Here is a 55,159-nt window from a genome sequence, read left to right as displayed (position 1 = left end):
TCGCCCGGCGGCAGCAGCAGGGCCTACTGGAGCTGCCGGAGCCAGATCTGGGCGCCGACCTGATGGATCTCACCTGGGAACGCCTGCGCGCGGCCGGCTACGGCCACTACGAGATCTCCAACTACGCCAGGCCTGGTCACGCCTCCCGCCACAACCGCGTGTACTGGAGCGGCGCGGGTTGGTGGGGCTTCGGCATGGGCGCCACCTCGGCTCCTTACGGTCTCCGGCTGGCCCGGCCCCGCACCCGCGCGGCCTATGCCGGCTGGTTGACGGAGCCGATGGAACAGCACACCGCCACAGCGACAAAACAGCCGGCAGCAGAGCCCGCCGGCAGCGGCATGGCGCTTGATGAGCTGCTGATCGTGGGGCTGCGGCGGCGCGAAGGGGTGGCCATGGCCGAGCTAGCCCGCCGCCACGGCCTGCGCAACACCGACCTGGAGGATCTCCTGGCCCAGCTCTCAGACGCCGGCTGCCGAGGGCTGCTGAGCATCGAGGGCGGGCGCTGGCGGCTCAGCGATCCCGCCGGCCTCGCTCTCAGCAATGCGGTGCTGCGGGTGATGGTCGGATGGTGGGAGCAGCGGGCCCCGCGTGCTCCGTCCATTGGCGCAGCGCCTGCACCGCCAGCTGGCGCCCATCGATCAGCGGTGGACTGAACGGCGGTTGCCGGCTGGTGAGCCCGAGCAGGTCGGCGGTGACCCGCACCTGGCCGTCGCAATCGTCCCCGGCGCCGATGCCGATCACTGGGATCGTGAGCTGGCGCCGCAGGCTGGAGGCGAGGGGCCCGGGCACATGCTCAAGCACCAAGGCGAAGCAGCCGGCCGCCTCCAGATCCCTGGCCTGGCGCCGCAGCCGCTCCTGGCTGATCGGATCGTTCGCTTGGCGCCGGTAGCCCAGCTGATGCACCGACTGGGGGGTGAGACCGAGGTGGCCCATCACCGGCACGCCGGTGCGCACCAGCCGGTCGACCACCTGCAGGGTTTCCGCCTCGCCGCCTTCGAGCTTCACCGCCGCGGCCTCGGTTTCCTTGAGCACCCGGCCGGCGGCGGCCATGGCCAGATCGCCGCCGCATTGATAACTGAGAAAGGGCAGATCGCAGATCACCATGGGCCGCTCTGACGCAGTTCCCCCCAGGCCCCGGCCCACCGCCTTGGTGTGGTGGATCATTTCCTCCAGTGTGACCGGCAAGGTGGTGGCATGGCCCAGCACCACCATCGCCAGGGAATCGCCCACCAACACCGCTTCGACGCCCGCGGCCTGCACCAGCGCAGCTGAGAGGGCATCCCAGGCGGTGAGCATCCGGATCGGCAGACCGGCCTGCTTGCGGTGGATCAGATCTGCAGGGCGCAGGGGCACGCGAGCGAAGGCGCAGGCAGCTCCTTGCTAGCATCGCCTCGACTCGGACCCACGCGGCCCGGACGCCCAAATCTGGTCAGGCCTGGAAGGGAGCAGCCACACGGGATGCTCCAGGCAGGCGTGGTCTCCGGGTCACCCTTTTCAATGCAGGCCTTTTGGCGCAGCCGTTTTGCCGCTTCACGCACTGCTGGCCAGGCTGAAACGCCGTCAGTCGTGCGTAAACCGGGTTCAGCAATGCTGAAAATATCGCCGTAAGCGAGCGCAGGCTCGGCATCCACAAGGACGCCGGCCCTGTTGGCTCAGCGTTACTCCTCGCGGAGGTGCGACTGGCGGTTGAGCAGGAAGGGAGGGATCTTGGCGCCACGGTGGTCGGCGGGGGATTCCGCCGCCGGTGGCGTGGCGAAGGAGGGGGTGGCCCGCTCGGAGCGGTAGGGAGCGCCGCTCTCGAAGCCGGTGGCGATCACCGTCACATGGATTTCGCCCTCAAGACGGTCGTCGACAACGGCGCCGATAATGATGTTGGCGTCAGGGTCGACCATGTCGTAGATGACCTCCGCTGCGGTGGTCATGTCCTCGAGGGTCATGTCCTTGCCGCCGCTCACGTTGATGACGCAGCCCTTGGCACCGTCGATGCGTGCCGACTCCAGCAGTGGGCTGCTCATCGCCGCCTGAGCGGCCTCGATCGCGCGGGAGCGCCCGGAGCCCACGCCGATGCCCAGCAGGGCGGTGCCCGCCAGGGTCATCACCGAGCGCACATCGGCGAAGTCGACGTTGACCAGGCCCGGCTTGGTGATGATGTCGCTGATGCCCTTGACGCCCTGGCGCAGGACGTCATCGGCGTGGCGGAAGGCTTCCTGGAGGGGAGCGCCAGCGATCGCATCGCGCAGGCGGTCGTTGGGGATGACGATCAGGGTGTCGACATGCTCCGCCAGGCGGGCGATCCCCTCTTCGGCCTGGCGCAGCCGCTTGCGGCCCTCGAAACTGAACGGCTTGGTGACAATCCCCACGGTGAGGGCGCCGCACTCCTTGGCCACCTCGGCAAGGATCGGTGCCGCACCGGTACCGGTGCCGCCCCCCATGCCGGCGGCGATGAACACCAGATCGGCGCCCTGCATCGCCTCCTGGAGCTCATTACGGGATTCTTCAGCCGCCTTCTGGCCGATGGCGGGGTTGCCGCCGGCACCGAGGCCGCGGGTGAGTTTCTGACCGAGCTGCAGGCGGTTCTGGGCCTGGGAAAGCAACAGGGCCTGAGCGTCGGTGTTGAGTACGCGGAAGCCCACCCCCTGCAGATCGGAGGCGATCATCCGGTTCACGGCATTGCTGCCGCCACCGCCGACCCCGATCACTTCGATGCATGCCGTCTGGCTGGGAACGATGCCGTTGCTGCTGGGGTGAGAAGAAGTCACGGCGTGTCCGTTGGAGCCAACGTGGTCGACAAGGGGGAGGCCTTCCGGTGCAGTCTCCATCAAGCGCGCTGAACCCTCATCTCGGACAGCATTATGTCCTTCAGGTGCGGGAAAGGGATTGTCCGATCCCACACATTCGCTCGAATCTTCCATTCTCGCAATGCGACCATCAGGCGCTGAGAAAAGCCTGAGCAAGCGGGCCGGCGCCCCCGAGGGCGTCAGTTGGTGGCGGGGATCGGCCGCCGGGGGGCGGCAACCGTGGGCGGACGCACGGTGAGGCCCAGTTCCGGCCGGTCGGGATCGCTCAGATCAATTGTGTTCACCGGCTTGCCCTTCACCCGGGCGGGAAGCTCCGCCTCCAGATGCTCCAGCACTTCGAGGCGGCGGGTGAGCTGGCCGTCGGGAGGCCCCAGGCGCACCTCGCCAAGATTGCGGGTGAGCAGCACGATGGTGCCGGTGGGCTCGAAGCGGATCTGGCTGAGGTTCTCGCCCAGCCGCTCGCGCTGGGCCAGCACCTGGGCGAGGGGTGCGCGGTAAGCCGGCTGCCAGCCGCGCACCAGCAGCCGGCTCGGCGACAGACCGCCGGATTGGCCGGTCAGCTGGGGGCCGCAGTTCATCCAGTTGCCGAGCCGATCCACACAGCCCCGGTTGAGGCCGGTCGGGGTGCGGCGCTCGGCCATGGCCACCGCCTGGCGATCGACCAGATCGATGCGCAGGCGGGGCGGCAGCATCAGGCGCTGCACGCCCACCTGCTCCACCGGCAGAGCCGCCGCCAGCCGCTCTTTGAGCTCCCGTGGCTGCAGGCTCAGCAAGGTGAGCGGAAAGCGCAGCTGGGCAGCGCGGATCACCTCCCCACGGCTCACATGCTTGCTGCCGATCACCAGCACCTGATCCGGCCCCTGCAACGACCACCCCTGGCGCAACAGCACGTAGCCCAGGCCGGCCGCACCGGCGGAGAGCAGCAGCAGACGCCAGAGATTGCGCAGGCGTTCGTTGCGGCGCTGAAGGCGCAACTGGCGGCGCCGCTCCACCCCAGGAGGCAGAGGCGCCTGGCTCACAGCTCGCAACGGGAGCGGGCCATCAGGTCGTGCATCCAGCGGCGCGCCCGTTCGGCATCAGCGAAGGGCACATCCTTCTGCTCGCCGTTGCCCACCAGCCTGAGCCGACAGCTGCCCTGACTTTCTTCGGTGAGAGGCGCATCGCCGGAACCGAGCGCCATCAGTTCGAGCAGTTCCAGCTTGCTGATCTGGAAGTCACCCTGGGGTTTCAGTTGTCCCGCCTCAAAGGTGCTCCAGATCAGCTGGCCGTCGCGCAGCAGCGCTGCCCCACAGCCATCAAGCTTGGCCAACTCGGCCCCCACGGCCCAGTCGCGGAAAAGACGCTGCCGCCGCCGCTCCAGCCAGCCGAGGGCCGTGAGCAGCACAAACACCAGCAGTAACGGGAGCCAGAGCAATCCGTGCGTCATGCCGCCTGAACTCCTACCTGCACATCACCGCGTGATTCTCTCGCCAACTGAACCAGCTCGTGCACCAGGCCCTCCAGCGGCAGTTCGGTGGCCTCCCAGAGCATCGGGTACATGCTCTGCGAAGTGAAGCCCGGCAGGGTGTTGATCTCGTTGAGCCAGAGGTCACCGCTGGACTCGTCGTAGAAGAAATCCACCCGGGCGAGCCCCTCGGCCGCCACCGCGCGGCAGGCCTCGATGGCCATGGCCCGCGCCCGCTGGCTCACCGGTTCCGCCACCGGGGCCGGGATCAGGGTGTGGCTGAGCCCTTCGCTGTACTTGGTGGTGTAGTCGTACCAGTCGGCATCGAAGCGGATCTCGCCCACCACCGAGGCACGCAACTGGCGCTTGCCGAGCACGGCGCACTCCAGCTCCCGCGCCTTCACTCCCTGTTCCACCACCAGGCGGTGGTCATGGCGGGCCGCCTCCCGCAGCCCGGCCAGCAGGCTGGGGCGATCGATCGCCTTGCTGATGCCCACGGAAGATCCGAGGTTGGCGGGCTTGATGAAGCAGGGATAGCCGAGCTGGTGCTCCAGCCGTTCAAGCAACTTCAAGGGGACGCCCGGGCCCTCCAGCTCCGCGGCATCCACGCCCTGATAGGGCACCTGGGGCAGACCGGCGGCGGCGAAGGCGGCTTTCATCGCCAGCTTGTCCATGCCAACGGCGGAGCCGAGCACGCCGGACCCCACGAACGGCACCTGCATCAGGCTGAACAACCCCTGGATGGTGCCGTCCTCGCCATTGGGGCCATGCAGCACCGGAAACCACACCTCCACATCGGCGGAGCCGGCGGGCAGGCCCTGAAAGCCGGCGCGCACCGGGGTGGCAGGCAACTGTTCGGCCGCCGGCGGCACCCCCTGGGCCAGCACCGCATCGGCCACCGCCGGCGGCCACCAGTGGCCCAGCAGATCGATGTAGAAGCAGGAGAGGCGGTAGCGGCCAGCGTTATCGCCGTGGCGCAGGGCTCCGGCCACCGTGATCGCCGAGCGAATCGAGACGGCGTGCTCCCCGGAGACCCCTCCGAACACCAATCCGATCGTGCACGGGGCTGAGGGCATGGCGTCGGACTGGCCGCAGGGCCGGAAGCGAGAGGCCAAACGTATCAGTGTCAGGAAGGCGCGGCCCGCCGGCTTAGCGGCTCAGCGCCGGCACGCGCGGCAGGCCGGAGAGCGAAAACGCCCGCACCGACTCGATCCTGACCGGTACCAGCGAGCCCGGCTGGATGGCCCCATCACCCGGTTCTGCTCCCTGTTGTGCCGCCGCTGCCGCAGGACCGGAGACAGCGGCGGCAGGGAAGGTGGCAGCAGGGAAGAAGGTGAGCCGGTTGGTGCGGGTGCGGCCCATCCACTGATCGGGATGTCTGGGGTTGCGCGCCTCCACCAGCACCTCCTCGGTGCGGCCCAGATACCGCATGCTGCGCGCCCGGGCCGTGGTTTCCACCAGGGCATTGATCTCCTGGAGCCGGTCCACCTTTACGGTTTCGCTCAGCTGGCCGGGCCAGTCGGCGGCGGGGGTGCCGGGGCGGGGCGAGTACGCGGCGGTGTTGACCTGGTCGAAGCCGATCTCCTCGATCAAGGCCAGGGTGCGGCGGAACTGGGCATCGGTTTCGCCGGGAAAGGCCACGATCACGTCGGCGCTGATCGCCGCATCGGGCATCCGCTCACGGATGCGTTCGAGGATGCGGCGGTAGCGCTCCACCGTGTAACCCCTTGCCATCGCCTTGAGCACGTCGTCGTCGCCGCTCTGGAAGGGGATGTGGAAGTGCTCACACAGCTTGGGCAGCGCGGCACAGGCATCGATCAACCGTTCGGTGAAGTAGCGGGGGTGGCTGGTGGCGAATCGGATCCGCTCGATCCCCCCCACGTCGTGCACCGCGTGCAGCAGGTCAGTGAGGGTGTGCTGGCGCCGCCCTTCGGGGGTGATGCCGGGCAGATCGCGGCCATAGGCATCGATGTTCTGGCCCAGCAGGGTGATCTCCTTGAAGCCCTGTGCCGCCAGTCCCTCGATCTCCTGCCGGATCGCCTGCGGGGTGCGGCTCTGCTCCTGGCCCCGCACCGCCGGCACCACGCAATAGGTGCAGCGCTCGTTGCAGCCGTAGATCACGTTCACCCAGCCGCAGACGGCGCTGTCGCGGCGAGCGGTGGTGATGTCTTCGAGGATGTGATGGTCGTCGGTGGCGACCACCTGCTGGCCGCTGGCCACCTGCTCCAGCAGGGTGCCGAGGCGGTTGGCGTGCTGGGGGCCCATCACCAGATCCAGCTCGGGCACCCGCCGCAACAGCGCCGCACCCTCCTGCTGGGCCACGCAGCCCGCCACCACCAGGGTGAGGTGGGGATTGATGCGTTTGCGCTGGGCCTGACGGCCCAGGTAGCTGTACACCTTCTGCTCGGCGTTGTCGCGGATCGTGCAGGTGTTGTAAAGCACCAGATCAGCCGAATGCTCATCGCTGCCTGCGGCATAGCCCATGGCTTCGAGGATTCCGGCCATGCGCTCGGAATCGGCCTTGTTCATCTGGCAGCCGAAGGTGGTGATCCAGTAGCTGCCTTTGGTGGGTGTGGTCGCGCTCATCGCACCAGTTTCGGCCATGGCATGGATCCTTGGGCAGGGCAGGGCAGGGCAGGGCAGGGCGCGGCTGCGGGTCACACCGCAGGGGCCCGGGGATGGCGCAAACCACCGGCCATGGCGGAGACTGCCAGCGGGCGGAACCGATGCGCCCCTTACCGGGCATGCGCGCTCGTCTTCGCCGCTTTTCTCTCACCAAGGCCGTGCCGCTCACGATCAGCCGCGGCACCTCGCGCGGCGTCGAGCGTGTGCTCGTGGAGATCGAACACGATGGCACCACCGGCCAGGGCGAATCCGGCGGCTTCGACACTGGCCATCGACGCTTCAGCACCGACGAGGTGGCGGCGGAACTGGACGCCCTGCTGCCGCGGCTTGAGCGCCCCGATGGCCTTGGCCGCCCCCATGATCCGAGCGAGCGCCAGGCGCTCCAGCCCCTGCTGGCCGGGCTCTCGCCGCCGGCCCGCTGCGCCATTGATCTGGCCCTGCACGACTGGTGGGGCCGGCGCCTGGGCCAGCCGCTCTGGCGCCTCTGGGGACTCAATCGCCAGGCCTGCGCCCCCACCAGCGTCACCCTGGGGCTGGGCACGGTGGAGCAGGTGCGCGCGCGGCTGGTGAGCTGGCAGGAGCAGCTCGATGCGCGGCCGCGGCGGGTGAAGCTCAAGCTCGGCAGCCCCGATGGTGCCGACCACGACCGGGCGCTGGTGCAGGCGGTGGCGGCCGCACTGGCGGGCTTCCCTGGCGCCGAGCTGCAGGTGGATGCCAACGGCGGCTGGGACCTGCCCACGGCGCAGAGCCTGATCCCATGGTTGGCGCAGCAGGGGGTGGTGCTTGTGGAACAACCGTTGCCTGCCCTGAAGGATCCAGAGGCCGATGCCGCCGCCTTCGCCGCGCTCGACCTGCACTGCCCGATCCCACTGGTGGCCGACGAGAGCTGCTGGGATCTGCAGGATCTGCTGCGATTGGCGCCCCATGTCGATGGGGTGAACATCAAGCTGTTGAAGACGGGCGGGTTGTCGGAGGCCTGGCTGATGGCGCAGACGGCAAGGCGCCTCGGCCTCGATCTGATGCTGGGCTGCTACTCCGACAGCTCCCTGCTCAACGGAGCCGCTGCCCAGCTGCTGCCGCTGGTGCGCTGGCCCGATCTGGACAGCCACCTCAACCTGGTGGACGATCCCTTCAGTGGGCCGGAACGGGATGGCGATCTCCTGACCCCCAGCACCCGGCCGGGCCTCGGCCAGCCCGCCGTCGAAACAGCCGCCGCCGATGGGGCCCCCGACGGTCCTTACCCTCCGGGGCCGCCACCGTGCTGAACCCCTCGGCCCGGGTGGTGCTGCTGCAACACGACGGCCTCGACAATCTGTCCGGCAAGACGGGCCTGGCGCTGCTGCGCTACCGCAGCGGACCGATCGTGGCGGTGATCGATCCGGCGCAGGCAGGTCTGCCGCTGGAGCAGGTCACCGGTATCCCCCGCGCCATTCCTGTGGTGGCAAGCCTGGCGGAGGCTCTCCACTACAGCCCGGAGGTGGCCGTGGTGGGGCTGGCCCCCTCCGGCGGTCTGCTGCCCGAGGCGCTGCGCCGCGACGTGGCCGCCGCCCTGCAGGCTGGCCTGCACGTGGCCAGTGGCCTGCACACCCGCCTGGCAGACGACAGCGCACTGGCCGCCCTGTGCGGACCGCAGCAATGGATCTGGGACCTGCGCCAGGAGCCGCCGGGACTGGAGGTGGCCGCAGCCCGCTGCGCCGCCTTGCCTGGCCAGCGCCTGCTCGCGGTGGGCACCGACATGGCCGTAGGCAAGATGAGCGCCTGCCTGGAGCTGGTGGCCGCCGCTCGCCGCCAAGGTCTCGATGCCCGCTTCGTGGGCACCGGCCAGGCAGGCATCCTGATCAGCGGCGGCGGGGTGCCGCTCGATGCCGTGCGGGTGGATTACGCCGCCGGGGCGGTGGAAGCGGCGGTACTGGAAGCCTGCCGGACCGGTGGCGGCGGCGACCCGGCCGCGGCGGCCTGCAGCGATGCCACGCTGGTACTGGTGGAAGGCCAGGGCTCGCTTTGCCATCCAGGCTCCACCGCCACCCTGCCGCTGCTGCGCGGCAGCCAGCCCACCGATCTGCTGCTGGTGCATCGCGCCGGCCAGCGCACGATCTCGCGGCATCCGACGATTCCCATCCCCCCCCTGCCTCAGCTGATCGAAGCGGTAGAGCAGCTGGCGGCGCTGGGCCGCCCGGAGGGCCGGCCGCCGGTGCGGGTGCGGGCCGTGGCGCTCAACACAGCCCTGCTGGGGGAGACGGATGCGGCGGCCGTCTGCGTGGACGCGCAGAAAAAAACCGGACTCCCCTGCGGGGATCCGGTGAGGAGCCGCGCAGCAGCCGATCGGCTGCTGGCGGCTTTGAGGGCGAGCGAGGGGACTTGAACCCCCGAATGGCGGCGCCACAAGCCGCTGCCTTAACCACTTGGCTACGCCCGCCGTGGTCTTTGCCAATGTATCAAGGAGCCTCGCCTGCCGCCCCTTGCCCGCCGCGCCCCCATCCGCCTCGCGCCTCTGGCCGCTGCTGGCCGGAGCGGCTGGCCTCGGCGGCGCCGCCCTGGGCCTCTCGCTCACGAACCCGCCGCCGAACGACTTCGAAAACTTCGCCGGCGATCAGCTGGTGGAACTGGCAGTGGAAGAGGTCTGCGGCGAGGACGGACTGCCGATGCCCTTACGGCTGGTGGTACAGAACTGCCCGGAACTGATTCGCAGCCAGTCGCAGGTGCTCGGCGCCCTGGCCCGGCAGGGCACAACGCGGCACAACTTCGGGATCTTCAGCCTGTACAAGACAGCGCTCGGCGGTCAGGAGGTGCTGCCGTTCCTGCGCATTCCCCGTTACCAGGTCACCACCTTTGCCGGCGCCGGGCAGTTCGTGATCCTCTCCACCTCGAAGGACGGGAGAGAGGGGGACGCCGGTGGCGCCACCAGCGACGCCCGACCGTGAGCACCACCCTCCTGCCGCCCATGCGGCTGCCGCGCTGCCTTCTGGATCCAGGCGCCGTCCACCTGCCGGCCGCCGATGCCGACGGCCTGGTGGCCGTCGAACTGGAGCACGCCGAAGGGCGCTTCACCACGATCAAGCCCTATCCCGCCACAGCCGAGGCGCAGCTGCCGCTCGCCCTGACCCCCCTGCTGGAGCCCCACGCCCACCTCGACAAGGCCTTCAGCTGGGAGCGCCATCCCAACTTGACCGGAACCATGGCGGGGGCCCTGGCCGCCAACCAGCGCGAACACCTCGAACGCAGCGTGGAACAGGTGCGCGCGCGCGGTGAACGGGCCCTTGCGCAGGGCTGGCGCCACGGCCTGCGGGCCGTGCGCAGCCACGTGGACAGCCTGGGTCCCGGCGCCGAGGTGAGTTGGGAGGCCCTGCTGGATCTGCAGCAGGCGTGGGCAGAGCGGATGCCCCTGCAACTGGTGGCGCTGGTGCCCGTACGCCACTGGGCCACCGCCGCTGGTGAGCAGTTGGCGCGTGAGCTGCTGGGCCGCCGGGGTGAGGGCGCTGCCGCGGCCGGTGGGGTGCTGCTGGGCGGCGTGCTGGGCGCCCCCTTCCCCCCCGACGGCGCCGATGGCGAAGGCCTGCGGGCCCTGCTGCGCCTGGCCGATGGCCTGGGTTGCGGCGTGGATCTTCACATCGACGAAAGCGCCGATGGCGGCGGCGCCGGGGTGGCCCTGGCCGCCCGCCTCATGATCGAGCACCGTATTGGTGTGCCGGTGTGCTGCAGCCACAGCTGCAGCATGTCCCAGTTGCCGCTTCGCCGCCTGCTGCCCCTGGCTGATGCCATGGCTGAAGCGGGGCTTGCGGTGGTGGCGCTGCCGACCACCAACCTCTGGCTGCTGGGACACCACAACGGAAACACCCCCGCCCAACGCCCGCTGGCGCCGATCCGCCAGCTGCAGCGCGCCGGGGTGACGGTGGCGGTGGGGGGAGACAACGTGCAGGATCCCTGGTACCCGGGCGGAGACTTCGATCCCCTGGAGCTGCTGCGCTTCTCCATGCCGGCCGCCCACCTGGCCCCATGGCAGCGCCAGGGCCTGATGCCCTTCACCACCGCTGCCAGCCGCCTGATGGGGTTGGCCTGGGACGGGGTGGTGCGACCAGGGGCGCCCGCTGATCTGCTCCTGCTGGGCGCCGCCGGCTGGAGCGACCTGCTGGCCCGGCCTGTGCCGCGGCGGGTGCTGCGGGCGGGGCGCTGGTTGCCGGCCCCGGCCCCGCCCCCACTGCAGCAACTGCTCGAAGCCCTGCCAGCCTGAAAACCTGCCAGCCTGAACGTCTGCGAGTGTGAAACCACCGCCCCGTTGCCCTTGACCCCCTCCCCTGCCAGCGCACCGGTCGAGCTGCTCCCTGTGGCACTTCCCGCCGGCCTGCCCGCTCCCGTGAGCGCTGAGCGCATTGAGGGGGTGGCCCGGCAGCTCCGCGCCGGCGCTGGCCAGGGCAGCGGCGGCGCAGCGGAGCTGGTGGGGCCGGGCAGCGAGCTTGAGAAGCTCTCCCACGACTTCTTCACCTATTCGCCAGTGCTGACGCCGCTGCTGAGCGGTCACCGTGCCCAGCTGGTGGTGAAGGCCACGGCGCTGGGGCATGTGCAGCAGGTGGCGGCGGCCTGCGCCCAGCAGCAGGTGCCGCTCACGGTGCGGGGCGCCGGCACCGGCAATTACGGCCAGTGCGTGCCGCTGGCCGGTGGCGTGGTGCTCGATCTCAGCGGCCTGCGGCAGCTGCGGCGCTTCGATCCGGCCAGCGGCGTGCTCACCGCCGAGGCGGGCTGCCTGCTGGGCGACCTCGACCGTCAGCTGGCGGCCCACGGCCGCGCCCTGCGGCTCACCCCCAGCACCTCCCGCAGCGCCACGCTGGGGGGCTTCATCGCCGGAGGATCCGGCGGCATCGGTTCGCTGCGTTGGGGGTTCCTGCGGGATCCCGGCAACCTGCTGGGTCTGGAAATCGTGACGGTGGAGCCAGAACCGCGGCTGCTGCAGCTCGATGCCTCCGGCAGCCGGCCGCTCAACCATGCCTACGGCACCAACGGCATCCTCACGGCGGTCAGCGTGCCCACCGCCGCCGCTGAGGCCTGGCAGCAGCTGGTGGTCGATTTCTCTAGCTGGGATGCGGCCCTCGCAGCCGCCAGGCTGCTGCCCTGCACCGCCCTGGTGTTGCAGGAGCTCTGTCTGCTGGAGGCCCCCGCCGCCCGCCAGCTCCCCGTGCCCGGCGGCTGCCCGGCGGCGTGCGGCCACCGGCTGCTGCTGCTGGCCGCCCCCCAGGCGCTGCCGGCCCTGATGCCGCTGCTGGATCAACTCGGCGGAGCGCTGGTGTGGCAGGCGGCGGAAGGGGACAGCCGCGGACTGCCCCTGCGCGAACTCACCTGGAACCACACCACCCTGCATCTGCGAGCCCAGGACAAGGGCTGGACCTACCTGCAGATGCTGCTGCCCCAGCCGGAAGCACCGGCGCTGGCCGCCTTGAAGCAGCGCTGGGGTGACGACCTGCTCTGGCACCTGGAGGGCGTGCGTCAGCAGGGCCAGCAGCGCCTGGCGGCGATTCCCCTGGTGCGCTGGCGGGATCGGGCGGCACTGCAGGCGTTGATGGAGCAGGCCAGAGATCTGGGCGCCCTGCTCTTCAACCCCCACATCCTCACGGTGGAAGACGGGGGGCTGGGGGTGATCGATGCCGACCAGGTGGCGGCCAAGATCGCCTATGACCCGGCGGGGCTGCTCAACCCGGGCAAGCTGCGCGGCTGGACGTGCCGCGGCTGATCGCCACCCCGACATTCAGGCGGCCAGCCGGCTGTTGGCGGCAACGCTCAGCTGCACTCCAGGCTGGCCCGGGTGCTGATGCCGGTGAGCGGGTGGGTGCCGCTGGCCCGCTGACAGAGGGCGCGCTGATCGGCGCGGTCCAGCAGGGCATCGGTGAAGTCGGCGTTGTCGATCTGTGCACCGCTGAAGCTGCTGCCGGCGGCGATCACCCCGCGCAGCAGGGCGTCGCGCAGATCGGTTTCACTGAAATCGGCACGGTCCATCAGGGCGTCGGAGAGATCGGCGCCATGGAAATCGGAGCGCGAAAACACGCCCTGGGTGAGGATCGAGCCGCGCAGATCGGCGCCTGAGAAATCAGCATCCCGCCCAACCGCGCCGGCAAAAGAGGTGTTGGCGAGTTGCTGGCCACTGAAATCCACGCCGCTCTGGTTGGTAAGCGTGTAATCGACCCGGTCTTGAAACAGGGCGCGCTCCTGCAGGCCCACCCCAGCGGAGGTGTCGAGCGCCAGGGCCGGCAGCGGCCCCAGGGCCACCCCCAGCAGCTGGGTCAGCAGTACCCCCAGCAGCAGCACGGCCGGAGCCACCACTCGTGCCGTTGCCGCCAACCCCGCCAGCCAGCCGCGCGAGCGCCGTCCAGGCAGCGCGGCCACTTCCACTGCCTCTGCTTGCACCATTGCATCTGTATGGACCACTGCATCTGTATGAACCACTGCATCTGTATGAACCACTGCATCTGTATGCGCCGCTGTCATCGCTTCAGCCCGGAGGTGCCGTCCTCACTCTCCCCTGCCCCGGGGGCCAGGTCCAGCGTGCCGGCCGCCAGCAGGCTGCCCAACAGGTAGAGCGAGCCCGCCACCACCACCGGCGGCGCCCCAGGCACGGCCTCCCAGGCGGTGGCCGCCGCCGCCAGCCCCTCCTCCAGGCTGGCGGCGGCCAGCAGGGCAGCGGCCCGCTCGGGGCAGGCGCTGCGCAGTTCAGCGGCACCCCAGCAGGCGTGGCCGGGAACGGGCACCAGCCAGCAACGATCCGCGGGGGCCAGCAGGGCGCGCACCATCTCCGCACCCTGCTTGTTGGCCAGCATGCCCATCACCCAGAGCTGGGGCGGTGCCGGCTCACCGCCGCCACCACGGTCGAGTTCGGCCCGCAGCGCCTGGGCCGCTGGCAGGTTGTGGGCCCCATCCAGCAGCAGGGGCAGCCGCCGCCAGCGGGCCCGCTGGCGGCGGCCTGGCCAGCGGGCGGCGGCAAAGCCCTCGCTGATTGCCGCATCGGGGAGGCGCCAGCCCTGGCGGCGCAGCACCTGGAGCATTTCCAGCGCCACCGCCGCATTGGTGCGCTGCACGTCACCGGGCAGGCCATGGCGCCAGCGCAGCGGGCCCGCCACCAGCTCCTCCCCCTGCTGCTCCAGCGGGCTCACCCAGCGGAGCGCGCAACCCGACTGCTGCGCCCGTTGCTCCAGCACGGCCGTCACATCGGGCCGCTGGGGCCCAGATACGGCCGCGGCGGCCCCGTGCAACACACCGGCCTTTTCAGCGGCGATCGCCGCCTCGCTGTTGCCGAGGAATTCGGCATGGTCGAGGCCGATGCTGGCGAATCCCAGCACGCGGCGATCGGGATGGACCGTGGTGGCATCCAGCCGGCCCCCCAGCCCCACCTCCAGCACCACGATCTCCATGCCGGCTTCCGCGAAGGCCACGAAGGCTGCCGCCGTGACCAGCTCGAACGGGGTGAGATCGTGGCGCCGCGCCAGCGGCTGCAGGGCACTCAGCAGGTGCCGCAGCTGGTCGGGAGCGATGGGCCCGGCCCCCAGCTGGATGCGCTCGCACCAGCTCACCAGATGGGGCGAGGTGTAGAGCCCGCAGCGGTGGCCGGCGGCCTGAAGCGCGGCGTGGAGCAGCACGCAGATTGAGCCCTTGCCATTGGTGCCAGCCACCTGCACGGCGGCGAAGCGGCGCTCGGGATGGCCCAGCTCTGCCAGCGCCGCCTGCAGCCGCACGAGCCCCAGGTCCACCCCACGGCGGCTGAACGGTGCTATCAGATCGGCGAAGTCGTCGATGGGCGGAAGCCGGTGGGAGACGGAGGAGCTCGGCAGCTTCAGGCGCCAGCCAAGGCGTCGATGGTGTGCTCGAGGCGGCTGACCGCCAGGCGCAGGTGCTTGGGCCGGATCACCAGCGGCGGCACGAAACGCACCACGCGCGGGCCAGCGGGCACCACCAGCAGGCCGGATTCAATCGCCCGCAGGGCAATCGCCGGCGCCAGCAGCTCACCATCGGCTTTGAGCACCAGACCCTGCAGCAGGCCCCAGCCCCTCACACCCTCGAGCTGGTGGGGGCGCCGGGCCACCAGCTCCCCGAGCAGCGACTGCAGCAACGCGCCCATGGCCTGCACGTGCGGCACCAGGGCGCGCCGCTCCAGCTCCTTCACCACCGTGAGGGCAGCACGACAGGCGAAGGGATTGCCACCGAAGGTGCTGGCGTGGTCGCCCGGTCGGAAGTGATCCACTGCGCGCTTCACAGCCAGGGCTCCGATCGGGATGCCACCGCCAAGACCCTTGGCGAGGGTGATCGCGTCGGGCTCCACGCCGAGCTGCTGGTAGCCCCAGAGGGCGCCGCTGCGGCCCACGCCGATCTGCACCTCATCGAAGATCAGCAGGATTCCGTACTGGTCGCAGAGCTCCCGCAGGCGGCGGAAGAAGGCGGGATCCCCGGGGTTCACGCCCCCTTCGCCCTGCAGCGGCTCGATCAGCACGGCGGCAACGCGGGGGCCGCCGGCCTCGCAGGCCGCCAGCAGCGCTTCGAACGCGGCGATGTCGTTGTAAGGAAAGAAGCGGAAGCCTTCCACCATGGGCTCGAAGCCGTGGTGGTACTTCGGTTGGCCGGTGGCGCTCACCGCCGCCAGGGTGCGGCCATGGAAGCTGGCCTGGGCCGTGAGGATGATGGGACGCTCGATCCCCCGCACGGTGTGGCCGTGCTTGCGGGCCAGCTTGATGGCCGCCTCGTTGGCCTCGGCGCCGGAATTGCAGAAGAACACCCGATCGGTGCAGCTGCGGCTGGTGATCCAGGCGGCCAGCTCCTCCTGCTCGGGAATCCGGTAGAGGTTGGACACATGCTGCAGGCGGCCCAGTTGCCGGGACAGCGCCTTGCGCATCACGCGGTCGCTGTGGCCGAGGGTGCAGGTGGCGATGCCGGCGACGCAGTCGAGGTAGCGGCGCCCGGCGCTGTCCGTCACCCACACCCCCTTTCCCTTTGCCAGCTCCAGCGGGAAGCGGGCGTAGGTGTCCATCACCGGATCGGGCACCAGCGCCAGCGTGGGAGCGGGCCGGGGCGGAGCGGCGATCTCTACGGGCATGGGGCTGAAGCTGGAGGGATGGGAGCGGTGGGACTCGAACCCACATGCCCGAAGGCGCTCGATTTTGAGTCGAGTCCGTCTACCAATTCCGGCACGCTCCCGCAGAGCGACTCTACGGGGACGAGGGAGTCAGCCCTTCGCCCCGACAGCGGCCAACCGCCCAGCTCTTCGCTCAGCCATGCACCCGGCGGATCACCGCGCCAACGCTGTTGAGCTTCCCTTCCAGGTCGGCGTAGCCGCGGTCGAGGAACTCCAGACCCTGCACGCTGGTGGTGCCATCGGCGGCCAGGCCCGCCAGCACCATGGCCGCGGAGGCGCGCAGATCGGTGCCCTGCACGGGAGCGCCGCTGAGCCGGGCCACCCCCTCCACGAAGGCCGTGTTGCCCTGCATGCGGATCGAGGCCCCCATGCGCTGCAGTTCAGCCACGTGCTGAAGGCGGTTTTCAAAGATCGTCTCGACGACCATGCTCGTGCCCGAGGCCGTGGCCAGCAGGCTCATGAACGGGGCCTGCAGATCGGTGGGGAAGCCAGGGAATGGCTGGGTGCGCAGGTCGAGAGCCTCAATCCGGTCGGCACGGATGGTCATGCCGATGCCGTCGGCTTCAAGCGAACAGCCGGCTTCCTCCAGCTTGCTGAGCACGGCACCGAGATGGTCGGGAATCAGCGGGGCGACCCGCAGCTCAGAGCGCGTGATCGCCGCGGCCAGCAGGAAGGTACCGGCCTCGATGCGATCGGGAATCACGGCGTAGTCAGCGCCATGCAGCCGCTCAACCCCGACGATCGTGATCGTCGGGGTGCCAGCGCCTCGCACCTTGCCCCCCATGGCGATCAGCAGACTAGCCAGATCCACCACCTCAGGTTCGAGGGCGGCGTTGTGGATCACCGTTTCGCCATCGGCCAGAGCCGCGGCCATCATCAGTGTTTCGGTGGCGCCGACGCTGGGGCACTCCAGGTGGATATGGCCGCCATGGAGCCGGTGGCCGCGGCCGGGCACCACGGCCGACACCACACCGTGATCAATGGTGACCTGGGCGCCGAGCGCCTTGAGGCCCCGCACGTGCTCGATCACCGGGCGAGAACCGATCTGGCAGCCACCGGGGAGGGGAATCTTCGCCACACCGAGGCGGGCCAGCAGGGGGCCGATGCAGAAGAAGCTGGCCCGCAGGCTGTTGACCAGTTCGTAGGGGGCGGTGGAGTGGGTGAGATGGGCGCCATCGAGCTCGATCCAGTCGGCACCGCGTTCCACCTTCACGCCGAACGCGCCCAGGATTTCGCCCATCGCCGCGATGTCGGTGAGGGGAGGGATGTTGCGCAGGCGCAGGGGTTGGGTGCTGAGCAGGCAGGCGGCCATCAGCACCAAGGCGGAATTCTTGGCACCGCTCACGCGCAGCTCACCGGAAAGACGGTGCCCGCCGAGGATCTCCAGGCGTGGATTGACCATCAACTGGGGCGCCACGGCGGCTGTCACGGTCATGGTTATTTGCAGAACCGATAGTCCCGGCATCTTGACAATTCAGAGGCGCACCGTCTAGCCGTCCGCCCCCAGAACTGTCTTCCGCAGCACCCCGTGGGGTGCCGCGCGACCCGCTGCCCAGTGGCGCAGACGATGATCTAGGGTTGCTCAGTCGCTGCGGCGGCGCGCCAGCGGATGTGGCGGAATTGGTAGACGCGCTAGTTTCAGGTACTAGTGGCAGCAATGTCGTGGGAGTTCAAGTCTCCCCATCCGCATCTTTTTTATCCAGCTCCGCTTGTTCTGTAGGAACCTCCAACCAGGGTTCTCCACCTTCTCGCTCCCGTTTCCATGATCGTCCTCAAGATCAGCAACTCTTCCGAGGTCGTGGCAGGGAAGATCGGGCGCTTTCTTGAACGCCTTACCCCCGACAGCTTCGACGAGACCACTGTCGAAGACATTGTGCTGCAGAAGCTTGTCGAGAACCTGCGCGAGGAAGGCATCCGCGGCGAGGTGGCGGCGGTCAAAGGGATGGATCTTCATGCCACCGAACTGGTGATGAAGGATTCCATGCATGTCAGAAAACATCAGGTCTTCTGAACGTCCCCAGTCCGGCCAGCCCCTTCAGCCAGGCGGACCACCGCCAGCCAATGAACGCAGCCCAATGGGCGAGCCAAGCCGATCAGGTGAGCCAAGCCGACCTGCCGACGACTGCCAGCCCCTTGAGCCGCGCGAGCCAGCGGCGTTCCTCCGGCCGCTGATCACCAGCCGGCGCAACCCGGTGGTGGGCCGCTTTCGCGCCCTGCATGAAGCCCGTGGACGGCGCGATCAGGGGCGCGTGCTGCTGGAGGGCACCCACCTGATCGAGGAAGCCGCCAGCCTCGGCCTGGCGGCGGATGAGCTGCTCGCCACACCCGCCTGGATCGAAGCGCATCAAACCCTGCTGCGGCAGCATCCAGCCATGGCGGCGGTGCTGCAGCCGGTGGATGAGGCGGTGCTGGCGGCCGCGGCCACCACCCAGCATCCCGATGGGGTGGTGTTGAGCCTGCCCCTGCCACGCCCCGCCGCTCCGGCAGCCCTGGGCTTCGTGCTGGCCCTGGAGCAACTGCAGGATCCGGGCAACCTGGGCACCTTGATGCGCACGGCGCTGGCGGCCGGCGTGGAGGCGCTCTGGCTGGCCGGTGGCGCCGACCCCTGGCAGCCGAAGGTGGTGCGTGCCTCCGCCGGCGCGGCCCTCACCCTGCCGCTTGAGCGGCTGGAGGGGCTGGCACCACGCCTGCAGCAGGCCCGCGCGCAAGGGGCCCAGGTGGTGGCCACCACCGTGAGGGCCCGCAGCGGCCCCGCCACCACAGCCAGCACCGCTGTGATCCCCTACTGGCAGCTCAACTGGACGCTGCCGACGGTGCTGCTGCTGGGCAATGAGGGGGCGGGGCTGAGCTCCGACCTGCTCGCCTGCTGCAGCCACCGGGTCACGATTCCCCACAGCGCCGCCGTGGAATCCCTCAATGTGGCCGTGGCGGCGGGGCCCCTGTTGCTGGAGCGCTGGCGCCAGCAACAGGAGAGAATGCCGATCACTCCCTGAGACACGCCCCGGTGAGCGACAGCAGCGCCTCTTCCTTCGACTACGACGTGATCGTGATCGGCGCCGGCTATGGCGGCTTCGATGCGGCCAAGCATGCGGCTGACCATGGCCTGCGCACGGCGATCATCGAATCGCGCGACATGGGCGGCACCTGCGTTAACCGGGGCTGCGTGCCCTCGAAGGCGCTGCTGGCCGCCAGTGGCCGGGTACGGGAGCTGGCGGATGCCAAGCACCTGCAAGGCTTTGGCATCCATGCCGCGCCGGTGCGCTTCGAGCGCCAGAAGATCGCCGATCACGCCAATCAGCTGGTGGCCACGATCCGCGCCAATCTCACCAAGACCCTGGAGCGGTCAGGGGCCGTGATCCTGCGCGGCAAGGGACGCCTTGATGGGCATCAACGGGTGGCGGTGCGCCAGAGCAGCGGGGTGGAACAGGTGTTCACCGCCGGCGATGTGATCGTGGCCACCGGCTCGGATCCCTTTGTGCCGCCCGGGATCGAAACCGATGGACGCACGGTGTTCACCAGCGACGAGGCGATCAGCCTGGAGTGGCTGCCCCGCTGGATCGCGATCGTTGGCAGCGGCTACATCGGCCTGGAATTCGCTGATGTCTACACAGCGCTGGGGTGCGAAGTCACGATGATTGAGGCGCTCGATCGGGTGATGCCCACCTTCGACCCCGACATCGCCAAGATCGCCGCCCGCCACCTGATCGACAGCCGTGACATCGACACCCGCGCCGGCCTGCTGGCCCGCAAGGTGACCCCGGGGTCGCCGGTGCGGATCGAGCTGGCGGCCATGGCCACCAAGGAGCTGGTGGAGGTGCTGGAGGTGGATGCGGTGCTGGTGGCCACCGGGCGGGTGCCGGTGAGCAAGGATCTACACCTGGCCAGCGTGGGCGTGGAGACCAACCGGGGCTTCATCCCCGTGAACGATCAACTCCAGGTGCTGGCGGGCGAGACGCCCGTTCCCCATCTCTGGGCTGTGGGCGACGTGACCGGAAAGATGATGCTCGCCCACACCGCCGCCGCCCAGGGCACCGTGGCAGTGGACAACATCCTTGGCCACACCCGTGCGATCGACTACCGCTCGATCCCGGCTGCCACCTTCACCCATCCCGAGATCAGCTCGGTGGGCCTGAGCGAAGCCGACGCCAAGGCGCTGGCGGCGGCCGAGGGATTTGAACTGGGCAGCGTGCGCAGCTACTTCAAGGCCAACTCCAAGGCCCTGGCGGAACTCGAAAGCGATGGGCTGATGAAGCTGCTGTTCCGCAAGGACACCGGCGAGGTGCTGGGCGCGCACATCTACGGATTGCACGCCGCCGACCTGATTCAGGAGGTGGCCAATGCCGTGGCCCGCCGCCAGCGGGTGGGGGAGCTCGCCACCGAAGTGCACACCCACCCCACCCTCAGCGAGGTGGTGGAAGTGGCGTACAAGCAGGCCGCCGCCGCTGTGGCCTGAGGTGCTGCCCGAGCTGCAAAGGGTGTCAGCGGCGGCCCCTACGATCAGTTCCTGTTGCCGTGGGGCTTTGGAGATTCGCCGCCGTCCACCCAATCCGCCGGTGAAGGTGGCCCATCTTCAGTTCGGCATTCCCCACCCCGAGCAGGAGCCCCAGCACATCCTCGAGCAGATTGTCTGGGAGAAAGACCGCGAGGTGGCCGCCGCCAGGGAGCGGGTGCCGCTGGAAACCCTGCAGTGCCAGCTCCGCGACCTTCCCCCCACCCGTGATTTCGTGGCCGCGTTGCGGGCCAGCTGCCGCAAGCCCGCGGTGATCGCCGAGATCAAGAAAGCCAGCCCCAGCAAAGGTGTGATCCGCGCTGATTTCGATCCCGTGGCCATTGCCAGGGGGTATGCCGCTGGTGGTGCGAGCTGCCTGTCGGTGCTCACCGACAAGAGCTTTTTCCAGGGCGGCTTCGAGGTGTTGGTGGAGGTGCGCCAGGTGGTGGATCTGCCCCTGCTCTGCAAGGAATTCATCCTTTCCCCCTACCAGCTGCACCAGGCACGCGCCGCCGGCGCCGATGCGGCACTGCTGATCGCGGCGATCCTCACCGACCAGGACGTGGTGTACCTGATCAAGGTGGCCCGGGCCCTGGGGCTGGCCGTGCTGGTGGAGGTGCACGACACCGAAGAGCTGGAGCGGATGCTGCGCCTTCCCCTCTGGTCGGAGCCGAGCACGGCGGCCCACATCCTGATCGGCATCAACAACCGCGACCTCACCAGCTTCCACACCGACCTCGCCACCACCGAGCAGCTGATGGCCCGTTGCGGCGATCAGCTGCGGCAACGGGGGGCGCTGCTGGTGAGCGAGTCGGGGCTGTTCAGCCGCGACGACCTGGACCGGGTGCAGAGCGCTGGCGCCGATGCGGTGCTGGTGGGGGAAGCGCTGATGCGTCAGCCGGATGTAACCGCCGCGCTGGAACAGCTGATCAGCGGTTGATGGCGGCTGGCCGCGCCGGCTGAAAGGCTTGTTGCTGCGTTCAGAGTGGTGGGCCATCACTGACCCCGATGCCGAGCATCATCAACAAGATCGCCCTGGAAGAGCACTTCAGCGGTCCAGACCTCCAGCCATCGATCAACGACGTGGCGTTCTTCGATCCCCAGGTGCTTGGCAGCATCGAAGCGGCCTTGCCGGAATTCGCCGAACAGCGCCTCCTGGCCATGGACCGCGCCGGGATCTCCATCGCCGTGCTCTCTCAGACCGCACCTGGCGTGCAAGCCATGGAGGATGCAGCCCTTGCGGTGGAACTTGCCCAGCGCGTGAATGATTTCCTGCACACACGCCTGGAACTGGCCCCTGCCCGTTTTCGGGGCTTCGCTTGCCTGGCTTTACAGAATGTGGAGGCCGCCTGCAATGAGCTCAAGCGTTGTGTTCTGGAGCTTGGCTTTGTTGGGGTTCTGATCAATGGCGCCACCAACGGCGCCTACCTGGACGAGCCCCAATTCGCCCCCTTCTGGCACACACTTGAGCAGCTTGATGTGCCGCTTTATTTGCACCCAGGCCTGGTCAGCGAGCACAGCCAGGCCTTCCGCGGCCATCCTGAACTGGAGGGTGCCGTCTGGAGCTGGACCTGTGACACCGCCACTCACATGCTCCGCCTGGTCTTCGCCCGGGTGCTTGAGCGCCATCCTCGGGCGCGGCTGATTCTTGGCCACATGGGAGAAACCCTGCCGTACATGCTCTGGCGGCTAGACAGCCGTGCAGCTGTGACAACCCTCGGTCGCTCCTTGAGCCAGCCCCCCTCGGAAACGTTGAAGCGTCATCTCACGGTGACAACCTCTGGGGTGTGCGCAGATGCACCCCTGCGCTGTGCCCTTGAAGCCATGGGCGATCACGCGGTGATGTTTTCCACCGATTACCCCTACGAGGACATTCAGCTGGCTTCTGATTGGATCGAGAACGCCGCCATCTCTGAAGCTCAGCGGATCAAGGTGTGCCGCAGCAATGCACAGCGCGTGCTGCGCCTGGGATGAACAGCTGAGGCTTGACCAGGCCAGGGGGCAGGGTGTGTGCTTCTGGTGCTCCCCAAACACCTGGCTGACTGGGTCATAAAAAACCCCGCCAAAGGCGGGGTGCAGTGAACCAAAGCTTGATGGAGTGGATCCCGGGGATCACACCTTGCGGGAGTAGAACTCCACCACCAGCAGTTCGTTGATCTCCAGCGCCACCCATTCACGCTCAATGCGGCCGTTGACCTTGGCCGAGAGCTTGGATTTGTCGAGCTCGAGGTTAGGGGGGATGTTGGAGAGGCCTGGGAATTCCAGATTGCCTTCAGCCAGTTGCTTGCTGGCCTTGCGTTGGCGCACGATAATCACATCACCGGCACGGCACTGATAGCTGGGGATGTCAACGACACGGCCGTTCACTGTGATGTGGCCGTGGTTCACCAGCTGGCGGGCGCCGGGCACGGTGGGGCCGAAACCGAGACGAAAACAGACGTTGTCGAGACGGTTCTCGAGCAGCTTCAGCAGGTTGGTTCCGGTGGAACCCTCCTGGGCGCGCGCTTTCTTCACGTAGCGCACGAGCTGACGCTCGGAGATGCCGTAGTTGAAGCGAAGCTTCTGCTTTTCTTCCAGGCGGATGGCGTATTCGGAGCGCTTGCGACGGGCTTGGCCGTGCTGACCGGGGGGATAAGCCCGCTTGGCGGACTTACGGGTGAGACCGGGAAGGTCTCCCAAGCGCCGCGTGATCCTCAGGCGAGGGCCGCGGTATCGGGACATCGGGGAAAGACGTTCAAAGGGATGGGTCGGCGCCGCCGCTGACCTGGGAGCATGCTGGAGGTGTCCCTCGGCAGCTCCCGGCAGTGGAACGCCAGCCCATCACTCTATCTTCCGGAGCCAACGCCCTTTCCTCCCTGGTGGCCCGGCTGCTGGTGGGCCTGATCCAGGCCTACCGGCAGTGGCTATCTCCCCTGCTCGGGCCCCGCTGCCGCTTCATCCCCAGCTGCAGCGCCTACGGCCTGGAGGCGATCCAGCGGCATGGCCCCTGGCGGGGCAGCTGGCTCACGGCCCGCCGCCTGCTGCGCTGCCACCCCTTCACCCCCTGCGGCTGCGATCCGGTTCCCGATTGAAGCCGTGTCATCCCCACCCTCGCTCCTCCATGACCGTCACGGCCGGCCTGCCCCCACTCACGCTCTACCGGCGCGACGGCTGCTGCCTCTGCGACGGGCTTGAGCAACGGCTGCGCGAGCTTGAGCCCCGCCCGGAGCTGGTGCTGGTGGATGTGGCGAGCGACCCCGCGCTGGAGGCCCGCTACGGGCTGGAGATCCCGGTGCTGGCCGTGGTACTGGCCCATCAGTTGCAGGAATTGCCGCGGGTCTCGCCACGGCTCAGCGGCGCAGCCCTCGACCGCTGGCTGAGGAAGTGTCTGGCAGCGCTTTCAGGCGCCCCCGAATCCGCCTAAAACCCTGCTAACCCGCCTCCACGGCCGCTGCTGCCTTCACCCCCATGTCCCAGCCGCTCCATTCCCTCCTGCTCAAGAGCGGTCTGGAGGTGCCCCCCACCCTGGGCGACAACGCCGTGACCGGCGTGAGCTGCGATTCCCGCCGCGTGGGCCCCGGCACTCTGTTTGTGGGGGTACCCGGCGGGCAGGTGGATGGCGGCCTGTTCTGGCCCAAGGCACTGAGCAGCGGCGCCGTGGCCGCAGTGATCGGCGCGGCGGCGGCCGCCCAATGCCCGCCCTCCGCCACCGACGCGGTGCTGGTGGTGCAGGAGCCGCTGGCGGAGGTTGCAGGGCGGCTGGCCGCTGCCTTCTGGGGGGAGCCCAGCCAGCAGTTGGCCCTGATCGGTGTCACCGGCACCAATGGCAAGACCACCACCACCCATCTGATCGAGCATTTGGCGGCTGCCTGCGGCCAGCCCGTCGCCCTGTTCGGCACGCTCAGCAACCGCTGGCCCGGCCACAGCGCCATCGCCTCCCACACCACCGCCTTCGCCGATGAGCTGCAACGGCAACTGGCCGAGGCGGTGGCAGCCGGCGCCCGGGTCGGGGCGATGGAGGTGAGCTCCCATGCCCTTGATCAAGCGCGAGTAGCGGGCTGCCACTTCGCCGGCGCCGTGTTCACCAACCTCACCCAGGACCACCTCGACTACCACCCGTCGATGCAGGCCTACTTCGAGGCCAAGGCCCTGCTGTTCGCCTCCGAGCGTCTGGCTGGTGGCGCGGTGGTGAACATCGACGACCCGTGGGGCGCGCAGCTGGCGGAGCGCCTGGCGGGCATCCTTGGTGCGCGCCTCTGGCGCTGCTCCCTGGCGGCGCCGGCCGAAGCATCTGCAGAGCCAGAGGTGGCGGAGTTGGGCGTGCGCGATCTGCTGTTCGGCGCCGATGGCGTCAGCGGCACCTTGGTGAGCCCGCTGGGATCCGGGCCGTTCCGCTCCCCGCTGGTGGGGCGCTTCAATCTGATGAATCTGTTGCAGGCGGTAGGTGCCCTGCTGCAGCAGGGGCTGGAGTTGGCCCCGCTGCTGGCGGCGATCGGCAGCTTCCGGGGGGTGCCCGGCCGCATGGAGCGGGTGGTGCTCGCCGGTGGTGACGGCACTGGCCTGCCGGCAGTGCTGGTGGACTACGCCCACACCCCCGATGGGCTGGAGAACGCCCTGGCCGCCTGCCGCCCCTTCTGCGCAGGCCGGCTGATCTGCGTGTTCGGCTGCGGCGGCGACCGCGACCGCGGCAAACGGCCCCAGATGGCGGCCATCGCCGCCCGGCTGGCGGATCGGGTGGTGGTCACCTCCGACAATCCGCGCACGGAAGATCCCCAGCGCATCCTTGACGACGTGGTGGCCGGCATTCCCACCGGCACCGACTTGGTGGTGGAAGGGGATCGAGCCGCTGCCATCGCCGCCGGCATCGCTGCGGCGGCAACCGATGATCTGGTGCTGATCGCCGGCAAGGGCCATGAGGATTATCAAATCCTCGGCACCAACAAAATCCACTTCGACGACCGGGAAGAGGCGGTGAAGGCGCTGCGGCTCAGGGCCGCCTGACGGGCATCCGCCCGTGCGGGGACCAAGCTCCTCAGGTGGGCCGCGCTGCAAAATAGTGCGATTGATCACAAAAGGAGCGAAAGCGAGCCCCGGGCGGTGAGAAGATAAACCGCGACAACGCTGCTTTCCCCCCATGGCCTCCAGTGTTCCACTGGCGAAGAAGTTCTTCGCTGAACTGATCGGCACCTTCTGGTTGGTGCTCGGAGGCTGCGGCAGCGCCGTGCTGGCAGCTGTCTTCCCGTACGACAACCCCGCCGCCAACCCCCTCGGCCTGGGCTTCCTCGGCGTCTCGCTCGCCTTCGGTCTGACCCTGCTGACCATGGTCTACACCTTTGGCCATATCTCCGGCTGCCACATCAACCCGGCCGTCAGCTTCGGGCTGTGGGCCGGCGGCAAGTTTCCCGGCTCCCAGCTGCTCCCCTACGTGATCGCCCAGGTGCTCGGCGGGGTGATCGCCGGCGGCGTGATCCTGCTCGTGGCCAGTGGCCGCGAGGGCTTCGCGCTCACCGGCGGCAATCCACTGGCCACCAACGGCTGGGGGGCTCACTCCCCCGGCGGCTATGGCTTCCTGGCGGCACTGGTGATCGAAGTGATTCTCACCTTCGTGTTCCTGCTGGTGATCATGGGCGCCACCGATCGTCTGGCTCCCGGTGGCTTTGCCGGGGTGCCGATCGGCCTCAGCCTCACCCTGATCCACCTGATCAGCATCCCCGTCACCAACACCTCCGTGAACCCTGCGCGCAGCACCGCTGTGGCGGTCTGGGTCGGCGGCGATGCGATGGCACAACTGTGGCTGTTCTGGGTGGCGCCGATCGCCGGCGCCCTGTTGGCGGGCTGGGTGCACCGCACCCTGATGGCCTCCGACACGGTCAGCTGAGCGATCACACCAGCTGACGCAAGGCGTCCAGCAGCCGTTCCACTTCTGCTGCGCTGGTGGTCACATGGGTGCAGGCACGCACACAGGCAGGATCGTCCAGGCTGCGAAGCCAGAGGCCCTGCTGACCGAGGGCCTGCACCACCGCTTCTGGAGCCTGACCTTCCACGGTGAAGCTCACCAGACCAGCGGGCGGCGCAGCGCTGAGCAACGGCGTGATTCCATTCACCTCCTGCAAACCCCGCCAGAGCTGGCCACTGCGCTCCTGGATCAGCGCGAGCCGCTGCTCACACGATCCCAGCGACTCCAGCAATTCCAGCGAGGTGTGCAGGCCGGCCAGCAGCGGCGTGCAGGAGGTGGCCACCTCAAACCGGCGGCTGTCGGCGTGCCAGGCACTGCCTTGGCGTGATTCGTTCGCCAGGCTGCGCCAGCCGCCCAGCGTGGGCTGCGACTCCACCAGCAGGCGCGCCGACAGCGCCACCCCACCGAGTCCTTCAGGGCCACAGCACCACTTGTGGCCTGTGAAGGCGTAGATGTCGGCCAGGCTGGCGGCTTCGGCCACCGGCAGGCTCCCCACCGACTGGGCCGCATCCACCAGCAACCACGGGTGGCGGACGTGCTCCTGCAGCCGCGCCGCCACTGCCGCGATCGGCATCACCAGGCCGGTATTCCAGAGCAGGTGGGAGAGCACCACCAAGCGGGTGCGTGGGGTCAGCGCAGCCTCAAGGGCCGTCAGCACGGCGCCGTCCACCGCCGCTGCGGAATCACCGCGAATGTCCTTCACCGCCAGGGTATCGAGGCTGAGGCCTTCGCGGCGCGCCAGCTCGCGGCAGGCCGCCACGATGCCGGGGTGCTCGCAATCACCGATCAGCAGCGCGTCGCCGGGCTGCCAGGGAAGCCCCCAGAGCGGCAGCACGCAGCCGCTGGACACGTTTTCGGTGAGCGCCAACCGCGCGGGAGGAACACCGCAGCCTTCCGCCAGAACTCCGCGCAGGCCGCTCACCTGGGCCGACAGCCAGGGCCAGACCTCAGCGGTGAACGGACCCAGCTCCTGCAACCGTTGCCAGCTGGCGGTGATCGCCGCCAGTGAGGGCGTTGGCAGGGGGCCCTGGCCGCCGTAGTTGAAATAGCTCTTGTTGGCCAGCGCGGGCATGAGCTGCCGCAGCTGGGCAGGGGTGTGTGGGTGCATGGGAGGGCTGTGACGCCTTCAGCTGAGCACGGAACCCTTCACGAACGGCTGGCCCGCGGCAAGGGCGCGGAGATTGGCGCCGGTGACGTGGGCGATGTCACCGAGGGCCTCATGGGTGAGGAAGGCCTGATGGGCGGTGATCAGCACGTTCGGGAAGGTGAGCAACCTGGCCAGCAGGTCGTCCTGGAGCACATGGCTGGAGAGATCCTCAAAGAACACCCCCTCCTCCTCTTCGTAGACATCAAGCGCCACACCACCAAGGCGGCCCGATTTGAGTGCCTCGATCAACGCTGAAGTGTCGATCAGGCCACCGCGGCTGACATTGACGAGAATCACACCGGGCTTCATGCGCTCGATGGTTTCGCGCCGGATGATGTGATGGGTTTCTGGGGTGAGCGGAACGTGCAGGGAGATCACATCGCTCATTGAGGCCAATGTGATCGGGTCGAGATAGGTGATGCCTTCGCGCGCCGCCCAGGCGGCATCCGGATAGGGGTCGTAGGCCACCACCACCATGCCGAAGCCGTGAAGGATGTGCGCCACGATCTTGCCGATCTTGCCCGTGCCCACGATTCCCACCGTCTTGCGATGCAGATCGCTGCCCACCAGACCCTGAAGTGAGAAATTCATTTCCCGCACCCGGTTATAGGCGCGATGAATCTTGCGGTTCAAGCTCAACAACAATGCCACGGCATGTTCAGCCACCGCATATGGGGAATAGGCGGGAACATGGGTCACCGTGAGCCCCAATTCCCGGGCCGAATCCAGATCAATGTTGTTGAAGCCGGTGCAGCGCAATGCCACGAGTGTGATTCCCCTGGCCACCAATTGCTGAATGCAGGCCCGATCCACTACATCGTTCACGAACACACAGACCGCCCGAGCGCCCTCAGCAGCAGCAGCGGTGTCAGCCGTGAGGCGAAACCCTAGAAAGCGCAGCTGCACATCGGCCCCAGTGCAGGCCGGCAGATGCAGGCGGTCATAAGGCTTGGCATCAAACACCGCCACCGTGAAATCTGTGGCAGGGGGCTCAAGCACTGGGGCAGGGGCCGGGCCGCTCAGCGAAGGCTTCGCAGGATCCATGACCAAAGCAGGCGAAAAGGATGGATCTTCAAGCCGACCCTAACCAGGCGGCAATGTCCCCATCCTCGCGCCGAGGCCGGTCAGAGAACCTGACCCACCATCACAGCGGCAAGTGCAGAAAACAGGGTGATGCCGAGCGCGGTGAGGGGGTTCTGACCCTGGGCCACGGCGAAGGTGGTCACCACACCGGCACCTAGACAAGCCACGGCGATCTGGGTAGCAACGGCAGGACGATCCACGGTGTTCTGTACAACTGCACGGCACCGTAGGGATGGAAATTGCTGGGAATTAGGCATTCCCCGGGTTTCGTTACCCGGCGTCGGGGTTCGTTACCCGGCGTCTGTTTTCGTTACGCCGCGCAATCTGGAGGCTGGGCGGGCACGGCCACTCTCGGCCCAGTGCTTGAGCGCTTCCAGTTGTTCCCGCGCCGTGCGCGACAGCGGCACCAGATCACTGGCGGCGGCGATCAGATCGGGTTCGCCGAACTCCCGGTGGTCGCCGAAAGCCAGGTGCATGGCCTCCACCACCACCTGCTCCAGTTCCGCTCCGGAGAAACCATCGGTGCGGTCCACCAGCACCTCAAGGGGAATGTGGTGCTGGGGGCGCCGCCGGCGCAGCTGCAGATCGAGAATCGCCAGCCGCTCGGCCGCATCCGGCAGATCGAGCAGGAAGATCTCGTCGAAGCGCCCCTTGCGCATCAGCTCGGGGGGCAGGCTGTCCACCCCGTTGGCGGTGGCCACCACGAACACGGCAGAGGTTTTCTCTGACATCCAGGTGAGCAGGCTGGCCAGCACCCGCTGGCTGGTGCCACCATCGCTGCGGCTGTCGCCACCGAAGCCCTTGTCGATCTCGTCGATCCAGAGCACGCAGGGGGCCATCGCCTCGGCGCGGCGGATCATGTCGCGGGTACGGGCCTCGCTGGCCCCCACCAATCCGGCGAACAGGCGCCCCACATCGAGGCGCAGCAGCGGCATCGCCCAGCTATGGGCGATCGCCTTGGCGGTGAGCGATTTGCCCGTGCCCTGCGGACCGACCAGCAGCACGCCGCGGGGGAGCGGCAGGCCGTAGCGCTCGGCCTCGTCACTGAAGGCCAGCTTGCGCTGCTTCAACCAGTGCTTGAGGGCCTCGAGGCCGCCGATGTCGGAGGGGCTGGCTTCGGTGGGGCAGTACTCCAGCAGTTCGCTGCGGGCGATCGCCTGCCGCTTCTCCTCCAGCACCTCGGTGAGGTCGGCTTCACCGAGCTGCCCCCGGCGGGCCAGTGCCCGGGCGGCCACCTGGCGGATGCGCTGCTCGGTGAGGCCACTGCAGCAGTGCGCCAGCTGCTCCAACAGGGCCGGCTCCGGCGGCCGGCCGCTGGCCCGGCCGATGTTGGTGAGCAGCTGACTGATCTCCACGGGGCTGGGCAGGGGCAGCTCCAGCACGGTGACGCACTCCTCCAATTCGCGCGGCAGCTGCCAGTCGGGGGCGGTGATCACCAATGTGCGGGGCTGGCGGCGCAGGCTGGTGGCCAGGTTGCGCAGGCGGCGGGATATGCCCGGGTCGTCGCAGTAGCGGTTGAAATCCAGCAGCAGCAGAATCGCCGGCTGATCTGCCGGCAGGGATTCGATGCTGTCGAGCGCCGCCATCGGATTGCGGGCCGCTTCTCCCTGGCGGTTGGGCAGGCCCTGCAGTCCTTGAACGAAGTCCCAGCGCAGCAGCAACCGCTGACCCAGCCGCTCCGCCGCCGTGGTGAGCAGTGCCTGGATGCGCTCCTCCTCAGAGCTGCGGATCCAGAGGATCGGCGTGCGCGAACGGATCAGCAGATCCAGCTGGTCGATCCAGGGCTCCGTCATCGGCCTGCTTCAGAGCTGCTGAACGGGAGGGCGGCGGAGGGCATGGGAACGGATCAGCGGAGCTCGCGCAACCGCGCCCAGCGCGGGTCGGTCACGGCACCATCCTGGGCAGAGGCGTCCGGGACCGCGGGCGTGTCGTCGGTGCTCCAGGTGGCGGGACCGGGGCACTCAGGACCGCAATGGTTGCGCACGGGCCATTGCAGGCTGAGCTGCTCGAACAGCCAATGGGCGGGATCAAAACTGCCCTGGGGATCGAGGCGCTCGCAGGGGCCATGGAGCGGATCGTCGGCTGCTTCGCTCGGCTCGTCCACGCCGATCCAGAGGGGTTCGCGCGCTGTAAACCGAATCGGCTGGTTGTAGTGGCGCAGGCAGCGGTCACAGCAGAGGGTGATGATCGTGTGCGCCTCACCGCTCACCTCAAGCACGCTGCCGCCATGCAGGGCAGTGATCGCGCCCCGCACCGGGGTGAGGCTGGTGAGGGAAGGCAGATGCTGGTCAACCTGCCAGTGGCAGCCCAGGGGCATCAGCCGCAGCTGCTGAAGGCTGATCGGCTGAAGCGGCGACGGCTGCGGAGGGTGGGAAGAGCCGCGCGCGGTCACTTCTTGCTCTTAGGCTCAAATGGCAGACGATCGAGGGTGCCGGCACCGCCGCTGGCCGCCACAGCCACGGTCTGCTGGGCCAGCTGCTGGTCAAGAATCTCCTGGAGATTGTCAGGAAGGGCTTCACGGGTGAGCAGGAAGGTCTGCAAGCCCTGGAAAATGTTCGCCACCACCATGTAAAGCAATACGCCGGCGGGCAACGGGAAGAACAGGAACATGCCGGTGATCATCACGGGCGTGATCTTGTTGGCGGTGGACTGCTGCGGATTCGGAGGCATCCCCATGCCCGAGAGAATCTGGGACGCGAACAGGCTGGCACCAAAGGCTCCCACCAGGATGGCGATGTCCCAGTTGATCGCCCCATCGGTGTAGAAGCCCACCTGACCAAGGGCCTTGATAAACAGGAAGCCGCTGCGGGCCGCCAGGCCGGGCACCTTGGCCTCCACCGTGGCGTCACCGGTGCCGATGGCCATGATCTTGCCGTCGTCGCTCACCGCCACCACGTCTTCGCCTTTGGTCACCGACCAGGTGGGCAGGAAGGCCGAGCCGTTCTCCACATCGGCGAGCACGGCGCTGAACGGCTTGCCCTCACGGGTGTGCAGCTCAATCTGCGCGGTGTCGCCGACACCGAGTTTGGTGCCCTGTTCAAGGCTGGCCACCACCGGCACGTGGCTGGTTTCGGTGATGAAGATCGAATGGCTGGCGCTGTTGAACGGCTTCGATTCCACTGCAGCGATCTGGTCGGCGGGAAGCACCTTCAGGTTCAGCGTGTAGGGCACATCAGCGAAGGGGGATCCCCTGAGGGTGGCGAACAGGGCGAACAGGATCGGCATCTGCACCACCAGCGGCAGGCAGCCGGCCAGGGGGCTGCCGAACTCCTTCATCAGCTTGCCCAGCTCCTCCTGCTGCTTCTGGGGGTTGCTGGCGTAGCGCGACTTGATTTCCGCCTGCCGCTTCTGCATCACCGGCTGGGCGATGCGCATGCGGCGGGCGCTGCGGATGGAGCCGGCGCTCAGTGGGAAGAGCGCCAGCCGGATCACCACGGTGAGCGCGATGATGGCCAGCCCGTAGCTCGGCACCAATCCGTAGAAAAAATCGAGGATGGGGAGCAGCAGGTTGTCGGAGATGTAGCCGATCACAGCGGGGTGGCGACGGGGGGAAGGATCTGATCGGCCCAGTGTGCCCGACCAATGGGGCAGAGCGAGCGCACCGGGGGAGGTGGAGGGCGTCAGGCCGTGGCCAGCTGGGCATCGCCGAATCCCTTCGTGCCTGGGGCGGCGCTGCTCTTGGCGGCCATGCGCTCAAGGATGTAGGACTCTGTTTCGCGGAAGCGGGGCACCGAGCGCATCTCGAGCTTGGCGCCATCGTTGAGCACCAGCACCATGTCGCCCCAGGCGCCGAAGCCGCGGGGCACCGAGCGCAGCTCGCGGATCTGGCTGTACACCACCTGGGTGCGGTCGCGGCCCAGCCAGCCGCCGCTCACGGAAATCCGACGGCTGGTGATGCGGAAGCGCAGCCACAGCGCCCGCACGATGGCGCCGACGGCGAAGGGAATGCCGATCAAGGTGAGACCGAAAAGCAGGTTGAAGATCAGATCGCCCTTCGCCGGGCCGCCCTCATAGAAGACGGGTTCGGGAATGGTGGGGATCACGGGAAGACCATCGGCCGAGCTACCGCTCATGGGTTCAGACCTGCCTTGCGAAACAGCTCCTCACATTCTCCCAGCAAGACCTCGGGGTCTGCGTCCGCACTGCCTGGTTTAAGGCTGAGCAGCAGCCAGAGCGCACGGCCGGAAGGCATAGGGCCCGCGCAACGCTGGTGCAACCAGGTGTGCAGCCGTCGCCGCAACTGGTTGCGCCGCACCGCCAGCTTGCTGACCTTGCTGCTCACCACCACAGCGCAACGGCAGGCGCTGGCAGGGTGATGACTGCTGGCGCTCAGCAGGGAGGGGTCAGCCTCAAGCACCCGCAGCACCATGTGCGACCCATGCAGCCTGCGGCCGCTGCGGTAGAGCCGGTCGAAAGCTCGACGGCTCCGGAGCCTCAGCCCGGCGGGCAACGCCATTGAATGGGGCGCACGGGGCCCAGCAAGGGGGATCGGGTCAGACGGCCAGGCGGGCGCGGCCGCGGCGGCGACGGGTGCGGATCACACGGCGGCCGGTGTGGGAGCGCATGCGCACCCGGAATCCGGAGACGCGTTTGCGTTTGCGGCTGGTTCCTTCAAGAGTGCGCTTCGTCATGCTGCCGCTCGGGGTCTTGCTCGTGGTCGATTGGCCAACTTATCAGGCAGGCGCCCGTTGGCCTTGGCTCAGTTGGTGGGGTCGATCTGGATCAGCCAACTGCCCAGATAGCCGGCAAAGGGCACATCACCTGGAGCCTGCGCCAGGGCGTTGAACTGGTACATGCCGGGGTTGAAGGGGTTGAACAGATTCATGTACACCCCGATGGTGATGTCGTCGGGAATGGGGCGATCAGGGAAGATCTCGATCGCCCTGCCGTCGGCGTTTACCTCAATGGTGGCAGGAATCTGTTCCTTGCAACGGGTGCGCGACATCATGCCGCCTTCCTGCATGACGCAGAGCTTGATGTCCTTGGGCTCGATCCTGGTCTCAAAGGAGGCGGGCACTGCCACCGTGAGCTTGAGGATGGCCGTGTTGCGGTCTTTGGGCCTCAAGATCAGGTAATACTCCGACCGCCTCAGGCGTGCCGTTTCGGTCATGAAGAAGTAGAGCCTGCGGTAATCCCGGTTGTTGTCCCAGCGGAACTCCAGCAGGCCCGGTGTGCCCTGTGAGCGGGCTGCCGGCACATCACCGATGGCTGCCACAAGCGCCGTACCGGCCAAGGCCAGAGCCACCGCTGCGCCGGCCCGAGGCAAACGCCGCCGCAACGAACACGCCGGACGCACCAGGCGGGAGCGGAGCGAGCCGAGAAACGGAAGGGTCATGGGACGGGGGGGCGGGCCGAAAGGCTGTGGCCCCATTCTCCCTCTCCCGTTCCAATGGTTCAGCCCGAGCGGGTGCAGCGGCCGATCTGTCAGTTATGACCGGATCTGTCCGGGCGCAGCCGGGCGGCCTCGCGGAGGTAGGGATGCACAGGAGCGCGGGTGGCATCCATCCAGGCATGGGCCAGCAGCCGGATGCAGCGGGGAAGGTCTCCGGAGACGGCCATCTGCTGGCAATCCAGCAACGCCACCCCGTCCCAGCCTGGATAGCGGCGGGCGATCGCGGCGGGGAAACAGGCGTTCAGGTCGGGGGTGGCCGAGAAGGTGACCGAGAGCACCTGCGGCCCCTCCAGGCCATTGCGGGCGATCAGGGCATCCAGCAGTTCCGCCACCGCCTCGGCGATGGCGGCGCTGGTGTTGGCCTCGGCGGTGATCGCGGCCCGCAGCGCCCGCAGCGCAAGTCCCTCGGTCATGGCCGCCAGAGCCAGAGCGGCTGGCCGCTCCAGGCCAGTTCCAGGCTGAGGGCCTCCTGCAGGCTGGCGAAAAGGTTGCGGCCCGGCAGGAACGACAGCAACCGCTTGGCGGGCTTGCCGAAGGTGGTGGGGCGCAGCTCGTGTTCATCGAGCCCCGCCAGCCGTGCCGCGAGCCGACGAGCAGTGTCCTCGTCGCCCAGTTCATCCACCATCCCCAGCGCAAGGGCCTGAGCGCCCGTGAACACCCGCCCATCGGCGAACCCACGCACCACGTCCTCGCTGAGGCCACGGCCGTTGGCAACGGCCGCCACGAACTGGTCGTAGCTGGAATCGATCAGCCCCTGCAGCAGGGTGCGCTCATCGGCGGTGAGGGCACGGTCGGGGGACAGGATGTCTTTGTAGAGGCCGCTTTTGACCGTTTCGAAGCTGATCCCCACCCGCTCCAGCAGGCGGGAAAGATTGTTGCCACGCAGGATCACGCCGATGGAGCCGGTGATCGTGCCCGGATTGGAGACGATGCGTTCCGCCGCCACCCCCACGTAAACCCCGCCGGACGCGGAAATATTGCCGAAGCTGGCCACCACACGGCAACCCTTGTCCCGCAGCCGGAGCAAGGCGGCATGGATCTCCTGGCTGTCGCCGACGGTGCCGCCGGGGGTGTCGATGCGCAGCAGCAGGGCCGGGCATTCCCGTTCCTCCACCTGACGCAGCGCCTTGAGCACCCGCTCGCGCGTGCCCCCGGCGATCGGTCCTTCAATCACGACACGGGCCAGCGTTTTGCGGGACTTTCGGCGCCAGGGCCAGGGCATGCGCTGCGGCACGTAGTGGCTGGATCTTAAAAAGGTTGTTGGCGGCCGCTCTGATGAACCCCGTTTTCCGTTGGCTGCCGATGCTGCTTCCCTTCGCGTTGTGGGGAACGGCGATGGCGGCAATGAAGCCGCTGCTGGCCCAAAGCGGGCCGCTCACACTGGCCTGGATGCGCCTGGTGCCTGCCGGTCTTGCCGTGCTGCTGGCGGCCGGGGTGCTGCGGCGGCCGCTCGGGGTGGATCCCGCCGACCGGCTCTGGCTGCTGGCCTTCGCGCTGGTGGACGGCACCGTGTTTCAGGGGCTGCTGGCCCGCGGGCTGGAGGGAACCGGCGCCGGGCTGGGCTCGGTGCTGATCGATTCCCAGCCGCTGCTGGTGGCTCTGCTGGCCCGCACCCTCTTCGGTGAGGCGATCAATCCGGTGGGCTGGCTCGGCCTGTTGCTGGGGCTGGCCGGCATCCTCTGCCTGGGCCTGCCGGCGCCGGTGCTGCGGCACTGGTGGCTGGAGGGTCCGGCCAGCTTTGGGGTGCGGGCCTGGAGCCACGGCGAGCTCTGGATGCTGGGCGCCGCCGCGGCGATGGCGGTGGGCACGGTGCTCTGCCGCTATGCGATGCGGCGCAGCGATCCGGTGGCGGTCACCGGCTGGCACATGCTGATCGGCGGGCTCCCGCTGCTGATCGGGGCGGCGCTGGGGCCCGCGCTCGATCCGGCGCTGCCGCCCTTCTGGCCGGCCTGGACCCTGCAGCAATGGGGCTGGATGGCCTACGCCAGCCTGCTGGGCAGCGCCCTGGCCTACGGCTTGTTCTTCTGGTTTGCCAGCAGCGGCGATCTCACCGGCTTTTCGGCCCTGACGTTCCTCACCCCGGTGTTCGCCCTGCTCTGCGGTCTGCTGCTGCTCGATGAACGCCTGCGCCCGCTGCAATGGCTGGGGGCTGCCCTGGCACTGGTGTCGGTCTTGCTGATCAACCGGCGCCGCCAGCTGTGGGTGCCCAGCACCGCCGCGCCGGAGCCAGCGCCATGAGCCCTGCGTTGCGGCTGCTGCTGGTGAGCACGCCGGTGGGCACGCTGGGCAGTGGCAGGGGAGGGGGCGTGGAGCTCACCCTGGCGGCCTTGGTGGCAGGGCTCGGTGGCCGCGGCCACCAGCTCACGGTGCTGGCCGGAGCGGGGTCCAGGCTGCCCCCAGGCTGCGAGGCGGCGCAGCTGTGGACCTGCCCCGGCCACGACCAGCCCAGCTGGCAGCACCAGAGCCATGACAGCGCCGTGCAGATCCCCGCCGGCGGCCTGCTGCCTGCCCTATGGGACCGGGTGCTGCAGGAGCAGAGCGGCTTCGATGCGGTGCTCAACCTCGCCTACGACTGGCTGCCCCTCTGGCTCACGCCCCACTGCGCCACACCGCTGTTCCACCTGGTGAGCATGGGCTCGGTGGCGCGGGTGATGGATGCGGTGATCGCCGATGTGGCGCGTCGCTGCCCCGGGCGGCTGGCCTTCCATACCCGCACCCAGGCAGCTGATTTCGACCTGCCCGGCCCGCCGCTGGTGTTGGGCAACGGCTTCGATCTGGCCAATTACCACTTCCGCGCCCAGCCCGATCCGGAAGCCCCCCTGGGCTGGGCCGGACGCATCGCTCCGGAGAAGGGGCTGATCGACGCAGCACGGGTGGCCGCCGCCCTGGGCCGGCGCTTGCTGGTGTGGGGCGTGGTCGAAGACGGGGCTTACCGGGACGCGGTGGCGGCGGCGGTGCCGGCCGGCACGGTGAACTGGCGCGGCTTTCTGCCCACCCGGGAGCTGCAGGCGGAACTCGGCGGCTGCCGCGTGTTCCTGAACACGCCGAAGTGGAACGAAGCCTTCGGCAACGTGGTGGTGGAGGCGATGGCCTGCGGCGTGCCTGTGGTGGCCTACCGCCGCGGCGGCCCAGGCGAACTGGTGCAAAGCGGCCTTAACGGCCTGCTCGTTCCCCCCGACGATCTGGATGCCCTGCAGGCGGCCGTGCTTGCCGCCGAACGCCTTGACCGGCAGGCCTGCCGGCGCTGGGTGGAGCGCCACGCGTCGCGGGAGGCGTTCGCCGGGCGCGTGGAGGCCTGGCTGCTGGCCGGTCTGGCATCAGCCTCACCCGCCACCAATTCACTACAGGGTCAAACCGCCGGCCTGTCGCTGGACGCCGGGGCGTAGGTTTTCCACGATCGTTCCACTGCTCGTGCCCCCTGCCAACCCGCCTGCAGCGGCACGTCGAGGGTGGGGCCCGTGGCTGGCGCTTCTTGTCACGGCGGCCCTCGGGGTGGCGATCTTCGTGCTGCACCTCGGCCAGGCGGGGCTGGTGGACGAGACGCCACCCCTGTTCGCCGGCGCCGCCCGGGCGATGGCGGACACCGGCGACTGGCTGACCCCGCGGGTGAACGGGCTGCCCCGCTACGACAAGCCGCCACTTGTCTACTGGCTGATGGGGCTGGTGTATGCCCTGCCGAACCACGCCCGCTTCGACCCTCTGGGCAGCTGGGCCGCCGGTCTGCCCTCTGCCCTTTCCAGCATCGGCGTGATGCTGGCCCTCTGCGCCACCTTGCTGCGCTGGCCGCAGCCCAGCGCGGGCCCCGGTGGGGTCTTGCTGCCCCAGCGACCTGCGCGCAGCGCTGTGGTGGCGGCCCTGGCCTTTGCGCTCTCCCCCCTGATGCTGCTCTGGGGCCGCATCGGTGTCAGCGATGCCCTGTTCAGCGCCTGCCTTGCTGTGAGCCTGCTGCTGTTCTGGCAGGCCTGGGCCGATCCTCGCCGCCCCTGGTGGCTGGGCTGGCTGGTGCTGGGCCTGGCGGTGCTGGCAAAAGGGCCGGTGGCCGTGGTGCTGTCCGGCCTGACGCTCGCCGGGTTCGGCTGGCATCAGGGCATCCTGCTGCCCCTCTGGGCGCGGCTGAAGGCCGGGCGCGGACTGGTGGTCACCGCCCTGGTGGCCTTGCCCTGGTATGCCGCGATGCTGGCGGTGGAGGGGCAGCCCTTCTGGGACAGCTTCTTCGGCTATCACAACCTGCAGCGCTTCAGCTCGGTGGTGAACGATCACCTCCAGCCCTGGTGGTACTTCATCCCGGTGCTGATCATCGCCAGCCTCCCGTTCACGCCGCTGCTGCTGCTCGGCCTGAAGCGCGGCCTGGCCCGCCCCCCCCAACCGCCACAGCACTCCCTGCGCAGCTTTGCCGCCTGGTGGTTGCTGGCGGTGCTGGTGTTCTTCACCATGGCCGCCACAAAGCTGCCGAGCTACTGGCTGCCGGCCACCCCGGCAGCGGGCCTGTTGATCGCTCTGGCGGCCCAGGACGGCGAGGGGGGCAGGGAGAACGGCGAGCGGCGCGGCGGGGGGGTGGGCCGGTGGTTCGTGCTCGCTCAGGGCGCCACCGTGCTACTGACGGCCGCGGTATCCCTGGCGCTCTGGGGATCCAGCCACTGGATTCCTTTGATCCAGGATCCGGAAATGCCCACCCTGCCGGCGGATCTCACCGCCAGTGGGTTTGTCGGCCGCGCGGCCCTGTTCTGGACACTGGCGACCCTGGTGGGCCTGCTCTGCCTGCGGCGGGTGACGCCCGGCTGGCTCCTGGGGCTCCAGCTTCCTCTGGTGGCCTTCCATCTCTTCGCGCTGCTGCCCATGTGGCAGCTGGGCGACGGCGTGCGCCAGCGTCCGGTGCGCGAGATGGCTGCCGGCGTGCAGCGTGAGATCCGACCCAATGAAGGGCTGGCGATGGTGGGCGTGCTCAAACCGTCGCTGCACTACTACACCGGTCGGGTGGTGATCTACGAGGGGGTGTCCGCCACCGGCATGGTGAATCTCAGTGATCGCCTCCGCCATGAGCGGCGCCGTGGGCAGCAACCCAGCACCAGCAAGGAGGCCCCCACCACGCTGGTGGTGATCGATCAGAGCACCGGCCAATTGCCCTACTGGCAGGCCGTTCAGGCGGAAGAACTGGATCGCTCCGGCATCTACCGGCTCTGGCGCGTCGACCGTGCGCGGCTGGAGAGCACCGCAGCCGCACTCCTGGAAGCACGTAAGGGCCGGCTGAACTGGCGAGATCCAAGGCCGGAGCGCTACTGACTGACGCCCTGGCGCACGCAGAAGCTGCAGTGCCCCCAGCGCTGCAGCTCACCGGCCGGAGCTGGAGCGCCGCAGCGCGGGCAATCGGCAAGGCCGTGCACATCGATGCGGCTGGGATGGGCCGCCCACACCTCCGCCTCGCTCTCGCTGCCGGTGCTGACGGCCGCAGCCGGGTGGTGATGCTGAAAGCGCAGATCGCGGATCTGGAACCCCGCCCCCCGCAGCGCGCCGAGCAGCTGATGACGGTTGAAGCGCAGGGCCTGAAGCCACTGGGGATGGTTTGCACCCACCCACAACACCCCGGCCTGCAGGGAAAGCGGGCGGCAGTGGGGGGCCAGCTGGGCGCCCGCCACCTTGGGCCAGGCCTGCCACAGCGCCGCCAGGCTGCCGCCGCGGCGCCACTGGGCAGCGAGGGCCGTGAGACAGGTGCCCACGGCGGTGGCCGGCAGCCGCGGCGGCGCCACCAGCACCTGCAGGGAGCCGATGCGACGGGTCTGGTCGCGGGGGGCGATGGCCATGGAGCCAGGTTAGGGGCGGGCAACCGGCGGGGCCATGGCCGCCCACCACCGCTACCCTCGGAGGCGCCCCCTCCATGATCCATGGGCTTCTTCGATCGGCTCAGCCGCCTGCTGCGGGCCAACCTCAACGATCTGGTCAGCAAGGCGGAGGATCCGGGCAAGATCCTGGATCAGTCGGTCGCAGACATGCAGTCCGACCTGGTGAAGCTGCGCACGGCCGTGGCCACCGCGATCGCCAGCCAGAAGCGCATCGAGAACCAGGCCCAACAGGCGGAAGCTCAGAGCAAAACCTGGTACGAGCGGGCCGAGCTGGCCCTCAAGAAAGGCGAGGAGGATCTGGCGCGCGAAGCGCTCAGTCGCCGCAAGACCTACCAGGACACCGCCACCGCCCTCAACAACCAGCTCTCCAGCCAGGCGGGCCAGGTCGACGCGCTCAAGAAAAGCCTGCTGGCCCTGGAAGGCAAGATCGCCCAGGCCAAAACCAAGAAGGACATGCTCAAGGCCCGCTCCCAGGCGGCCCAGGCCCAGGAGCAGTTGCAAAGCGCCGTGAGCGGGTTGGGCACCAACTCCGCCATGGCCGCCTTCGAGCAGATGGAGGAGAAGGTGCTGCAGCAGGAAGCCCGCAGCCAGGCCGCAGCCGAACTGGCCGGCGCCGACCTGGAAAGCCAGTTCGCTTCCCTGGAGGGCAGTGAGGTGGACGACGAACTGGCGGCCCTCAAGAACCGGCTGGAGGGTGGCCCTGCCGCCACCCCGCTGCTGACGGCCGAGAGCCCCACCCCCCAACTGGAACCCGTGAAGGCCGCGGAAGTGGATGCCGAGCTCGAGGAGCTCAAGCGCTCGATCGATAAGCTCTGAGCTCCGCCGGTGCGGCAGGATCCCCGCCAGGGGATTCCTAGACTCGGACTCTCCCGATCCCTGCTCTTTCCCCGCCGTGGCCGTTGCCCAGTTCACCGACGCGAACTTCGCCTCCGACGTGCTCCAGCAGCCCGGTGCCGTCCTGGTGGACGTCTGGGCCAGCTGGTGCGGCCCCTGCCGACTGATGGCGCCATTGATGGAGACAGCCGCCAGCGATTACGCCGGGCGCCTGGAGGTGGGCAAGCTGGAGGCCGATGGCAATCCCAGCATGCGCGATGCCCTCAAAATCCAGGGGCTGCCCACCTTGATTCTGTTCAAGGGCGGCGAAGAGGTGGCTCGCCATGAAGGGGCGATGGCCCGTCCGCAGCTCAAAGCCTTTCTTGATGCCCATCTCTGAGCGGGTCGCCCGCCTGGGCAGTGGGGTCTTCGCCCGCAACGATCAGCGCAAATCCGATTACCGGCTGCAGTGCATCGGCCTGAGCGCTGCCGGCCACGGCAACAGCCCGGCGCCCCTGCTGGACCTCTCGCTCGGCTCCACCGATCTGCCGCCGCCGCCGCAAGCGCTGGCGGCCATGGCGGCGGCGCTCACGCGCCCCGACAGCGCCTCCTATTGCCTGCACGCCTCCACGCGTCCGTTCCGGGAAGCGGCCGCCGCCTGGGCCCGGCGCCGCTTTGATGTGGCCGTCGATCCCGACACCGAGGTGCTGCTGCTGGTGGGGTCCCAGGAGGGCACCGCCCACCTGCCCCTCGCCGTGCTCGACCCGGGCGACCGCGCCCTGCTGCTGGATCCCTACTACCCCTCCCATCGCGGCGGGCTGGAGCTGGCAGGTGCGCGCCCCCTGCTGCTGCCTTTGGAGGCCGATCAGGGCTGGCGGCCACCGTTTGAGCAGGTGCCGTCCTCGCAATGGGAGCAGCTCAAGCTGATGGTGCTCGGCTACCCGCACAACCCCACCGCCACCACCGGCGAGCAGGGCTGGCTGGAGGAAGCCGCCGCTCGGGCGGTGCAGCACGGCATCGTGTTCGCCCACGACAACCCCTACGTGGACCTGGCCCTGGAGGGTGAAGCACCTGCCTTGTTGCGCAGTCCGCAGTGGCGCCAGTGCGGGATCGAATTCTTCTCGCTCTCCAAGAGCTGGTGCCTGGGCGGCTTCCGGCTGGCCTTCGCCATCGGGGCCGCCCCCCTGATCGCCGCCCTGCGCCAGGTCAAGGGGGTGGTCGATTTCAACCAGTCGCTGGCGCTGCAGGCCGGGGCCATCGCCGCCCTGGAGTTGGCCCCGCACTGGCCGCAGCAGCTGCGGGCCACCTACCGGGAGCGCCGCGACCGCATGACGGCGGCGCTCGAGGCGCAGGGCTGGCGGGTGCGGCGGCCGTCGATGGCCCTCTACCTCTGGCTGGAGCTGCCGCCCGTGGCCCGCGCCATGGGCTCGGAAGCGTTCTGCGCGGCTCTGCTGAAGGGCAGCGGTGTGGCGCTCACCCCGGGCAACGGCTTCGGCGACGGCGGCGAGGGGTGGGTGCGGCTGGCGCTGGTCCATCCGGCGGCGGAGCTGGACGCCGGTGCGGTGCGGATCGGGAACTGGCTGCGTTCCCTCTCCGGGTGACGCGGCCCCTGCCCGGCTGCCCCGGCCGATGAACGGCCGCATCGCCGCCGCCCGACGCGAGCTGCTGCTGCGGGAGGGGCCCCTGGCTCCGCCCCTGCCCTGGAGGCTGGCCGTGGTGCCGGTGTGCGGAAGCACCGAACGGTTGCTCGATCAGCGGCAGACAGGGGCGCCCATCGGGCCGGTGGCGCTGCTGGCGGAGCGGCAGCGCTTCGGCCATGGCCAGCAAGGCCGGCCGTGGACCTCGCCCCGCGGCGGAGTGTGGATGAGTGCGGCACTGCCGTGGCCGCCGCAGGGGGCTTCCCTCACCCTGGCGGCGGCCGTGGGGCTGGCGCTCCAGCTGGAGGCGCTCGGCCTGGCGCCCACGCTCAAATGGCCCAACGATCTGCTCCTCCACGACCGCAAGGTGGCGGGGGTGCTGCCGCGGCTGCGCCTGCGGGGCGGCGCCATTCAGGCTGCCAGGCTGGGGATCGGGCTCAACGGGGAGAACCCGGCACCAGCCGGGGCAATCAATGTCCGCCAGGCGCTGGCGCTCAGCGGCCATCGCCGCCGGCAAGGCGCTGACACCATCCACCTGGCAGCCCGCGTGCTGCTGGCGCTCGATTGGGCCGCGGCGGCAGCCGATGAGCCGGAGCGGGTGTGGCAGGAAGCCAACGCGCGTCTGCACGGCCGTGGCCGAGCCTTGCTGTGGCAAGGAGAAACCTGGATGGTGGCCGGGCTGGCCCGTGACGGGGGGCTGGAGCTGAGGCGCGGCGCCAAGCACACTGTGGTGCGGCGCCGTTTCGAAGACCTGACGTCCCAGGATGCCTAAGCTGATCACGCATTTTTGCCGCCTGGTGTGAAGAGCGTTCGTCATCTGCCGGTGCTCGCGATCGGACTGGCCTCTGTGATCGGAGCGCCGCTCGCCCTCGCTGAGCTGCGCGATGCCGCAGCCGAGAACGCACCCGCGGCGATGCCAGCGCCCTCATCGCCAGTAGCGCCCCTGCCCGCAACCGCCCCGGCGGCGATGCCCCAGGCGCTCAGCCCACCAGTGCCCCCTCTGGTTCCCCCGGCAGGCACCAGCGAGCCGGCCACCCCGCCGCTGCGCCCCAACCTGCAACGCTCCCAGACCCCGGCGCTGTCGTTCGATCAGGTGCTGGATCGCTTCGAACGTGAGGGAGTGGTGACACCGGCGGAACGGCAACGGGCACGCCTCGGCGCCGTGGTGCGGCCTGAAAACCTGCCCGCCCATCGCCAGGCCTGCCGCGAGGGCGCCCTATCCCCCAGCGAATGCCGCGGCGTAGTGGTGCGCTGGCCCGGCAATGACGCGCTCACCGGCGCCGGCGGGCTTTTTTCCAATGGCATGGGCACCACTGTTGGGCCCGGAGGGATGCCGCTGGCACCGATCACCGTGCCCGTGTCGGCACTGCTGGCCGGCCAGGGGGGCAACTTCAGCCTCGCCAGCGTGTTTCGCATCACCCCCAGGCCCGCGCCGCTGCTGGGCAACGGCAACCGCAGCCTGCTGTTTCCGCTGATCGGTTCGGCCATCACCACCAGCGAATTTGGCTGGCGGCTGCACCCGGTGATCGGCAGCTGGCTGATGCATGCGGGCCGGGATCTGGCGGCGCCGGAGGGCACCCCGGTGGTGGCGGCCCTGGCCGGACGGGTGGTGAGCAGTGGCCTCGCCGGCGGCTACGGCCTGGCGGTGGAGGTGGAGCATGAGCGTCCCCTGCGACGCACCCTCTACGGCCACCTCTCCGAGCTCTTCGTCAAGGAAGGGGAGTGGGTGGCCCAGGGCGAAGTGATCGGCCGGGTGGGCAGCACGGGGCTGAGCACAGGCCCTCACCTTCACTTCGAGCTGCGCCAGCCGGCCAACGGCGGCTGGGTGGCGGTGGAGCCGGGCGAGTTTGACCCCGGTCGTCAGCTCCTGGGCGGCAGCGATGCGATCGCCCTGTTGATGGGCCAGTTGCTGGACACCCTCGAGCGGCCGAGCGCAGCGACGGCCGGCGGCAGAACAGGGCCCGGCTAAGCGAAGGCGGCGTCGAGGCGGCCGTCGCGGAAGTGCACGATGCGATCGGCGCGCGCGGCCACCTCATCTTCATGGGTGACCATGACCACGGTCATGCCCTCCTGGTGGAGCTGATCGAAGATCTCCAGTACCTCCTGGGTGGTCTGGGAATCCAGTGCGCCGGTGGGTTCGTCGGCCAGCAGCAGGGCCGGCCGGTTGATGATCGCCCGCGCGATCGCCACGCGCTGCTGCTGGCCGCCGGAGAGCTGGTTCGGCTTGTTCTGCAGGCGATGGCCGAGACCGACGCGTTCGAGGGCCTCGATGCCGAGCTGCCGGCGCCGCTCTGCAGAGATGCCGGCATAGATCATCGGCAACATCACGTTGTCGATCGCACTCATGTGCGCCAGCAGATGAAACTGCTGAAACACAAAGCCCAGCTTGCGGTTGCGTAGATCGGCCAGCTCGTCATCGTCGAGATCTTCAACCGCCGATCCACCGAGGCGGTAGTGGCCGGAAGTGGGGCGATCAAGGCAGCCGATGATGTTCATCGCCGTGCTCTTGCCCGAACCGGAAGCCCCCATCACGGCCAGATAATCTCCTTCGATCACGGTGAGGCTGAGCTCATCGAGGGCGCGTACTTCGGTGTCACCGGAGCCGTAGATCTTGCTGACCCGATCGAGCATCGCCACCGGCTCATGGATCCGGGGAGTTGAGATCTCCGCCTGGACAGACATCGTCATCCCAGGATGGCGGGAGTGGGGGGAACGGGCGCCGCGGCGATGGCGGTGGCTTCACGGGCGGCGGAAGAGGCGATCGACTGCTGAAGCATCGGCGTGCCGGTGACGGCGCCGTTGGCCCAGGTGAACAGCGGATTGGAGAGCACCCCACCCACGGCCGTGACCAGCACACAGGCCACCAGGGCAGTGCGCAGCGTGCCCATGCCGGCCAGGTTCCAGGTGATTGGCGGATAGGCCTTCACCACATCGGAGGCCTCTTGCGGTTCCTTCACCACCATCATCTTGATCACCGAGATGTAGTAGTAGATCGACACCACCGAAGTGATCAGACCCACCACCACGAGGAGGTACTGGTGGTCGGCCCAGCCAGCGAAGAAGAGGTAGATCTTGCCGAAGAAACCAAGCATGGGCGGGATCCCACCCAACGACAGCAGGCAGAGGCTGAGGCCGAGTGTGATCAGTGGATCTTTCTGATAAAGCCCGGCGTAATCAGAGATGCGGTCGCTGCCGGTGCGCAGCGAGAACAGAATGATGCAGGCGAACGCGCCCAGGTTCATGAACAGGTAAGCCGCCATGTAAAGCACCATGGCCGCGTAGCCGTCCTCGGTGCCGCACACCAGGCCGATCATCACAAAGCCGGCCTGGCCGATCGAGCTGTAGGCCAGCATCCGCTTCATTGTTGTCTGGGCCAGGGCCACCACGTTGCCGAGGGTCATGCTCAGCACCGCCAACACGGTGAACAGCAGTTTCCACTGGGTGTCGAAGCTGTCGAAGCAGCCGACAAGCAGGCGCAGGGCCAGGGCGAATCCGGCGGCCTTCGAACCCACCGACAGGAAGGCCACGACCGGGGTGGGTGAACCCTCGTAGACGTCAGGGGTCCACTGGTGGAAGGGCACCGCAGCGATCTTGAAGGCCACGGTGGCGAGCACGAACACCAGGGCCAGGGCCGTGACCGGCGTGGCGCTGGTCTGCAGAGCCACACCGACCGCATCAAGGCCGGTGGAACCGCCTGTGAGACCGTAGAGGAGGGAAGCGCCGTAGAGGAACACCGCAGCAGCGGCGGAACCCACCAGAAGATATTTGAGGGCCGCCTCACCCGAGCGGGCATCCCGCTTCATGTAGCCCGAGAGCAGGTAGCTGGACACCGAAAGGGTTTCCAGCGACACGAAGATGCTGACCAGGTCGGTGGAGCCGCACAGGAACATGGCACCAAGCGTGGCCGCCAGCAGGATCGCTGCGTATTCACCCACCGGGCTGCCGCTGCGCTCCACGTAGCGCCAGCTGATCATCAGCGACAGCAAGGTGGAGGCCGCCACCACGGCGCGGAAGGCCACTGCCAGATCGTCGGCCAGGAAGGAGCCAAGGAACGAAGGCTCAAGCGGCGCATTCCATTGACGCGCCAGCAGCACCAGAGCAGTGCCCAGGCCGGCGTAGCAGATCGGCGGCACCCAACGCACAGCCGCTTCCTCCCCGGCCAGATCCACCAGCAGGCAGACCAGCAGGGCGATCAGGATGGCGGCCTCGGGCGCGATCGCGCCGGAATTGAGCTGGGCGGCCGTGATGCCCAGGCCGATCGCGGGGGCCGTGGCCAGGGGAACGGAGGCCAGAGAAGCGGCAGCCAGGTGGGGCAGTTCCGTCAGGGCGGGAAGGACGCCAAACAGATCCATGTCGGCTTCAAACGATCGCCTGGTCGAGCGGACTGTAGCGGCGGCGGCGCGCGTTCTCAGGCGGGACGGGCCGCCGATGCGATAAAGAGGGAACCGGTTCATCGCCTGCCTGTGGCGCACACCCTGGTCATCGTCGAGAGCCCCACCAAGGCCCGCACCATCCGCGCCTTCCTGCCGAAGGAGTTCCGGGTGGAGGCGTCGATGGGGCACGTCCGTGACCTGCCCAACAACGCCAGCGAGATTCCCGCCGCCTACAAGGGCGAGAAATGGGCCAACCTGGGCGTCAACACCAGCGAAGATTTCGCACCGCTCTACGTGGTGCCGAAAGACAAGAAAAAGGTGGTGAAGGAGCTCAAGGACGCGCTCAAGGGCGCCGACCAGCTGCTCCTGGCCACGGACGAAGACCGGGAAGGGGAGAGCATCAGCTGGCACCTGCTGCAGCTGCTCAGCCCCAAGGTGCCGGTCAAGCGGATGGTGTTCCACGAGATCACCAAGGACGCCATCCAGCGCGCCCTCGATCAGACGCGCGAACTCGACATGGAGTTGGTGCACGCCCAGGAGACGCGGCGCATCCTCGACCGCTTGGTGGGCTACACCCTCTCGCCGTTGCTGTGGAAAAAGGTGGCCTGGGGGCTGTCCGCCGGCCGGGTGCAATCGGTGGCGGTGCGGTTGCTGGTGCAGCGGGAGCGGGCCCGGCGGGCCTTCCGCAGCGGCAGCTACTGGGACCTCAAGGCCGAGCTACAGCAGCCAGGTGGCCGTTTAGAAGCAAAGCTCACCCACCTGGCCGGCGAGCGCATCGCCCAGGGCAGCGATTTTCACGAAAGCACCGGTGGGCTCAAGCCCGGCAGCAAGGTCAAGCTGCTGGCGGAGAGCGAAGCGCGGGCCCTGCGCGAGAGCGTGCTCGCCCTGCCCTGGCGGGTGGAGCAGGTGGAGGAGAAGCCCACGGTGCGCAAGCCCGTGCCGCCCTTCACCACCAGCACCCTGCAGCAGGAGGCGAACCGCAAGCTGCGGCTCTCGGCCCGCGAAACCATGCGCACGGCCCAGGGCCTCTACGAGCGTGGCTTCATCACCTACATGCGCACCGACTCGGTGCACCTCTCCGAGCAGGCGATCAGCGCTGCCCGCGCCTGTGTGGCTGAGAAATACGGCGACACTTTCCTGAGCCCCGCTCCGCGGCAGTTCAGCACCAAGAGCCGCAACGCCCAGGAGGCCCACGAAGCGATCCGCCCCTCCGGTGAACGCTTCCGCACCCCCAACGACACCGGGCTAGACGGCAAGGATCTCGCCCTTTACGAGCTGATCTGGAAACGCACCGTGGCCAGCCAGATGGCCGATGCACGGCTCACGATGCTGGCGGTGGAGATCGCCGCGGGCGAAGCCCGCTTCCGGGCCAGTGGCAAGCGCATCGATTTCGCCGGCTTCTTCCGCGCCTACGTGGAAGGCAGCGACGATCCCGATGCGGCCCTGGAGGGACAGGAAGTGCTGCTGCCCGCCCTTGCGGTGGGCGATGCGCCGGTCTGCAAGGGGGTGGAGGCGCTCGGCCACCAGACCCAGCCTCCGGCCCGCTACAGCGAAGCGGCACTGGTGAAGATGCTGGAGAAGGAAGGGATCGGCAGGCCGTCCACCTACGCCAGCATCATCGGCACGATCACCGACCGTGGCTACGCCACCCTGGCCGGCAACGCGCTCACCCCCAGCTTCACCGCCTTCGCGGTGACCGCCCTGCTGGAGGAGCACTTCCCCGACCTGGTGGACACCAGCTTCACCGCGCGGATGGAGAACACGCTCGACGAGATCTCCCACGGCAAGGTCCAGTGGCTCCCCTACCTGAACAGCTTCTTCAAGGGAGAAAAGGGGCTGGAAACCCAGGTTCAGCAGCGCGAGGGCGACATCGACCCCACGGCGTCGCGCACGATCGTGATGGAGGGCCTTCCATGCGTCGTGCGGATCGGCCGGTTCGGCGCCTACCTGGAGTCGAAGCGGGTCGCCGACGATGGCAGCGAGGAGCTGGTGAAGGCCACCCTGCCCCAGGAGATCACCCCGGCTGAGCTTGATGCCGAGCACGCCGAACAGATCCTGCGCCAGAAAACCGAGGGGCCCGAATCGCTGGGGGAAGACCCAGAGACCGGCGATGCGATCTACCTGCTGTTCGGCCAGTACGGCCCTTACCTGCAACGGGGGCAGGTGAGCGAGGAGAACCCCAAACCGAAGCGGGCCTCCCTGCCCAAGGGCGTCAAGCCGGAGGATCTCAGTCTCGACGATGCCCTGGGCCTGCTGCGTCTGCCGCGGCTGCTGGGCGAACACCCCGATGGCGGCCGGATCCAGGCCGGCCTGGGCCGCTTCGGGCCCTATGTGGTGCATGACAAGGCCAAAGGCGAAAAGGACTACCGCTCGCTCAAGGCCGAAGACGACGTGCTGCTGGTGGGGCTGCCGCGCGCCATCGAGCTGCTGGCCACCCCCAAGCGGGGCCGGGGCGGCCGCACGGCCCTCAAGGATCTCGGCATTCCTGATGGGGGTGAGGAAACCATCCAGGTGTTCGATGGTCCCTACGGCCTCTACGTGAAGCAGGGCAAGGTGAACGCCTCGCTGCCGGAAGGCGCCACGGCGGACACGATCACGATCGAGCAGGCCGTGGAGCTGCTGGCCGCCAAGGCCGCCAGCGGCAAGACCAAGGCCCGCAAGCCCGCCGCCCGCTCCACTACCAAGCCGGCCGCCAAGAGCACCACAGCCAAAACCACCTCCGCCAAGCCAGCCGCCACCAAGACCACCAGCACCAAAACCACCGGTCGATCGGCGGCAATTGCCAAGGGCGGGGCGGCGGAGGCCAAGGCCGCCAGCGGAACCACCAAAGCCAAGCCGCCCGCCACCACCAAGACCGGGCGCCCCCGCGCCAGCGCCGTGCGGATCATCAAGGCCGCCTCCGGCTGATGACCCCCTCTTCCCGCCACGCCCTTCCCCTGCTGGCGACGCTGTTGCTGGCGCTGGCGGGCTGTGACGGCACGCCCTTCGGCCAGCAGCTGGCGGCAGGGTTCGATTCCCCTGCGCCACCGGCAGCCGCGACGCCCCCCGCCTCTGGCACCAACCGTCCTGTGGCCGCCACCGGCAGCGCCGTCTCCCCTGCAGGCTCGAATCCCGCCACACCTGCAGCTGGAGCAAATGCCACCATCCCGGCCACGGCTGCGCCGGCCAGTGGTTCGCCGCCCACGGCTGCGCCGGCCACAACCCCAGGCACACAGACGCCATCTCCCACGCCGGCGGCCCCGGCCCGCCCCGCCAGCGGATCCAGCGCGGTCAACCGCCCAGCCGGGAGCCAGGCGCCGGCCGCCGCCGTGCCTTACCGGATCACTCTGAAACTGCCCGGCGCCGATCCCTCCGCCCCTGCCGAAGCGGTCACCAAAGCGCTACGGGCCGCTGGCCTGCGCTTTGAGGTGGAGACAATCGAGCGGATTCCCACCCCCGAAGCCGCTGCGGCGGCGCCGAAGTCCACGCCGGCGCCGCCGCCACGCTGAGCCGCTGCCATGCCCCCCTCTCTTCATCGCCTCAGCCGGCGCCAGGCCCTTCAGCTGATGGAAACCGCCTACATGGCCGCCGCCACTGCCCTGCTCTGGGCAGGCCTCTACTACCTGCCGGTAGGGGGCGCCCTGTTCCGGCTCGCCCTGCCCCTGCCGATCGCCCTGCTGCTGCTCCGCCAGGGCTGGCGCTGCGGCTGGGAAGGGGTGGTGGTGGCCTCCCTGCTGCTGGTGGCGCTGATGGGCCCGATCCGCGGACCGCTGGTGCTCTTTCCCTACGGAGCGCTGGCGCTCTGGCTGGGCTGGGGCTGGCGCAGCAACTGGAGCTGGTGGCTCACCTGGGGCGTGGGGCTGGTGATCGGCGCGGGAGGCTTCCTGGTGCGGGTCACGGTGCTGTCGGTGCTGGTGGGCGAAAACCTGTGGGTGCTGATCACAGCCGCTGCCTCCGGGCTGCTGGAGCGCATCAGCGGCCTGCTGAACCTGGGCGGTGGCCCCGACCTGCTGCAGGTGCAGGCCCTGGCCCTGGGGTTGGTGGTGGTTCAGAACCTCATCTACGTGCTGGCGTTGCACGCGGTGGCCTATTGGATATTTCCCCGCTTGCAGGCGCCGATCCCCGAACCGCCCGATGCATTGCGGGCCCTGGTGGCCCTTGACCCGCTCTGAGCTGGTGCACAACCTGTGCGCCTGCCAGGAGGGCCGGGCCAAGAAAGAGGTGTGCAGGCCTGTGCTGGGGCGATGGCCTGGGGGCCCGTCGTGTTGAGGCGTTTATCTGGAGGCCAGTGGTGCTGCAGCTGACGGGCGACGCTGAGCAGACTGAACGGTGGGCCAATCGGATGGCTGCCGGTTGGCAGGACGCCCTGGTGGTGCTGCTGCTGGCCGGCACCGACACCGCCGCTGTGCCGGGCATCTCCGCCGCCGGCGCCACCCCGGACTCCCGCCGTCGCACAGCTGCCGCCGATGCCGAGCTGCTGCTGCTGGGCCCAGACACCCCACGGCCCCATGCCCTGCCGCCCCTGCCGGCGGGCGTCAGTCCGGCGCTGATCTCCCACGTGGTGGTGCAGGAGCTGCAGCTCACGCCCCTGGTGGTGGACCTGGGCTGCCCGGTGGCACCTGCGGTGCCCCACATCCGCCTGGGGCAGCAGCCGGCGCTCTGCCTCAGCACCGGCCGGGCGATGGGCGAGGGGCGGGTGCTGGCGCTGCTGGCGCTGGGGCAGCGTTGGGGGCGGGCCTGGCAGCAACGCTGGCAGGAGGCTTCACAAGTTCCGCCACTGGTGCTGGCCGAATGCGTGCCGGGCGGCACCAGTACCGCGCAGGCGGTGCTCACCGGTCTTGGCGTGGCGGCCGGCGGCCTGGTGAGCGGCAGCCTGCTCACCCCCGCCCACGGCCTGAAAGCGGCCCTGGTGGATCAGGGTCTACGGGCGGCGGGTCTGGCCATGGCCGGTGAGGCGGATGTGAATCCCGTGCGGGTGGCAGCGGCGGTAGGCGATCCGATGCAGCCGCTGGCAGCGGGCATGCTGCTGGCGGCGGCCGAAGGGCGCTGGCCGGTGCTGCTGGCCGGTGGCAGCCAGATGGCAGCGGTGCTGGCGCTGGCGCTGGCGCTGGCCGATGCACCGCTGCGGCCCCGGCTGGTGGCGGCTGCGGCCCTGGGCACCACCGGCTGGGTGGCGCGGGAACCCAGCAGCGACCTGGCGCTGCTGCTGCAGCGCGTGGCGGACCGCTGGCGGGTGGCGCCACCGGCATGCTTCGCCACGGAGCTGTGCTTCAGCAGCTGCCGCAGCCCGGCCCTGCAGGACTACGAGCGCGGTTACGTCAAGGAGGGGGTGGGTGCCGGTGGCCTGGCCCTGCTGTGGGAGTGGAGCGGCCGCCGCCCCGCCGGCCTGGCCGCCGCCTGCGACCGGGCCCAGGAGCGCCTGATCGCCTCCCTTTAGGGTCCAACCATGCAGGAACGCTCTCCCCTTCCCGCCCGCTTCAGCCGCCGCCGCCTGCTGCAGGCCGGCGCCCTGGCCGGCAGCGGATGGCTGGTGGGCTGCGCCCGTGGTGCGTCCTCCTCCCCCACCCTCCTGTACAGCCGCGGCCAGTTGCCTGCCGCCTGGGGCAAGCAGCTGCCTTCCCCCTGGCGGGGCAAGGCGCTGGAGGGTCCCGAAGCGGTGCTTGCCCAGCAGAACGATGCCGATCTGCTGCAGCTCTCCGATGGCTGGCTCGGCGCCCTGGAAGCCGACGCCCTGCAACCGTTCAGCTCGAGCAGCGCCGCCAGCGCGCTGTTCGAGCAGCTGGCGCCGTTCACTGAGGCCGTACGCGCGGGGTTCCGAAATCCGCCGGCGGCGCCGATCGCCTACCCGTGGGCCTTCGGCACCTGGGTGTTGGTGCTGCGCAACCGCAGCGATCTGAGCCGCCGCAGCGCAGAGGGCTGGAACCTGCTGCTGGATCCGAGCCTGCGCCGGCAGCTCGTGCTCCCCTCCAGCCCCCGCGTCGTGATCGAGCTGGCACTGCGCACCCTCAGCCCCGGCGCCGCTGCTGCCGGCAGTGCTCCTGCCGCTACCGCCGGCGTTGACCGCCTGGCCGCAGAGGCGCTGCCCGGCCAGCTGAAGCGCCTGCGGCAGCAGGCCCTCGCCTTTGACGACAAGCACGGCTTGAACCTGCTGCTCAGCGGCGACGCCGAGGCGGCCGTATTGCCCAGCCAGCGGGTGCTGCCCTTGCTGCGCAGCGATGCCAGGCTCACCGCCCTGTTGCCGGCCAGCGGTTCGCCGCTCTGGTGGAACCTGCTACTGCGGCCGCGCCAGAGCCGCGAACCGGCACCTCTGGCCTGGATCGCCCGCAGCATGGAGCGGCCCACCCTCGATCGCCTGCTGGCGGCGGGCTGGGTGCCGCCGCTGAAGCGCCAGTTGCTGCGGGCCGCCTTGGAGCCATGGCCCGAGCAGGTGGCGCGCCTGCTCTACCCCGACGACGCCGTGCTGGCGCGCTGCACCAGCCTGCCGCCGTTGAACAGCGCCGATCGGCAGCGTTACCAGAGCCTCTGGGACGCCGCCGCCTGAGCCAGCAGCACACCGGCACCTGAGCTTCCTTCAGCCCCATAAGCGTCGGCGCGGTGGCGCGGCCAGCAGGCGATGGGTGGCGGCCAGCAGATCCGGGATCGGCAGGCCGTGGGGGCAGCGGGGCAGGCAGTCACCGCAGCGGTGGCAGGCGGACGCATCGAGCGCCTCCCACCAATGGTCCGCCCTGCCGATCAGGTTGTAGCGCTCGCTGGCGAAAGGGGTCATGCCATGGCCGAGGGCCAGATTGCGCAGGCGCAGCAATGCCGGAATCGGCACCTCGCTCGGGCAGGGAAGGCAGGCGCGGCATTGGCCGCAGGCCTCGGCTCCCAGCCGGCGCTGGCCCGCCTCTGCCAGCCGCGCCAGGGCCTCCTGCTCCGCCGCGGTGAGCGGCCCGTCGGCGCCGGCCAGGGCCACGGCCCAGCCGAGATCCGCCGGCTGGGCGGCGCCGAGGGTGAGTGTGGACACCCCTGCGGCCAGCAGAAAGCGGTAAGCGAGCGGCAAGGGCGCAAAGGGTGAGCAGTCTTCCACCAGCTCGGGGGGCGGGTCGTAAAGGCGGCCCCCCTTGTCGGCGGGGGAGATCGCCATCACGCCGATGCCGGCGGCCAGGGCCTGGCGGGCCAGGGGCAGGCGCTCCTGATCGAACAGATGGAGATGCAGGCTGCAGAAGCCGAAGCGGTCGCTGGCCAGGGCCCGCTCGATCAGCGCGACGCTGCCGTGGCTGCTGAATCCCACCTGCCCCACCAACCCCTCGGCCTGGGCCCAACCCAGCAGGGCGGCCCCATCCCCCTGCAGGGCCCAGTCGAGGTGCTCCGGCCGGTTGAGGCCATGCACCGCCAGGTTGTCGAGGCGGGCCACCCCCAGCCGCTGCAGCGAGGCCCGCAGCTGGGCCTGGCCGCTGGCCAGATCCACCCCCGGCAGGAGCTTGCTGGTGAGCAGCAGGTGCTGCGGCGGGATGGCGAGCTCCCGCAGGGCGGCGCCCAGGTGCACCTCCGCCGGGCCGTAGGCGGGGGCGGTTTCCAGATGGTTGATGCCCGCCGCCAGGGCCGCTTCCACCACGGCGCGCATCTGCCCGGCCGACTCGACCGCCCGCATGGTGCCGAGGGTGAACAGCGAAACGGCAGGCCCCTGACCAAAGGGACGGCGGCAACCTTCAGCCGGGAGCACCGTCGGGTCCACTGCTATTGGGTCCCTTGCTGATGGGGCCGCCCTGGCCAGGCCCGGGAACGGACGGGGGCGGCTCGGTGCCACCCCCGCTTTCGCCTTCACCGCTTTCGCCTTCGCCGGTGTCGCCACTGCTCTCTCCGCGGCCCTCTTGCTGGGCGCGGCGCACGTTGCGGATGAGCTCCGCCGGGCTCACCTGATCCAGGAAGCGGCGGAAATCCTCCTGATCCTCAGCGTCGGCTTCGGCATCCACGGGGATCGAGGCTTCAGCCACCACCTCCTCCAGCATCCAGATACCACTGCCGGTGCGCAACGCCAGGGCGATGGCATCACTGGGCCGGCAATCCAGCTCAGTGGGCTCGCCTTCGTTGTCGGTGAGCTTCAGCACGGCCCGGAAGGTGTTGTCTTCGATCGTGTGGATGATCACCCGCTCCAACTGCACGCCGCCCACCGCCATCAGGTTGGCCATCAGGTCGTGGCTGAGCGGGCGGGGCGGTTGCTGGTCGCCCATGCCGGCCAGGATGTTCTGGGCCTGGGATTGGTCGATCCAGATCGGCACCTGACGCCGCCCGTTCGGATCCCTGAGCAACACGATCGGGCTGCGGCTGGCCGCATCCAGGGCGATCCCGGCCACACACATTTCCACCATGGTTGTGCCACGCACGCCCGGTATCCGATTATGGCCAGGCCTGCGAAGCCGCGAATGTTCACCGGTCTGGTCCGGGCCGTGGGGCAGCTCAGGCGCCACCCCCGGGGCGTGCTGGTGGAAGGCGTGGAGCCGCTGCACCCCCTGGCCCTTGGC

General features: G+C 69.1%; 57 protein-coding genes, 3 tRNA genes and 1 other RNA gene (2 of these 61 running past the window's edge). 31 read left to right on the top strand and 30 right to left on the bottom strand.

The window, feature by feature from the left end:
- A protein-coding gene (hemW, locus tag KBY97_RS05370) for a radical SAM family heme chaperone HemW (RefSeq protein ID WP_255145639.1) crosses the window boundary here: on the top strand, positions 1 to 653 show its 3' portion. The gene continues 649 nt to the left of window position 1, outside the view; 653 of the gene's 1,302 nt are visible here — the last part of the coding sequence; its start codon lies beyond the left edge, outside the window; the stop codon is at positions 651 to 653.
- Here the strand turns inward: hemW and panB are convergent.
- The gene (gene panB / locus KBY97_RS05365; RefSeq protein WP_255145735.1) at positions 535 to 1,347 is read right to left on the bottom strand and encodes a 3-methyl-2-oxobutanoate hydroxymethyltransferase; all 813 of its coding nucleotides are present in this window, start codon (positions 1,345 to 1,347) and stop codon (positions 535 to 537) included. The two genes, hemW and panB, sit on opposite strands and share 119 nt — an antisense overlap.
- A 46-nt stretch (positions 1,348 to 1,393) precedes the next feature.
- Between panB and ffs the strand changes: the two genes are divergently transcribed.
- Positions 1,394 to 1,490, top strand: an RNA gene (ffs, locus tag KBY97_RS05360) — signal recognition particle sRNA small type.
- A 168-nt stretch (positions 1,491 to 1,658) separates the two neighbouring features.
- On the opposite strand, the gene ftsZ is transcribed toward ffs, so the two are convergent.
- From ftsZ to miaB, 5 genes are all read right to left on the bottom strand, one after another.
- Entirely contained in the window at positions 1,659 to 2,819 is a 1,161-nt protein-coding gene (ftsZ, locus tag KBY97_RS05355; protein ID WP_261356311.1) for a cell division protein FtsZ, read from the bottom strand.
- Between the two features lie 158 nt (positions 2,820 to 2,977).
- Positions 2,978 to 3,817, bottom strand: coding sequence for an FtsQ-type POTRA domain-containing protein (locus KBY97_RS05350; protein ID WP_255145637.1), 840 nt, complete (start codon positions 3,815 to 3,817; stop codon positions 2,978 to 2,980).
- Positions 3,814 to 4,224, bottom strand: a complete 411-nt coding sequence (locus KBY97_RS05345; RefSeq protein WP_255145636.1) for a hypothetical protein — start codon at positions 4,222 to 4,224, stop codon at positions 3,814 to 3,816. The genes KBY97_RS05350 and KBY97_RS05345 overlap by 4 nt, the downstream gene beginning before the upstream one ends.
- Positions 4,221 to 5,318, bottom strand: coding sequence for a D-alanine--D-alanine ligase family protein (locus tag KBY97_RS05340; protein WP_255145635.1), 1,098 nt, complete (start codon positions 5,316 to 5,318; stop codon positions 4,221 to 4,223). The genes KBY97_RS05345 and KBY97_RS05340 overlap by 4 nt, the downstream gene beginning before the upstream one ends.
- 73 nt (positions 5,319 to 5,391) lie before the next feature.
- A complete protein-coding gene (gene miaB / locus KBY97_RS05335) occupies positions 5,392 to 6,828 on the bottom strand; it encodes a tRNA (N6-isopentenyl adenosine(37)-C2)-methylthiotransferase MiaB (RefSeq protein WP_255145634.1) in 1,437 nt (478 codons plus the stop codon).
- Between the two features lie 158 nt (positions 6,829 to 6,986).
- On the opposite strand from miaB, the gene KBY97_RS05330 reads away from it, so the two are divergent.
- Together KBY97_RS05330 and KBY97_RS05325 are read left to right on the top strand one after the other, a co-directional pair.
- Positions 6,987 to 8,132 carry a dipeptide epimerase gene (locus KBY97_RS05330; protein ID WP_255145633.1) on the top strand — a complete coding sequence of 382 codons (1,146 nt, stop codon included), beginning with the start codon at positions 6,987 to 6,989 and terminating at the stop codon, positions 8,130 to 8,132.
- Positions 8,126 to 9,229 carry a DUF1611 domain-containing protein gene (locus KBY97_RS05325; RefSeq protein ID WP_255145632.1) on the top strand — a complete coding sequence of 368 codons (1,104 nt, stop codon included), beginning with the start codon at positions 8,126 to 8,128 and terminating at the stop codon, positions 9,227 to 9,229. The genes KBY97_RS05330 and KBY97_RS05325 overlap by 7 nt, the downstream gene beginning before the upstream one ends.
- Here the strand turns inward: KBY97_RS05325 and KBY97_RS05320 are convergent.
- Positions 9,211 to 9,283 (bottom strand) — tRNA-His (locus KBY97_RS05320). The two genes, KBY97_RS05325 and KBY97_RS05320, sit on opposite strands and share 19 nt — an antisense overlap.
- Before the next feature lie 43 nt (positions 9,284 to 9,326).
- Between KBY97_RS05320 and KBY97_RS05315 the strand changes: the two genes are divergently transcribed.
- Genes KBY97_RS05315 through KBY97_RS05305 form a run of 3 tightly spaced genes read left to right on the top strand, consistent with a single transcriptional unit; the run spans position 9,327 to position 12,586 of the window.
- The gene (locus KBY97_RS05315; RefSeq protein ID WP_255145631.1) at positions 9,327 to 9,788 is read left to right on the top strand and encodes a DUF4359 domain-containing protein; all 462 of its coding nucleotides are present in this window, start codon (positions 9,327 to 9,329) and stop codon (positions 9,786 to 9,788) included.
- Entirely contained in the window at positions 9,785 to 11,095 is a 1,311-nt protein-coding gene (locus KBY97_RS05310; protein WP_315857143.1) for an amidohydrolase family protein, read from the top strand. Before KBY97_RS05315 ends, KBY97_RS05310 begins: the two co-directional genes overlap by 4 nt.
- 51 nt (positions 11,096 to 11,146) lie before the next feature.
- Positions 11,147 to 12,586: an FAD-binding oxidoreductase gene (locus tag KBY97_RS05305; RefSeq protein ID WP_255145630.1), complete on the top strand. Its 1,440-nt coding sequence runs from the start codon at positions 11,147 to 11,149 to the stop codon at positions 12,584 to 12,586.
- 47 nt (positions 12,587 to 12,633) lie between these two features.
- On the opposite strand, the gene KBY97_RS05300 is transcribed toward KBY97_RS05305, so the two are convergent.
- The 5 genes from KBY97_RS05300 to murA all read right to left on the bottom strand — a co-directional run bounded on the left by KBY97_RS05300 (position 12,634) and on the right by murA (position 17,405).
- Positions 12,634 to 13,158, bottom strand: coding sequence for a pentapeptide repeat-containing protein (locus KBY97_RS05300; RefSeq protein WP_399217354.1), 525 nt, complete (start codon positions 13,156 to 13,158; stop codon positions 12,634 to 12,636).
- A 176-nt stretch (positions 13,159 to 13,334) separates the two neighbouring features.
- A complete protein-coding gene (locus KBY97_RS05295; protein ID WP_255145629.1) occupies positions 13,335 to 14,594 on the bottom strand; it encodes a folylpolyglutamate synthase/dihydrofolate synthase family protein in 1,260 nt (419 codons plus the stop codon).
- Positions 14,595 to 14,677: 83 nt separating this feature from the next.
- Entirely contained in the window at positions 14,678 to 15,865 is a 1,188-nt protein-coding gene (locus KBY97_RS05290; RefSeq protein WP_255145732.1) for an aspartate aminotransferase family protein, read from the bottom strand.
- 85 nt (positions 15,866 to 15,950) lie between these two features.
- Positions 15,951 to 16,032 (bottom strand) — tRNA-Leu (locus tag KBY97_RS05285).
- A gap of 71 nt (positions 16,033 to 16,103) precedes the next feature.
- Positions 16,104 to 17,405, bottom strand: a complete 1,302-nt coding sequence (gene murA, locus KBY97_RS05280; protein WP_255145628.1) for a UDP-N-acetylglucosamine 1-carboxyvinyltransferase — start codon at positions 17,403 to 17,405, stop codon at positions 16,104 to 16,106.
- A 170-nt stretch (positions 17,406 to 17,575) separates the two neighbouring features.
- On the opposite strand from murA, the gene KBY97_RS05275 reads away from it, so the two are divergent.
- From KBY97_RS05275 to KBY97_RS05250, 6 genes are all read left to right on the top strand, one after another.
- Positions 17,576 to 17,659: transfer RNA gene (locus KBY97_RS05275), tRNA-Leu, on the top strand.
- A gap of 73 nt (positions 17,660 to 17,732) precedes the next feature.
- The gene (locus KBY97_RS05270) at positions 17,733 to 17,981 is read left to right on the top strand and encodes a hypothetical protein (RefSeq protein ID WP_255145627.1); all 249 of its coding nucleotides are present in this window, start codon (positions 17,733 to 17,735) and stop codon (positions 17,979 to 17,981) included.
- 64 nt (positions 17,982 to 18,045) lie between these two features.
- Positions 18,046 to 18,963 carry an RNA methyltransferase gene (locus tag KBY97_RS05265; protein WP_255145626.1) on the top strand — a complete coding sequence of 306 codons (918 nt, stop codon included), beginning with the start codon at positions 18,046 to 18,048 and terminating at the stop codon, positions 18,961 to 18,963.
- A gap of 11 nt (positions 18,964 to 18,974) precedes the next feature.
- Entirely contained in the window at positions 18,975 to 20,423 is a 1,449-nt protein-coding gene (lpdA, locus tag KBY97_RS05260) for a dihydrolipoyl dehydrogenase (protein WP_255145625.1), read from the top strand.
- A gap of 67 nt (positions 20,424 to 20,490) precedes the next feature.
- Complete coding sequence (gene trpC / locus KBY97_RS05255; protein WP_255145624.1) at positions 20,491 to 21,399, top strand: indole-3-glycerol phosphate synthase TrpC; 909 nt, start codon at positions 20,491 to 20,493, stop codon at positions 21,397 to 21,399.
- Positions 21,400 to 21,467: 68 nt separating this feature from the next.
- A complete protein-coding gene (locus KBY97_RS05250; protein ID WP_255145623.1) occupies positions 21,468 to 22,433 on the top strand; it encodes an amidohydrolase family protein in 966 nt (321 codons plus the stop codon).
- Between the two features lie 138 nt (positions 22,434 to 22,571).
- On the opposite strand, the gene rpsD is transcribed toward KBY97_RS05250, so the two are convergent.
- Positions 22,572 to 23,180: a 30S ribosomal protein S4 gene (gene rpsD, locus KBY97_RS05245; protein WP_255145622.1), complete on the bottom strand. Its 609-nt coding sequence runs from the start codon at positions 23,178 to 23,180 to the stop codon at positions 22,572 to 22,574.
- Positions 23,181 to 23,278: 98 nt separating this feature from the next.
- Here rpsD and yidD point away from each other — a divergent pair, with 98 nt between their 5' ends.
- The 4 genes from yidD (at position 23,279) to aqpZ (ending at position 26,316) form a co-directional block, all read left to right on the top strand.
- On the top strand, positions 23,279 to 23,530 hold the full coding sequence (yidD, locus tag KBY97_RS05240; protein WP_399217353.1) for a membrane protein insertion efficiency factor YidD: 252 nt from the start codon (positions 23,279 to 23,281) through the stop codon (positions 23,528 to 23,530).
- A 29-nt stretch (positions 23,531 to 23,559) separates the two neighbouring features.
- Entirely contained in the window at positions 23,560 to 23,862 is a 303-nt protein-coding gene (locus KBY97_RS05235; protein WP_255145620.1) for a glutaredoxin family protein, read from the top strand.
- A gap of 44 nt (positions 23,863 to 23,906) precedes the next feature.
- Positions 23,907 to 25,439, top strand: a complete 1,533-nt coding sequence (locus KBY97_RS05230) for a UDP-N-acetylmuramoyl-L-alanyl-D-glutamate--2,6-diaminopimelate ligase (protein ID WP_255145619.1) — start codon at positions 23,907 to 23,909, stop codon at positions 25,437 to 25,439.
- Between the two features lie 133 nt (positions 25,440 to 25,572).
- A complete protein-coding gene (gene aqpZ / locus KBY97_RS05225; protein WP_255145618.1) occupies positions 25,573 to 26,316 on the top strand; it encodes an aquaporin Z in 744 nt (247 codons plus the stop codon).
- Between the two features lie 4 nt (positions 26,317 to 26,320).
- Here the strand turns inward: aqpZ and KBY97_RS05220 are convergent, their stop codons facing one another.
- The 12 genes from KBY97_RS05220 to sppA all read right to left on the bottom strand — a co-directional run bounded on the left by KBY97_RS05220 (position 26,321) and on the right by sppA (position 35,238).
- Positions 26,321 to 27,502 (bottom strand): aminotransferase class V-fold PLP-dependent enzyme, encoded by a 1,182-nt coding sequence (locus tag KBY97_RS05220; protein ID WP_255145617.1) that lies wholly within the window; start codon positions 27,500 to 27,502, stop codon positions 26,321 to 26,323.
- Positions 27,503 to 27,520: 18 nt separating this feature from the next.
- A complete protein-coding gene (locus KBY97_RS05215; protein ID WP_255145616.1) occupies positions 27,521 to 28,540 on the bottom strand; it encodes a 2-hydroxyacid dehydrogenase in 1,020 nt (339 codons plus the stop codon).
- A 125-nt stretch (positions 28,541 to 28,665) separates the two neighbouring features.
- Positions 28,666 to 28,824 carry a hypothetical protein gene (locus KBY97_RS05210; RefSeq protein WP_198948196.1) on the bottom strand — a complete coding sequence of 53 codons (159 nt, stop codon included), beginning with the start codon at positions 28,822 to 28,824 and terminating at the stop codon, positions 28,666 to 28,668.
- Positions 28,825 to 28,914: 90 nt separating this feature from the next.
- Positions 28,915 to 30,417 carry an AAA family ATPase gene (locus KBY97_RS05205; RefSeq protein WP_255145615.1) on the bottom strand — a complete coding sequence of 501 codons (1,503 nt, stop codon included), beginning with the start codon at positions 30,415 to 30,417 and terminating at the stop codon, positions 28,915 to 28,917.
- Positions 30,418 to 30,470: 53 nt separating this feature from the next.
- Complete coding sequence (locus KBY97_RS05200; protein WP_255145614.1) at positions 30,471 to 31,016, bottom strand: DUF177 domain-containing protein; 546 nt, start codon at positions 31,014 to 31,016, stop codon at positions 30,471 to 30,473.
- Positions 31,013 to 32,155, bottom strand: a complete 1,143-nt coding sequence (yidC, locus tag KBY97_RS05195; RefSeq protein ID WP_255145613.1) for a membrane protein insertase YidC — start codon at positions 32,153 to 32,155, stop codon at positions 31,013 to 31,015. Before yidC ends, KBY97_RS05200 begins: the two co-directional genes overlap by 4 nt.
- Before the next feature lie 89 nt (positions 32,156 to 32,244).
- Positions 32,245 to 32,697, bottom strand: a complete 453-nt coding sequence (locus KBY97_RS05190) for a PH domain-containing protein (RefSeq protein WP_255145612.1) — start codon at positions 32,695 to 32,697, stop codon at positions 32,245 to 32,247.
- Complete coding sequence (rnpA, locus tag KBY97_RS05185; RefSeq protein ID WP_255145611.1) at positions 32,694 to 33,080, bottom strand: ribonuclease P protein component; 387 nt, start codon at positions 33,078 to 33,080, stop codon at positions 32,694 to 32,696. Before rnpA ends, KBY97_RS05190 begins: the two co-directional genes overlap by 4 nt.
- Positions 33,081 to 33,117: 37 nt before the next feature.
- A complete protein-coding gene (gene rpmH / locus KBY97_RS05180) occupies positions 33,118 to 33,255 on the bottom strand; it encodes a 50S ribosomal protein L34 (RefSeq protein ID WP_006170261.1) in 138 nt (45 codons plus the stop codon).
- A gap of 68 nt (positions 33,256 to 33,323) precedes the next feature.
- Complete coding sequence (locus KBY97_RS05175; RefSeq protein WP_255145610.1) at positions 33,324 to 33,959, bottom strand: DUF2808 domain-containing protein; 636 nt, start codon at positions 33,957 to 33,959, stop codon at positions 33,324 to 33,326.
- A gap of 89 nt (positions 33,960 to 34,048) precedes the next feature.
- Positions 34,049 to 34,429: a chorismate mutase gene (aroH, locus tag KBY97_RS05170; protein WP_255145609.1), complete on the bottom strand. Its 381-nt coding sequence runs from the start codon at positions 34,427 to 34,429 to the stop codon at positions 34,049 to 34,051.
- Positions 34,426 to 35,238, bottom strand: a complete 813-nt coding sequence (gene sppA / locus KBY97_RS05165) for a signal peptide peptidase SppA (protein WP_255145608.1) — start codon at positions 35,236 to 35,238, stop codon at positions 34,426 to 34,428. Before sppA ends, aroH begins: the two co-directional genes overlap by 4 nt.
- A gap of 53 nt (positions 35,239 to 35,291) precedes the next feature.
- Here sppA and KBY97_RS05160 point away from each other — a divergent pair, with 53 nt between their 5' ends.
- Genes KBY97_RS05160 through KBY97_RS05150 form a run of 3 tightly spaced genes read left to right on the top strand, consistent with a single transcriptional unit; the run spans position 35,292 to position 39,296 of the window.
- On the top strand, positions 35,292 to 36,254 hold the full coding sequence (locus tag KBY97_RS05160; protein WP_255145607.1) for a DMT family transporter: 963 nt from the start codon (positions 35,292 to 35,294) through the stop codon (positions 36,252 to 36,254).
- Entirely contained in the window at positions 36,251 to 37,402 is a 1,152-nt protein-coding gene (locus tag KBY97_RS05155) for a glycosyltransferase family 4 protein (RefSeq protein ID WP_255145606.1), read from the top strand. The genes KBY97_RS05160 and KBY97_RS05155 overlap by 4 nt, the downstream gene beginning before the upstream one ends.
- A 25-nt stretch (positions 37,403 to 37,427) precedes the next feature.
- Complete coding sequence (locus tag KBY97_RS05150) at positions 37,428 to 39,296, top strand: glycosyltransferase family 39 protein (RefSeq protein WP_255145605.1); 1,869 nt, start codon at positions 37,428 to 37,430, stop codon at positions 39,294 to 39,296.
- Here KBY97_RS05150 and KBY97_RS05145 read toward each other — a convergent pair.
- Entirely contained in the window at positions 39,290 to 39,814 is a 525-nt protein-coding gene (locus KBY97_RS05145) for a DUF721 domain-containing protein (RefSeq protein WP_255145604.1), read from the bottom strand. The genes KBY97_RS05150 and KBY97_RS05145 overlap by 7 nt on opposite strands.
- 81 nt (positions 39,815 to 39,895) lie before the next feature.
- On the opposite strand from KBY97_RS05145, the gene KBY97_RS05140 reads away from it, so the two are divergent.
- From KBY97_RS05140 to KBY97_RS05120, 5 genes are all read left to right on the top strand, one after another.
- Positions 39,896 to 40,669: a PspA/IM30 family protein gene (locus KBY97_RS05140; RefSeq protein ID WP_255145603.1), complete on the top strand. Its 774-nt coding sequence runs from the start codon at positions 39,896 to 39,898 to the stop codon at positions 40,667 to 40,669.
- Between the two features lie 76 nt (positions 40,670 to 40,745).
- Positions 40,746 to 41,066, top strand: coding sequence for a thioredoxin (gene trxA, locus KBY97_RS05135; RefSeq protein ID WP_255145602.1), 321 nt, complete (start codon positions 40,746 to 40,748; stop codon positions 41,064 to 41,066).
- A complete protein-coding gene (locus tag KBY97_RS05130) occupies positions 41,053 to 42,267 on the top strand; it encodes an aminotransferase class I/II-fold pyridoxal phosphate-dependent enzyme (protein ID WP_255145601.1) in 1,215 nt (404 codons plus the stop codon). The genes trxA and KBY97_RS05130 overlap by 14 nt, the downstream gene beginning before the upstream one ends.
- A gap of 28 nt (positions 42,268 to 42,295) precedes the next feature.
- The gene (locus tag KBY97_RS05125) at positions 42,296 to 43,075 is read left to right on the top strand and encodes a biotin--[acetyl-CoA-carboxylase] ligase (protein ID WP_255145600.1); all 780 of its coding nucleotides are present in this window, start codon (positions 42,296 to 42,298) and stop codon (positions 43,073 to 43,075) included.
- Between the two features lie 195 nt (positions 43,076 to 43,270).
- Entirely contained in the window at positions 43,271 to 44,272 is a 1,002-nt protein-coding gene (locus KBY97_RS05120; protein WP_399217351.1) for a M23 family metallopeptidase, read from the top strand.
- Here the strand turns inward: KBY97_RS05120 and KBY97_RS05115 are convergent.
- Positions 44,269 to 44,991, bottom strand: coding sequence for an ABC transporter ATP-binding protein (locus KBY97_RS05115; RefSeq protein WP_255145598.1), 723 nt, complete (start codon positions 44,989 to 44,991; stop codon positions 44,269 to 44,271). The genes KBY97_RS05120 and KBY97_RS05115 overlap by 4 nt on opposite strands.
- On the bottom strand, positions 44,988 to 46,619 hold the full coding sequence (locus KBY97_RS05110) for an NAD(P)H-quinone oxidoreductase subunit N (protein ID WP_255145731.1): 1,632 nt from the start codon (positions 46,617 to 46,619) through the stop codon (positions 44,988 to 44,990). The genes KBY97_RS05115 and KBY97_RS05110 overlap by 4 nt, the downstream gene beginning before the upstream one ends.
- Positions 46,620 to 46,766: 147 nt before the next feature.
- Here KBY97_RS05110 and topA point away from each other — a divergent pair, with 147 nt between their 5' ends.
- The 5 genes from topA to KBY97_RS05085 all read left to right on the top strand — a co-directional run bounded on the left by topA (position 46,767) and on the right by KBY97_RS05085 (position 53,196).
- Positions 46,767 to 49,583: a type I DNA topoisomerase gene (gene topA / locus KBY97_RS05105; protein WP_255145597.1), complete on the top strand. Its 2,817-nt coding sequence runs from the start codon at positions 46,767 to 46,769 to the stop codon at positions 49,581 to 49,583.
- Positions 49,583 to 50,164 (top strand): hypothetical protein, encoded by a 582-nt coding sequence (locus KBY97_RS05100; protein WP_255145596.1) that lies wholly within the window; start codon positions 49,583 to 49,585, stop codon positions 50,162 to 50,164. Before topA ends, KBY97_RS05100 begins: the two co-directional genes overlap by 1 nt.
- Before the next feature lie 9 nt (positions 50,165 to 50,173).
- The gene (locus KBY97_RS05095) at positions 50,174 to 50,827 is read left to right on the top strand and encodes a DUF2232 domain-containing protein (RefSeq protein WP_255145595.1); all 654 of its coding nucleotides are present in this window, start codon (positions 50,174 to 50,176) and stop codon (positions 50,825 to 50,827) included.
- A gap of 170 nt (positions 50,828 to 50,997) precedes the next feature.
- On the top strand, positions 50,998 to 52,092 hold the full coding sequence (gene cobT / locus KBY97_RS05090) for a nicotinate mononucleotide-dependent phosphoribosyltransferase CobT (RefSeq protein WP_255145594.1): 1,095 nt from the start codon (positions 50,998 to 51,000) through the stop codon (positions 52,090 to 52,092).
- 9 nt (positions 52,093 to 52,101) lie between these two features.
- Positions 52,102 to 53,196 carry a hypothetical protein gene (locus KBY97_RS05085; protein WP_255145593.1) on the top strand — a complete coding sequence of 365 codons (1,095 nt, stop codon included), beginning with the start codon at positions 52,102 to 52,104 and terminating at the stop codon, positions 53,194 to 53,196.
- A 30-nt stretch (positions 53,197 to 53,226) separates the two neighbouring features.
- Here the strand turns inward: KBY97_RS05085 and KBY97_RS05080 are convergent, their stop codons facing one another.
- Both KBY97_RS05080 and KBY97_RS05075 read right to left on the bottom strand, forming a co-directional pair.
- A complete protein-coding gene (locus KBY97_RS05080) occupies positions 53,227 to 54,288 on the bottom strand; it encodes an aldo/keto reductase (RefSeq protein ID WP_255145592.1) in 1,062 nt (353 codons plus the stop codon).
- A gap of 58 nt (positions 54,289 to 54,346) precedes the next feature.
- Positions 54,347 to 55,006, bottom strand: a complete 660-nt coding sequence (locus tag KBY97_RS05075; protein ID WP_255145730.1) for a bifunctional nuclease family protein — start codon at positions 55,004 to 55,006, stop codon at positions 54,347 to 54,349.
- 54 nt (positions 55,007 to 55,060) lie between these two features.
- Here KBY97_RS05075 and KBY97_RS05070 point away from each other — a divergent pair, with 54 nt between their 5' ends.
- Positions 55,061 to 55,159 carry the 5' end (the start) of a riboflavin synthase gene (locus KBY97_RS05070; protein ID WP_255145591.1) on the top strand. The gene runs 570 nt beyond the window's last position, so only the first 99 of its 669 coding nucleotides appear in the window; it begins with the start codon at positions 55,061 to 55,063; the stop codon falls past the right edge of the window.

The sequence above is a fragment of the Synechococcus sp. ATX 2A4 genome, assembly GCF_024346375.1.
Lineage (GTDB): Bacteria > Cyanobacteriota > Cyanobacteriia > PCC-6307 > Cyanobiaceae > MW101C3.
Note: the sequence above shows the minus strand (reverse complement) of the source record. Positions and strands in the feature narration are given on the sequence as shown.

Coding starts and splice junctions, on each gene's coding strand:
- KBY97_RS05115 (WP_255145598.1), bottom strand. CDS start 44,991: ATGACGATGTCTGTCCAGGCGGAGATCTCAACTCCCCGGATCCATGAG.
- KBY97_RS05160 (WP_255145607.1), top strand. CDS start 35,292: ATGAACCCCGTTTTCCGTTGGCTGCCGATGCTGCTTCCCTTCGCGTTG.
- KBY97_RS05265 (WP_255145626.1), top strand. CDS start 18,046: ATGGGCGAGCCAAGCCGATCAGGTGAGCCAAGCCGACCTGCCGACGAC.
- KBY97_RS05230 (WP_255145619.1), top strand. CDS start 23,907: ATGTCCCAGCCGCTCCATTCCCTCCTGCTCAAGAGCGGTCTGGAGGTG.
- sppA (WP_255145608.1), bottom strand. CDS start 35,238: ATGCCCTGGCCCTGGCGCCGAAAGTCCCGCAAAACGCTGGCCCGTGTC.
- ftsZ (WP_261356311.1), bottom strand. CDS start 2,819: ATGGAGACTGCACCGGAAGGCCTCCCCCTTGTCGACCACGTTGGCTCC.
- KBY97_RS05120 (WP_399217351.1), top strand. CDS start 43,271: ATGCCCCAGGCGCTCAGCCCACCAGTGCCCCCTCTGGTTCCCCCGGCA.
- miaB (WP_255145634.1), bottom strand. CDS start 6,828: ATGAGCGCGACCACACCCACCAAAGGCAGCTACTGGATCACCACCTTC.
- KBY97_RS05175 (WP_255145610.1), bottom strand. CDS start 33,959: ATGACCCTTCCGTTTCTCGGCTCGCTCCGCTCCCGCCTGGTGCGTCCG.
- KBY97_RS05220 (WP_255145617.1), bottom strand. CDS start 27,502: ATGCACCCACACACCCCTGCCCAGCTGCGGCAGCTCATGCCCGCGCTG.
- KBY97_RS05095 (WP_255145595.1), top strand. CDS start 50,174: ATGCCCCCCTCTCTTCATCGCCTCAGCCGGCGCCAGGCCCTTCAGCTG.
- rpsD (WP_255145622.1), bottom strand. CDS start 23,180: ATGTCCCGATACCGCGGCCCTCGCCTGAGGATCACGCGGCGCTTGGGA.
- KBY97_RS05080 (WP_255145592.1), bottom strand. CDS start 54,288: ATGCGGGCGGTCGAGTCGGCCGGGCAGATGCGCGCCGTGGTGGAAGCG.
- KBY97_RS05205 (WP_255145615.1), bottom strand. CDS start 30,417: ATGACGGAGCCCTGGATCGACCAGCTGGATCTGCTGATCCGTTCGCGC.
- KBY97_RS05250 (WP_255145623.1), top strand. CDS start 21,468: ATGCCGAGCATCATCAACAAGATCGCCCTGGAAGAGCACTTCAGCGGT.
- KBY97_RS05130 (WP_255145601.1), top strand. CDS start 41,053: ATGCCCATCTCTGAGCGGGTCGCCCGCCTGGGCAGTGGGGTCTTCGCC.
- KBY97_RS05085 (WP_255145593.1), top strand. CDS start 52,102: ATGCAGGAACGCTCTCCCCTTCCCGCCCGCTTCAGCCGCCGCCGCCTG.
- KBY97_RS05125 (WP_255145600.1), top strand. CDS start 42,296: ATGAACGGCCGCATCGCCGCCGCCCGACGCGAGCTGCTGCTGCGGGAG.
- aqpZ (WP_255145618.1), top strand. CDS start 25,573: ATGGCCTCCAGTGTTCCACTGGCGAAGAAGTTCTTCGCTGAACTGATC.
- KBY97_RS05145 (WP_255145604.1), bottom strand. CDS start 39,814: ATGGCCATCGCCCCCCGCGACCAGACCCGTCGCATCGGCTCCCTGCAG.
- KBY97_RS05140 (WP_255145603.1), top strand. CDS start 39,896: ATGGGCTTCTTCGATCGGCTCAGCCGCCTGCTGCGGGCCAACCTCAAC.
- rnpA (WP_255145611.1), bottom strand. CDS start 33,080: ATGGCGTTGCCCGCCGGGCTGAGGCTCCGGAGCCGTCGAGCTTTCGAC.
- cobT (WP_255145594.1), top strand. CDS start 50,998: ATGGCTGCCGGTTGGCAGGACGCCCTGGTGGTGCTGCTGCTGGCCGGC.
- KBY97_RS05155 (WP_255145606.1), top strand. CDS start 36,251: ATGAGCCCTGCGTTGCGGCTGCTGCTGGTGAGCACGCCGGTGGGCACG.
- KBY97_RS05345 (WP_255145636.1), bottom strand. CDS start 4,224: ATGACGCACGGATTGCTCTGGCTCCCGTTACTGCTGGTGTTTGTGCTG.
- KBY97_RS05330 (WP_255145633.1), top strand. CDS start 6,987: ATGCGCGCTCGTCTTCGCCGCTTTTCTCTCACCAAGGCCGTGCCGCTC.
- KBY97_RS05290 (WP_255145732.1), bottom strand. CDS start 15,865: ATGGACACCTACGCCCGCTTCCCGCTGGAGCTGGCAAAGGGAAAGGGG.
- KBY97_RS05270 (WP_255145627.1), top strand. CDS start 17,733: ATGATCGTCCTCAAGATCAGCAACTCTTCCGAGGTCGTGGCAGGGAAG.
- rpmH (WP_006170261.1), bottom strand. CDS start 33,255: ATGACGAAGCGCACTCTTGAAGGAACCAGCCGCAAACGCAAACGCGTC.
- aroH (WP_255145609.1), bottom strand. CDS start 34,429: ATGACCGAGGGACTTGCGCTGCGGGCGCTGCGGGCCGCGATCACCGCC.
- KBY97_RS05100 (WP_255145596.1), top strand. CDS start 49,583: ATGACCCCCTCTTCCCGCCACGCCCTTCCCCTGCTGGCGACGCTGTTG.
- KBY97_RS05235 (WP_255145620.1), top strand. CDS start 23,560: ATGACCGTCACGGCCGGCCTGCCCCCACTCACGCTCTACCGGCGCGAC.
- KBY97_RS05340 (WP_255145635.1), bottom strand. CDS start 5,318: ATGCCCTCAGCCCCGTGCACGATCGGATTGGTGTTCGGAGGGGTCTCC.
- murA (WP_255145628.1), bottom strand. CDS start 17,405: ATGACCGTGACAGCCGCCGTGGCGCCCCAGTTGATGGTCAATCCACGC.
- KBY97_RS05075 (WP_255145730.1), bottom strand. CDS start 55,006: ATGGTGGAAATGTGTGTGGCCGGGATCGCCCTGGATGCGGCCAGCCGC.
- KBY97_RS05190 (WP_255145612.1), bottom strand. CDS start 32,697: ATGAGCGGTAGCTCGGCCGATGGTCTTCCCGTGATCCCCACCATTCCC.